Source organism: Ercella succinigenes, from assembly GCF_900002895.1.
This window is the reverse complement of sequence record NZ_CDHP01000020.1, coordinates 1-57,671: the sequence shown is the minus strand read 5'-3', so window position 1 is coordinate 57,671 and position 57,671 is coordinate 1. Positions and strand designations below refer to the sequence as shown.

Here is a 57,671-nt window from a genome sequence, read left to right as displayed (position 1 = left end):
ATTTCATATATGTCGGTTAAGCTCCGAATATGGTAGGATTTATATTGATATTGTTTTAGGAAGGTTGGTGGCACATAAATGAAGCTGGCTATTATTGGTTCTGGGCAGATGGGACAGGCACTGGTGCGTGCTTTTGCCGGAAATTTTGAGAATATAAAAAATATTGCTGTATACGATGTGGATCAGGGCAAGGCTGAGGTTTTTGCCGAAGAAATAGGTTGTGATACCCTGACAGTTGAAAGAATTGATGAAATATCAGGTTATGATGCTGTTCTGCTTGCTGTTAAACCTCAGATAATGGCTGAGGCTGCTGCTTTTATTTCTCGTAAAATGAGTAAAAAAGCACTTGTGATCTCTATTGCTGCCGGTATTTCTTTGGAACAGATGTATGAAATGGGCTTTTATGATCAAGCACTTGTGAGAGTTATGCCTAATACACCGGCTTTGGTTTCAAGTGCTGTTAGTGCCCTGACTTTTGGCGATAATGTTTCAAAAGAGCAGAAAACATGGGTTATGGAACTTTTTAACGCTTGTGGATTGGCCTTTGAAATACCGGAAAAATTAATGGATGCGGTTACCGGTTTATCTGGCAGCGGTCCGGCTTATATGATGCTGGTTATGGAGGCAATGGCAGACGGAGGTGTGCGTCAGGGTCTGCCAAGAGATCTTGCGATTCAAATGGCTGCCATGACTATGCTGGGATCGGCTAAACTTGTTCTGGAAACAAAAAACCATCCAGGGCTGCTTAAAGATCAGGTTTGCTCTCCTGCCGGGACTACAATAGAGGCTGTTTCCGTATTGGAAAATAATAAAGTCAGATCAGCTTTTATAGAGGCTGTAAAGGCTTCTGCTGAAAGATCAAAGGAGCTTGGCAATTAAAATTACTCTGAGAGGATATTTATAATAATGAAAAACAGACCGGAAGTGTCAATTTATACGGATGGTGCATGTTCAGGCAATCCAGGTCCCGGCGGCTGGGCTGCTGTCCTGATGGCAAATGGTGCAGAAAAAGAAATAAGTGGCTATGAACCAGATACAACTAATAATCGAATGGAGTTAACAGCAGCAATAAAAGCTCTTCAAAAGCTAAAACAACCTTGCAATGTAGTTCTTTACAGTGACAGTAACTATCTTGTTTCGGCTTTTAATCAAAAGTGGCTGGATAACTGGCAGCGTAATGGCTGGCGTAATTCGGCAGGACAGGCTGTTAGTAATCCTGATTTGTGGCAGAAATTATTGGAACAATCAAGGATTCATGATATAAAATGGGTTAAGGTAAAGGGTCATTCTGACAATCCTTATAATAATCGTTGTGATGAGCTGGCTGTGGCTCAGATAAAGCAGAACAGGAGTTAATTATGTTTGATGAACAGACCATAGATAAAATAGTACATTTTGAGGGCAGAGTATTTAGAATTGAAGAGCATACCGTTAGATTGCATGATGGACAAAGAGCAAGAAGAGAAATTGTTCGTCATTCAGGGGGAGCCTGTATAGTACCTGTTGATGAAAAAGGTTATGTTCATTTGGTACAGCAATTTCGAAAGCCCTATGACATGATGCTCCTGGAAATACCGGCGGGGAAACTTGAACCCGGAGAAGATCCTTTAGTTTGTGCAACCAGAGAATTAACAGAAGAAACCGGCTTTACAGCCGACAGTATAACTTGGCTGGCTACTATTTATCCATCTCCTGGTTATTGTGATGAAATTCTTACTGTTTATATTGCGACCGGATTAACCGAAGGTGAAACAAATCCCGATGAGGGTGAATTCCTCACAAATAGAAGCATACCTTTGATTGAAGCTTTGGAGATGATAGACCGTGGTCTGATTAAGGATGGTAAAACTCAGATTGGTTTGATGCGGGCTGAACGTTGGTTAAGAGAACATCAGCCTGATTTATTGAAGGCTGACAGGAGAACAGATGACCTCATTGGATAAAAAGAGAGAAATATACGGCTTGTTTTATTTTGCTGCGGCTGTATTTTTAGCTGTGATTTTTTATGTGCCTGCAGGAAGAACAGGCTGGCTGGGAGGGTTTGTCAGATCTTCAGGTCTTGGTTTTTTTGGTACTGCTGCTTTGGCTTTGCCATTGGTTCTTCTTTATATGGCGCTTGATTACTTTCTTGAGTCAAGAATTAGTATAACAAGGCAAAGATTTACTGCCGTTTTATTGCTCTGGCTTTCTGGAGCTGTTTTGATTGCTGTTTTTACTACTGATAAAGATTCATTACGCCAACAGGTTGCTGCTGCAAGTGATTCTGATGCTGCAACAAAAGCCATAAGTTTATTATGGCAGTCAGGGAGAGATTCTTATGCTGCAGCCGGACAGTTTTCTTGGAATGGTGGCCTTATAGGAGGATTGACTGCCTATGGACTTCGAGCTGTTGCCGGACAGACTGGTGCAGTTATTTTTACTGTAGCGATAATATTGGCTTTGCTGGTTCTGATATTTAATTTGTCCTTTTCCAAGTTTATTCATCAGACTGCAAATACTATCAATAAAACACAAGGTAAAGTACAGGAAGTTGTTAGAAATCAGGTTGCAGAAATTAAAGAACATCGTGATTTAAGACAAAGAGCGCCTAAGGTTAGGCGTATTAATAATAGTGAATTTGATTTGCCTTTGCCTACTGCATGGCAATCGCCTGAACGAGATAAAAAGCAGGGAATATATGTACCCGATAACTACGATGAAATACCAGATGAAACAGATGAGGATATCTATAATCTAAAGAATGATGATGACTCCGGTTTTCACAATACTTATGACTCTTCTGAAGTATCTGATATTGAGCTTAACAGAGTTGATTTTATGGAAATGCCAGAAACTGATCCTTTATTTGTTCCGTCAGATGAAAATGAACAGGTACAAAATATGGATCAGGAAGATATTACTGATATTTCAGATTATGTAGTTCTTGATGATTATGAAGAAGAAAGTCAGCCTGTTTTTGGCTTTGATTCAGTTGCTTCTAATTCTTCAAAAAGCGAAAATAATTCTGACTATTTTGAAAATGATGATGAAGATATACCATTGAGCTACCATTTAGAGGGTAGTAAACCTATGCAGGATCGACCATTGCCCTACATACCGCCTTCTCTGGATTTGTTGATTGACGATAAGAATCAGAAAAAGGTTCAGATGCATGCCGGAGCTATTAGAGCTCTAGGTAGAAAGTTAGAGCAGACTTTGGCAAGTTTTAAGGTTGAGGCAAAGGTAGTCAATTTTACTACCGGCCCTACGATTACAAGATTTGAGCTCACTCCCGGAGCAGGAGTAAAGGTTAGCCGTATTGTGAATTTATCAGATGATATAGCTCTTAATCTGGCTGCTATGGGCGTTCGTATTGAAGCTCCTATTCCAGGCAAAGCTGCTATAGGAATAGAAATTCCTAATAAAGAAACAACACCTGTATTGCTTAGAAGTCTTTTGGAATCAAATGAATTCAAACAGGCAAAATCACCGCTTACAGCTGCTTTGGGCAGAGATGTTCAAGGTAATCCCATTTTCTGTGATCTGGCAAAAATGCCTCATCTTCTGATTGCAGGAGCTACAGGTTCAGGTAAGTCTGTTTGCATTAATTGTATTCTTGTAAGCTTGCTTTACAAGGCCAGTCCTGAACATGTACGTTTGTTAATGATTGATCCCAAAGTTGTTGAACTTAGTGTTTACAATGGAATACCGCATTTAATACAGCCTGTTGTTACTGATCCTAAAAAGGCTTATGGTGTTTTAAATTGGGCTGTAAATGAAATGACCAGAAGGTATGGGCTTTTTGCTGATCGTTCTGTTAGAGATATCCATTCATATAATGCCGCTTTGGAACTGGATAATGAAGATGAAAGTGAGAAATTGCCGCTTATATTGCTGGTTATAGATGAGCTTTCTGACCTTATGGCAACTACACCCCGGGAGGTGGAAGATGCAATTGCCAGACTTACTGCCATGGCAAGAGCTGCAGGCATGCATTTAATTATAGCAACACAAAGACCTTCCGTAGATGTTATTACAGGTGTTATAAAGGCAAATATTCCCTCAAGAATCGCTTTTTCTGTAGCCTCTCAGATTGATTCGCGCACTATTATTGATATGGGTGGAGCAGAAAAACTTCTTGGTAAAGGTGATATGCTTTATTATCCGCAAAGTGCGACAAAACCACAGCGTGGACAGGGTGCTTTTATTACTGACGGCGAGGTTGAAAAAATTCTGCAGACTATTAAAAGCCAGTATGATGCTGATTATGACGAACAGGTCGGAGAAGCAATTGTTGCTGCGGTACCTCAGGCAAAGGATAAAGAAAAGGATAAGAAAGACAGCTCTGCACCTGGAGAGCAAGATGAATTGCTAGGTCAGGCTCTGGGGATTGTTGTTGAGACAGGATATGCTTCGGTTTCTTTGCTGCAAAGAAGAATGACAATAGGTTATCCAAGAGCAGCCAGACTGATCGACAGACTGCATGAAACAGGTTATATTGGACCTTTTGAAGGCAGTAAGCCAAGAAAGGTTTTGATCAGCATGGCTCAATATATGGAGTTGCAGCAGAAAGAGGAAGAGAATTAATGAGTTTTTTACCTATATGTAGAGATGATATGGAAAAACGAGGTTGGGATAATCTTGACTTTCTTTTTATTACAGGCGATGCCTATGTAGATCATCCAAGTTTTGGAGCCGCTTTACTGACCAGGTTACTGGAATCAGAGGGTTATAAGGTTGGAATTATTTCCAGACCGGCGCTTGACCGGAAAGATAGTCTGCTTGTTATGGGAAAACCGCTTTACGGTGTTTTTGTTTCATCCGGTGTAGTTGATTCAATGGTTAATAATTATACTGCGGCAGGCAAAAAACGTACTGATGACAGATATGCTCCTGGTGGACAAGGTGGCGGCAGACCTGATCGGGCTTTGATAAAATACTGCAATCTTGTGCGCAGCCAACTTGGAGATATACCTCTGGTAATAGGAGGTGTAGAAGCTAGTTTGCGGCGTTTTGCCCAGTATGATGTCTGGGCTGATAAGGTAAGACGTTCTGTATTGCAGGATTCACAGGCGGATCTGCTGATTTATGGCATGGGCGAATTACCCATTGTTACAATTGCTGATTTGCTTGCCAGAGGTGCTGATATAAAAAGAATCAATAGTATTGCAGGCACATGTATACTTGCTGCAGAAAAGGATTTGCCTAAAACATGCCGTGAGTGGGTAGAAAAAAATGGAGACTTTGAATTGCAGGCTGATCTGGAAATGTTAAGAAAAAGAGATGAGACTGAAAAAAAGAGCAAGAAAGGTAAAGTTTCTAAAAATCTGCCTGCCAGAAGAGGCCTTTTAAGCAATCTTTGTCCGGAAGATGACAAATTCATTCAATTACCTTCTTTTGAACAAACTGCTTCTGATAAACTTGCTTATACGGTTGCTTTTGCCAAGCAATATCAGGAACAAGATCCTGGAAAGGGCAAAACTTTAATCCAACGTCATGGTAATAAGTATCTTGTGCAGAATCCGCCGCAAAAACCTATGACAAAAATGCAGTTTGACCGGATATATGAGCTTCCCTTTGAAAGACGTCCGCATCCTGTATATGATCAGGCAGGCGGTGTGCCTGCGATAGAGGAAGTCAGATTTAGTGTCAACAGTCATAGAGGATGTTATGGCGGCTGTAATTTTTGTGCAATAACTTTTCACCAGGGAAGAATAATTCAAAGCCGAAGCGACGAGTCTGTAATTGATGAAGTGAAAAGAATAACTGAAATGCCAGATTTTAAGGGGTATATACATGATATAGGCGGGCCTACCGCAAATTTTCATGAACCGGCTTGTGAAAAACAAAGAAGCGGTTTTGTGTGTAAACATAGGCAATGTTTATTTCCGAAACCTTGTCCTTCTTTGCAGGTAGGTCATAAATCGTATTTGGATTTGCTGCGTAAGGCAAGACAGGTAGATGGTGTAAAGAAAGTTTTTGTTAGATCCGGTGTGCGTTATGATTATGCTTTGATGGATAGTAATCGTGAATTTATAAATGAACTTTGTCGTTATCATGTCAGTGGTCAGCTTAAAGTTGCACCTGAGCACGTGAGTAATAATGCTTTGAAGGCAATGGGTAAGCCACCTGCATTTCTTTATGATCAGTTTAAAGAGATTTATGAGCAGATTAATCAAAAAAATGGGATGAATCAGTTTTTGGTACCTTATTTGATTTCAGGTCACCCCGGTTGTAATCTTGATGATGCGATCGAACTTGCTTTGTATATCAAAGCAAACAGAGTCATGCCTGAACAGGTTCAGGATTTTTATCCGACACCGGGAACTGTTTCAACAACTATGTACTATACAGGAATTAATCCTTTTACTTTAGAAAAAATTCATGTGCCTGATAAGCAGGAAAAAAGAATGCAAAGAGCTCTTTTGCAGTTTAGCAAGCCTGAGAACAGAAAAATTGTTGTGCAGGCTTTGCAAAAAGCAGAGAGGATGGATCTGATTGGCTATCAACCTGAATGTCTTTTGCCACCGATAAACAGAACTGATAAAAAGAAATCATCTTATAATGAGCGTTCTAATACTGATAATAAGGGTAAAAAACAAAATCGCAGTGTGCAGGGGAAAAATAAAAATGCTGTTAAATCTGCCAGGAATACATCTTCTGGCAGGTTTGGCAAAAATAATGGCTCTGCCAGAGCTGTACATAGAAAAAAGACTGATAAAAGTGATATTATAAAGCGTAGAAAATAAATTTGGTAAATCTAATTTGTACTTATATTTTTCGGGAGGATTAAACAGTGAAGACAATTATTAATGGTAAGGAATTAGCTGCAAAAATCAGAAAAGAACTTTCAGAAGAGGTTAATTTGCTTAATCAGAAAACCGGCAAAAGACCAGGCCTGGCTGTTATACAAGTAGGTGCTGATCCTGCTTCAAGTATTTATGTCAGAAATAAGAAAAAAGCCTGTGAAGAAGCTGGAATAAAATCTTTTGGCTATGATTTGCCTGAAGAAACAACACAAGAACAGTTATTAGAGCTGGTAAATACATTAAATAATGATGACAAGGTAAATGGAATTTTATGTCAGCTTCCATTGCCAAAACATATAAATGAATTCACTGTCCTTTGTGCCATTAAACCGGAAAAGGATGTAGATGGTTTTCACCCGGTAAATGTAGGTCTTCTTTCAATAGGACATGATTGCCTTGTTTCCTGTACACCGGCAGGTGTTCTGGAAATGATAAAGGCTTATGATCTGCCGCTAAAAGGCAAAAAATGTGTGATTATAGGCAGAAGCAATATTGTCGGCAAACCTGTTGCTCAGCTGATGCTACGTGAGCATGCTACCGTAACAATAGCTCATTCCCGCACTGTTGATCTTCCCGCTCTTTGCCGTGATGCTGATATTCTGATTGCTGCTATCGGAAGAGCTGGTTTTGTTACAGCTGACTTTGTCAAACCAGGTGCAGTTGTCATTGATGTAGGTATCAACCGTAATGAACAGGGAAAGGTTGTTGGAGATGTTGATTATGACAATGTAAGTAAAATTGCCAGTGCCATAACGCCTGTTCCAGGAGGAGTAGGACCGATGACAATTGCAATGCTTTTGAAAAATACGGTAAAAGCTTTCTGTAAAGAAAATAATCTATAAACTTTAAAGTTTAATAATTTTTTGTTATAAGCATTAGTAATGAAGAATTAATTAAATCAATTCCAGCGAAGGGAAGAAATAATTTTATGCAGCCTATTCTCAGTGGAGAAATTCTTTGTGTCGGAACGGAATTGCTTGTGGGGCAAATAGTTAACACGAACGCCAGCTGGCTGGCGAAAAGACTGACTTTGCTTGGTATAAGTTCATATTATCAAACAGTTGTCGGAGATAACCCTGACAGAATGTTAGCTGCTATGCAACATGCAAGCTCAAGATCTGACCTGATTGTGGTTACCGGCGGTCTCGGACCGACTGCTGATGATCTTACTATGTCAATTGCAGCTAAAATGGCCGGACAAAAAATGATATTACATCAACCAAGCAAGGATGCAATTACAGCAATTTTTCAAAAAATGGGGCGTATCAATGTTACTGAAAATAATTGGAAACAAGCCGTACTGCCAGAAAATGCAACTGTTTTACCAAATTCCAACGGAACTGCTCCTGGTGCTATTTTGCAATATGAGTATGCAGGCCGGCAGGTGACAATGATTTTGCTTCCAGGACCGCCTTCAGAAATGAGATTAATGTTTTCCGAGCAGGCAGAGCCTTGGCTAAAAGCAAGAACCTCCAACAGACTTGAACATTTATTCGTTCGTATGATAGGAATAGGTGAGTCTTCTGCCGAAACTAAATTGCTAGACCTGATTGAAAAACAAGGCAATCCTACACTTGCACCTTATGCATCGGAAGGGGAAGTAGTTTTTAGAATAACTCAGTTGGTTGAAAGTGATTCTGATGGAAATTCAGGCAATTCTGATCTGGCAGAACAAATGTTATCTGAAGTACAAAAAAGAGTTGGTCAGTATATTTATGAAATAGGTCAGAGAACTATGCCGGAAGTCGTAAAAGATCTGCTTTTACAAAAAAATATGACAATAAGCTTTGCAGAGTCTTGTACAGCTGGCTTGTTATCATCGATGCTTGGCGATTTTCCAGGTGTTTCCAAGGTTTTTAAAGGTAGCATCATTGCATATGATAATAGTATAAAGCAAAATGTTTTATCTGTTCCCGAACAGATACTTGATAAAGAAGGAGCGGTAAGTGAAGCTTGTGCCGCTGCAATGGCGATAGGATGTCGTGATGTTATGGAATGTGATATAGCAGTTTCGGTAACAGGTATTGCCGGTCCTGATGGTGGCACTGAAGAAAAGCCGGTAGGTCTTGTTTGGCTTGCTGTAGCAGATAAAAACGGTGTACAGACACAAAAAATGCAATTGGCAGGCAATAGAGCTAGAATAAGACGTGTTTCAGCACTTAATGCTCTCGATCTGGCCAGGAGGCGGCTATTGTGAGTTTATTTAACAGAAGAAAAAATCTAACTGAACAGGAGAAACGTATAATAGATAACAGTCCTGTTCCGGAAGGACCGACAAGAGTAGGCAGCGACAGAAATAATATGGCTGCCGCTACTATTATAATGATGATTGGATTACTTTTAAGCAAAGTGTCCGGTCATTTGAGGGAAATACTAATTGTACCAATTCTAGGATATGGCACAATTTCAGATGCATATATAATTGGATTTCAGGTTCCTGATCTTTTTTATCAGCTTCTGGTAGGCGGTGCTATTCAGGCTGCTATTACCCCTACGCTTGCGGCTTCTTTGGAGAAAAAACAAGAGAAACAGGGTTGGCGCAGTGTAAGTATTTTTATGAATGTAGCTGCTATTGCCATGATAACTGCAGTTGTTATAGGTGAGCTGCTGGCTCCTTTTTTGATCGGAGCTTATACAAAGAATCTTGATCCTGAAACTACTTCTCTTGCTATTAGAGTTACCAGAGCTCTTTTCCCTCAGGTTTTTTTCATGATGATGGCGGCCTTATGCATAGGTATTCTAAATGCCTATCGTAAATTTTCTTCTACCTCCTTTGGGCCGACCGTATATAATGTATGCGTAGTTCTGGCTATGATTATTCTTGGTAGTAAAACTGCCGAAGGTGCAGTAAGAGTTGCTTCCGGTGTTATGGTTGCTGCTTGTATTTATTTCCTGCTTCAGTTTTATATGGCAAGGAAAGAATTTAAGAATTATACATTTTCACTGGATGTAAAGGATAGGGGATTTAAAAGATTATTGTATCTTGCAGTACCCACATTAATCTCAGGTTCTATTGTTCAGATTAATACGATAATTCTGACAAGCTTTGCCGATCAGTTTCCCGGTGCACCAACCTCGTTGCGTCATGCAGCTACAACCTGGCAATTGCCTTATGGAATATTTGTTATTGCCATTGGTAATGTTATGCTGCCTTCACTTGCCAGATTTTATGCAGGCCATGACTATACAGCCTGTCGCCGTCTTTTTGCCGGCAGTCTTCGCAAAGCCTTATTTCTGACTGTTCCATCAGCTTCGGTATTTCTAATGCTGCAGGTAGATGTTGTCAGAGCTGTATTCCAGTGGGGGACAAGTTATGCTGAGGAAAATGTGCTGGCCACTGCAAGTGTTCTTAGCTGGTATTGTCTTGCTATGGTTGCACAGACTTTTGTTTTTATTACTAATCAGGCTTTTTATGCACGCAAAATGACGAAAATAGCACTGCTGAATGGTCTTATGACTTTAGGACTTAATCCATTATTCTGCTATATTTTGATCAGAGTTTTTAATATGGGTGTAAATGGACTATCCTTGGCATACACATTAACTAGTTTCATCAGCGCAGGTGTTTTGTATACTATATACAAGATACAGATACCAGAAGCTGCACCTAAAAAAATGTGGCCATATGTACTTAAATTAACACTGTGTGCCGGTGCCATGATGATTACTTTGCTCGCATTGCAGGTTCTTCCCTTTGCTCCCGCAAATAAAATAGTTCAGTTGATTTGGCTTGGTTTCAGAGCTGGATTAGGCTTAATAGTATTTTATCTTGCAGCTCTGGTTTTAAGAATTCCTGAAACAGAACAGATTCAACGCAAAATAAGTCAACTGCGCAGTCGTTTTGTTTAAATTAACTATTAATCTGTCTCCTATTTAAATTGCTGCAATAATTAATTGTTAATTTAGAAAGATTGTTTTTGACCGGTTTTGACTTGTTTTGTCGAACTATTATCAGTATTTCAGAACTCTTTTGATTGACTTATGTAAAATTGAATTCTATAATCATTATTGAACAGAACGATTGTTCTATTTTGTTTATTTTTTGGAGGTAATTATGGCCAGAGCAAGTAAATCCGCAGGTAAATCAACTCAGGAAGTTAACCAGAAAGCCGCAGCAGACAGATCAAAAGCACTTGATGCGGCTCTCGGACAGATAGAAAAACAATTTGGTAAAGGTGCTGTAATGAAGTTGGGTGAACGTTCTTCTGCACAGATTGAGGCGATCCCTACAGGGGCGATCACTCTTGATTTGGCTTTAGGTGTTGGTGGTATACCTAGAGGAAGAGTAGTTGAGATATATGGGCCGGAGTCTTCTGGTAAAACTACGGTTGCTTTGCATATAATCGCAGAAGCTCAAAAAAACGGTGGTACTGCAGCTTTTATTGATGCTGAGCATGCACTTGATCCGGTTTATGCCGAGAAATTAGGTGTAGATATTGATAATCTAATTGTTTCTCAGCCTGATACAGGTGAACAGGCTCTGGAAATAACAGAAGCACTTGTTAGAAGTGGAGCGGTTGATGTAATCGTGGTTGATTCGGTAGCTGCATTGGTACCAAAGGCAGAAATAGATGGTGAGATGGGTGATTCCCATGTAGGTTTGCAGGCAAGATTAATGTCTCAGGCTCTTCGTAAACTTGCTGGGGTAATAAGTAAATCCAGTACAGTTGCCGTGTTTATAAACCAGCTGCGTGAGAAGGTAGGAATTATGTTCGGCAATCCCGAAACAACGCCAGGTGGAAGAGCATTGAAGTTTTATTCTTCAGTAAGAATGGATGTTCGCCGAATTGAAACTCTTCGTAATGGTACCGATGTTGTAGGATCTAAAACAAGAGTGAAGGTTGTAAAAAACAAGGTTGCTCCTCCTTTTAAGGAAGCTGAATTTGATATTATTTACGGAGAAGGAATTTCCAGAGAGGGCTGTCTGATAGATCTTGGTGTCAAACTTGATATTGTTGATAAAAGCGGAGCATGGTTCTCCTATAATGGTCAGAGAATCGGTCAGGGACGTGATAATGCCAGAGTATTCTTAAAAGAAAATAAAGAACTGAGAGATGAGATAGACGAGAAAATACGTTCTGTTATTTTTGCTGCAGCCACATCTGCAGAAGATAAGGATGTAATTGCCGATCTGGAAGATGATGACAATGATGAAGAAGATATCCTCGGACTTGAGCTCTGATTTTTATGAAAATTCAAATTTAATCAGACAATCTGATCTGGAGTTAATGCAAGCCCAGAAGAAAATAGATGAATTGTGCAGTGTTGCAATAAAGTATATTGGTATTGCCAAAAAATCAAGTGGCAGAATCAGAGCATATTTGTCTGCAAAAGGTTTTGAAGAAGAACTGATTGAACAAGCTGTAAAACAACTGACTTCAAGAGGTTATATTGATGATGTGGCAGTAGCTGCAAGGATTATGCGCCAGAGAAGCGGACGCAAAATTGTTTCATCAAAAGCCTGTCGTCATTTTATGAAACAGGCAGGCTTGCCCGAACCTATCATTGATTCGTCTTTAGAACAATGGCCGTCTGATGAGGATACTGTTTTGCAGGTCTTGGAAATTAAATATCCAGAGGTTGATTTAGCCAATAGAGATAAAATGATCCGGTATCTTCTGGGGCGTGGATATTCCGCTGCACTTGCAAGTAAAGCGGTTGCCATGTATATTGATAAAAGTATATATGACAAATAAAATATCCAAACGAGGTAAAAATGAATCAAAAAAACATGATCGATAAAAGCAGTATGAAGGCTGTTTATTTGCTTTCTCTTGGCTGTTCAAAAAATCTGGTAGATGCCGAATGTATGAGTACAATAATTACTGAAGATCAGCATTTGATTGTGAATAATCCCGAGCAGGCAGATGTGATAATTGTAAATACCTGTGGTTTTATTGAGTCGGCAAAAAAGGAAGCAATAGATTCCATATTAAGTATGGCAGATTACAAAAAACCTGTTGGCAAGGCAGATTTTTTAATTGTGACCGGCTGTTTGTCCCAAAGATATGCAGGAGATATATTAAAAGATCTTCCAGAAGTTGATGCTTTGCTGGGAACGGCAGATTATGACAAAATTGCTGATCTTATAAGACAGCTTTATGCTGATAAAAACCCTGAAACTTTTTTGCCGCAGACTGCGGGTAGTATAAAACACCTTTCGGTCGGCCGTAAACCGAGCTCCGGTAAGAAATATGCTTATATTAAAGTTGCCGAAGGTTGTTCAAATAATTGCAATTACTGTGCCATACCTGGCATAAGAGGCCCTTTTATTTCAAGAGAAATGGGAGAAATTATTGAAGAAGCTGAAAGATTAAGCAAGCAAGGTTATGATGAGCTTATTTTGATAGCACAGGATACTACAAGGTATGGTCTTGATATTTACGGGCGCAGAACTTTGCCTGAATTGCTGGAGTCTTTGTGCAGAATTGAAGCGGTGCGTTTAATCAGAATAATGTATGTATACTCGGATGGGATAACTCCTGAGCTTATTTCTGTTATGAGTAAAAATGATAAGATAGCCAACTATCTTGATTTACCAATACAGCATGCTTCTGATAAAATACTAAAAAGCATGAATAGACATGATAATCAAGAACAGATACGTAAAATAATATCGGATCTTAGGGTTTCGATGCCTGATATAGTTCTTAGAAGTACAGTCATGGTTGGATTCCCGGGAGAAACAGCCGATGATTTCAATATTATGATGAATTTTCTTGATGAGATTAAATTTGATAGGTTGGGCTGCTTTGTTTATTCTCCGGAAGAAGGAACTCCTGCTTATGATTTTAAGCCCAAAGTGAGATCGGATGTTTCTGCAAGGCGCTTGGATAAAGTAATGAATCTTCAGCAGAAAATATCGGTAGAGAAAAATTTACAACGTATAGGAAGTATTATTTACGTAACACTTGAATCTGTACACGATAATGGTATATTCTACATAGGTCGCAGTTATGCCGAAGCACCAGAAGTAGATCCTGTTATACTGGTGGCGGCAGAACACGAAGGATTGGCTATAGGACAGACCTGCAAGGTTAAAGTTCTTGATGCCGATGAATATGATTTGACTGGAGTGACAGTAGAGTGAATTTACCAAACAAACTTACAATTCTCAGAATGATTATGATCCCTTTTGTCCTTTTATTTATGTTGCCGATTCCTTTCAGCGCAGAAATTTTTACCGGTTGGAATAGTTTTATTGCTGAATGGGGTATGTTTGTGGCTGTTATTTTGTTTTCTTTAGCCTCGATAACAGATATGCTCGATGGACAAATTGCCAGAAGTCGTAATATTGTTACCAATCTTGGCAAATTTCTTGACCCTATAGCTGATAAAATGCTGGTTATATCTGTGCTGATTGCTTTGGTACAGACAGGAAGAATACATGCTATTGTGACGATAATAATTATTATGCGTGAATTTATGGTTACCGGTATACGTTTATTGGCTTCTGATCATGGAATTGTAATTGCTGCAAGTAATCTTGGCAAGGCAAAAACTGTAACTCAGATGATAGCGATTATCTGGGTGATGCTTGAACAAACTTTAATCCGTTTAGCCGCAATGATTAATTTATCAATTGCAACTCAAATTGTTTGGATAGGTCATATAACTATTTTAATAGCACTGGTTATGACTCTTGTTTCAGGTTGGGATTATTTGAAGAAAAACATTTCTTTTTTAAGCAACTGATTAACAGAAAGTTGAATAATATTAATTTTTTGCTTCAAAAGTTTACTATTCTTTATTATACTTCTCTTGACAATTCCTTGATAATCAAATAAAACTATGATATGTCTTTTTACGAAAGATAAATATTGATAATTTTCCCATAATGCAGGAGGTACTTTTAATGTCCACAGATAACATTTTTGAAAATGTTCAAAACATTCTGGTTGATCAGCTTGGTGTTGATGCTGATGCTGTAACGATGGAAGCTAATTTCATTGATGACCTTAATGCAGACTCTCTCGATATCGTTGAGCTGGTAATGGCTATGGAGCAGGAATTTGATATTTCTATTCCTGATGAAGAAGCAGAGAGAATTAAAACAGTTGGAGATGCTGTTCGTTTTATCAAAGCTAATTCCTGATAAGAACGAATATTCCAGAAAGTAACAGACGGCCGGATAATCAGTTATCCGGTCATACTTTTATAGGGAGTGATTTTATGGTAAAAACGGTTAAATCAGATCAGCTGCTGACAGATGAAAAGAGGTTTGCTGATTTGTTTAAGAAGATTGATTATAGGTTTAATAATCAGGATCTTCTTGCAGAAGCTTTGACACATTCGACTTATGCATATGAACACAGACAGCAGGGTTTGACTGATAATGAGAGATTAGAGTTTTTGGGAGATGCTGTTCTCGATCTCGTTATAAGTGAAGTTCTGTTTTCTGATAAAGAAAATTATTCAGAAGGGGTTATGACAAAGACCAGAGCAATGGTTGTTTGTGAAAATACACTTACAATTGCTGCCCGCAGCCTTAAACTTGGATCTCTTTTGCTGCTTGGCAAAGGTGAGGAATCTACTGGAGGCAGAGATAAGTCATCCAATTTGTCTAATGCGATGGAGGCTGTTTTTGGTGCAGTTTTCCTTGATGGTGGCTACAAAAATGTACGTAAAGTGATTTTAAATCTGCTTTCTGATTCATTAAATCAGGCTAAAAACGGGAAAATGGTTTATGATTATAAAAGTAAGCTGCTTGAACTTGTTCAATCTACTCGTGGTAATAGTACAATGAGGTTTGAGATCATTGATGAACAAGGCCCTGTTCATAATCGCGTTTTTACGGCTGTTGTAGTTGTAGATGAAAGTAGAATTGCCACAGGAGAAGGTGGCAGCAAAAAGGAAGCTGAGCAAAAAGCAGCTAAAGAGGCTTTAAAAAAGCTGAACTGCAATAGAACTGGTTGTCAGCAGCTAGATCTACAAGATGATTAATAAACAAAAAACAGAAAGGTTGAGTTATAGCCATATATGCATTTGAAATCATTGGAAATTCAAGGCTTCAAATCATTCCCTGAAAGAACACTGATTGAATTTCACCCAGGAGTGACAGCTATTATAGGTCCTAACGGTAGTGGTAAGTCTAATGTGACAGATGCTATACGCTGGGTTCTTGGTGAGCAAAGTGTAAAAACTTTGCGTGGTTCACGTATGGAAGACATTATTTTTACCGGCACTCAGTCAAGAAAAGCAATGAGTTTTGCTGAAGTTAGTATGACAATTGATAATCAGGATCAGAAACTACCTTTTGATTATACTGAAATACAAATAACCAGAAGACTTTATAGATCAGGCGAGAGTGAATATCTTTTGAATAAGACACATTGCCGGCTTAAAGATATTGTTTCTTTGTTTATGGATACCGGTCTTGGCCGTGACGGTTATTCTATAGTTGGACAGGGGAAGGTAGATGATATTTTAAGTCATAGATCTGAAGATCGTCGTAAAATATTCGAAGAAGCCTCTGGGATTGTTAAGTATAAAACCAGAAAAGAAGATGCCGAGAAAAAGCTTTTCAATACAGACCAAAACCTGCTTCGCATAAATGATATTATTCAGGAATTGTCAGAGCAAATGGAACCTTTGTCTGATCAGGCCGATTCTGCTAGAAAATATCTTGGTCTGAAAACCGATCTTAAAGAAATTGAACTGGCATATATGTTGGATCAGGCTGATCAGCTTTCTATCAAGCAGCAGGATTGTATACACGAAAAATCATTATTGGAGGAAGATCTCTTAAAACAACAAAATGTTCTTGATTCCATGCGTGAAGAAAATCGTATGTCTTTAGAAAGCATGAAAGATCTTGATGATCAGATTGAACAAAAAAGGCAGGCTTTGAATGAGTTAAGCTTAAAGGTAAACGATCTGGCTGGAGAAACTGCTTTAGGCAATGAGAGAATCAGTCAGCTGAATTTAAGGACAGAACAGGGTGAACAGCTTATATCGGAGGCTGTTAATGCTCTTGATCTGCTTGCCAGTGATATTTCCGGACGTCAGAAAAAACTGGATACTTTGAATAAACAAAAGCAGATATATCAGAACAGATTGCAACAGGCAGAAGCAGATATGCAGTCTTTGCAAAGTACTTTGTCTAAGCAGGAAAATGAGCTGGAGAATTGGAAGGTCACTCTCGATAATAAACTGGAAGCAATTTATGAGAAAAAAAGTGAGCTTGGTCAGATAAAGGGTCAGTTAGAACTGATAGGACAGAGAAAACGAAGTCTGGAATTGGAAACTGGTGATCTTGGCAGTGATAGGAATAGAATGCAATTTCAGATTGAAGACGCTGAGGACAAGATGGCGCAGCTTCAATCCGATTGGCAAAAAGCTATATCTGAGCATAATGAACTTAAATCCAATCTGGAAAAGCAAAGGCAGCAGTGTAAGCTTTTGTCTGAACAGATAGAAGAACAAAAACAAAATCAGCGCAATGCTCAATACAAATTAAAAACTCTTGAGAATATGGAAAAGAGCCACGAAGGTTATCAGGAATCTGTAAGAAATCTGATGAAACAGGCCGAAACTGATCCTGCACTGGTACAAGGTGTGAAAGGTACTTTAGGTGAACTGATTCATGTTGAAGAGAAATTTGAGCTAGCTGCTGAAACAGCTCTGGGTGCAGCTGTTCAGAATATTGTTACCGATAATGATCAAACAGCTTCCAGGCTTATAGGTTGGTTAAAAAATACCAGATCAGGCAGAGCTACGTTTTTGCCTGTAAATCAGATAAAAGGTCGTAGACTGGATAACTCTGTGGAAAGGCAATTGTCGGGTATGTCCGGGTTTTTGGGGGTTGCTTGTGATCTTGTGCAAAAGCCTGATTATCTTGAACAGATTGTACTGTCTTTGCTTGGCAGGGTCATTATAGTTGATAATATTGATAATGCCAGAAGTATGGCAAGAGCTTGTAATTTTTCTACCAGACTGGTCACTCTTGAAGGGGATGTTATGAATCCTGGGGGTTCCATGACAGGTGGTTATCAAAGACGTGGCAGCAGTGGTCTTTTGGGTAGAAGCCGTGATATTCAAAGACTTCATAATGTTATTAAGGACTTGAACAATAATATTGAAAAACAGGAAGATGTTCTTAAAAAAGCTGATGATGAATTAAGAAGTTTTGGTAGGCTATCTGAAGAAAGTGACCTGAAAATAACAAATATGTCTCATCAAAGAATAAAAGATGAATCTCATCTTGCAGCATTAAAGGATGAATATGCAAAAATAGAAGGACGATTTACTTTATTGTCGCAAGAAGCGGGTCAGCTTGCAGAACAGGCAGATAAAATAAAGTTGGCTTATACTGAAGCAGAAAAAACAATTAATGATCTGCAGCTGGATATTGATCAGTTAAGAGCTGATATTACAGTGCGTGAAGGTGATAATAAAGCGGAACAGCAACGCAGAGATGATATGCGTGAAACTATTACAGATTACAGAGTTTCTCTCAATTCTGTTGAAGAATCTTTATCAGCAATGCAGGAATTATCCGACAGAATAGAGCAGGAGCGTCAAGGCCACCTTGATAGAATTGATAAACAAAAGCAAAATAATCTCAAATATGCTGAAGAAATAAAACATCTTATTGATAAACAGCAGGAAATTGAAGAAAGAGGTAAGGCTTTCAAGCATAATCTACAGAAGCTTGATGATGAGGCAAAAGAGTTGATGCAAAAAAGAGATCAGCTTGAAAACAAACAATCTGGTTACTATGATCAGCTGGAACTGGCAACAGGAAGATTATCTTCTATTCAAAATGAGATTACAAAAACAGAGTCTAAAGCATCAAGGCTCGAACTGCAGCTTGATGAACTTAAAAACAGATTATGGGAAGAGTATGAACTGACAATTAATCAGGCCGATGATTGGAAGAAACCTGTGGAAAATAGTGCAGAAGCGGCAAAAACAATAGCTGATTTGAAAAACAGAATAAAAGCTCTTGGGCCTGTTAATATTACCGCTATAGAAAGTTATGCTTCATTAGAGGAAAGATTTGCTTTTATGAGCACTCAGCGCGATGATATTGAAGCTGCAAGACATAAGCTTACTTCTGTAATTGCTGATCTTACTGAGGCGATGCGTGAACAGTTTGTTGAGCATTTTCATATGATTAATGAAAATTTCAGAACAGTTTTCAGTGAGCTTTTTGGCGGTGGTATGGCTGAGCTTCATTTAGAAGATGATCAGGATGTCTTATCTTGCGGAATAGAAATTAAGGCACAGCCTCCTGGCAAAAGATTGCAAAACCTGACTTTGCTCTCCGGCGGTGAAAGATGTTTGACTGCAATCGCGCTTTTATTTGCTATCCTTAAACTCAGACCAACACCTTTTTGTGTACTGGATGAGGTTGAAGCAGCTCTGGATGATGCAAATGTCAGTCGTTTTACCGATTATATACGCAATTATGCTGAAGCTTCACAGTTTATTCTGGTAACGCACAGAAAAGGTACAATGGAAGCGGCAGACCGTCTCTATGGTGTAACTATGCAGGAAAGAGGTATTTCAAGAATTTTATCAATGAAGCTTTCGGATGAAATAACTGCTTGAAAATAAGTTATAAAGAATTATAAAAACAGGAGAAATAAAATGGGGTTCCTCGATAACTTTAAAAAAGGACTAAAGAAAACCAGAGATTTTGTATCAGAAGGATTTAACAGAATAGCAGCTACAATGGGTGTATTTGATGATGATATGCTTGATGATCTTGAGATGCTGCTGGTGCAGGCTGATATAGGTGCACGCAGTGCAACTATTTTAATGGATCAGATACGTGATGGGATAAAGAAGACCGGTAATGCTTCGCGAGAGGCGGTATTGCAAACATTAAAAGAAGGAATGCTTGATATTCTGGGTGAAGCGGGAAGACTGGATTTTCAAAAAGGTCAGCTTAATATTATACTTTTGGTAGGTGTAAACGGAACAGGCAAAACCACAACAGCAGGTAAAATCTGTCTGAGATATCAGAAACAGGGATTTAAGGTTGTAATGGGTGCTGCCGATACTTTTAGAGCTGCCGCCATTGACCAGCTGAAGGTATGGGGAGATCGTACAGCTACTCCTGTTATTTCACATGATGAGGGTTCGGATCCGGCTGCTGTTGTGTTTGACTCTATTCATGCAGCAAAAGCAAGAAAATCTGATCTGCTTATTTTGGATACCGCAGGAAGATTGCATAATAAACAGAATTTGATGGCTGAGCTTGGCAAAATAAGAAGAATAATTGATAGGGAAGCACCTGATGCCAGAGTAGAAACTCTACTGGTTATAGATGCCACAACAGGCCAGAATGCGGTTGTTCAGGCGCAAGTGTTCAGTGAAGTTGCGCAAGTTAGTGGACTTGTTATTACAAAAATGGACGGTAATGCTAAAGGTGGCGTAGCAGTTGCCGTTTCCCAAGAGACACATACGCCTATTTACCTTGCTGGTTTAGGTGAAGCTGCTGAAGATCTGACTGATTTTGAACCTGAATCATTTGTTGAATCACTTTTGCCGGAGAAATAGAATTTCTATGCTTCTATTTGAAAATTCCTCTGTCAAGTAATAAAGCTTGACAGAACGGTTTTTTTGATATATTCTCTTTATCATGCAAAAAGCTGTTGATAGACCAGATCACACACAAGTTTGCTTATGGCTTGATTTTTACGGGCTGCTCTTGACTGATAGAACCAGAGATGTACTCGAACTCTATTTTCAGGAAGATATGAGTTTGTCTGAAATTGCAGATGAATTAAAAATAAGCAGACAGGGTGTTCACGACAAAATCAGGCAGGGTGTTAAAGCTCTTACTGATTATGAAGATAAATTGCGTTTGTCGGAAAGATTTCTACTTCAGAAAAATCTGGCATCAGATGCACTTGTTTGTCTTGATAATAAAGACTATTCCGGTGCCAGGCAGATAATCAACAAGCTTGCTGATATATTATGACATTATCTGAACAAAGCCTTGGTTCAGTTCGTTTTTGCAGGAGGATGCAATGGCTATTTTTGATGGCTTGTCAAGTAAACTTACAGAAATAACTGCCAGAATGCGTGGTAAATCACGTGTGACGGAGCAGGATCTTAAAGATATGATGCGTGAAATCAGATTAGCTTTGCTTGAAGCTGATGTTCATTATCAGGTAGTAAAAGACTTGATAAAAGAAATCACTGAACAAAGCAAGGGCGTTGAGGTCATGGAGAGTCTTACTCCAGGACAGCAGGTTGTCAAGATTGTTCATGAATCACTGATAGATATTCTCGGACAGACCAGTGGTAAAATATCTGTGGCACCTTCGGGTTTTACTGTGTTGATGCTGTATGGTTTACAGGGTGCCGGTAAAACAACAACTGCTGCTAAACTGGCTCTAATGCTAAAAAAACAGGGCAAAAAACCAATGGTTACGTCAGTTGACGTGCATCGTCCTGCTGCTGCAAGACAGCTGGAAATACTTGCTGGGCAGATAGGTGTTGAATGCTTTATCAAACCTGAAGAGAAGGCTGCAGATATAATTGCTAAAGAAGCGATTGAACGTGCAAGGTATATGCTATGTGATACTCTTATTGTTGATACTGCAGGCCGTATGACAATTGATGAACAAATGATGACAGAGCTTCGTTTGATTGGAGAAACTGTTAAACCTACAGAGAAATTACTTGTTGTAGATGCCATGATAGGACAGGAAGCTGTAAATGTTGCTCTTGCTTTTGATAAGGAAATAGGTCTTGATGGTTTTATCATGACTAAACTTGACGGTGACGCTCGTGGTGGTGCTGCTTTATCTATACGAAGAATGACAGGCAAGCCTATTAAACTCATTTGTGTAGGTGAGAAGGTTGAGGATATTGAAACTTTCTATCCTGACCGTATGGCTTCAAGAATTCTTGGTATGGGAGATGTTCTCAGTCTGATTGAGAAGGCAAGCCAGAATCTCGATGAGAAAAAAGCTCAGGATGCTTATGAGCGTTTGAAAAAAAATCAGTTTACTTTGGAAGATATGCTTGATCAGATGGAACAAGTCAAGAAGATGGGTTCTCTCAAAGATATTATGGGCATGATTCCAGGCATGGGCGGTAAAAATTTGCCGGTAGACGAGGTTGATGATAATGCTATGGAGCGTCCTGCTGCAATAATAAGATCGATGACAATTAAGGAAAGACGGAATCCGAATATATTGAATGCCAGTAGAAGAAAAAGAATAGCTGCAGGTTCAGGCACGACTGTACAGGAAGTAAATAAATTAATCAAACAGTTTGAAGAAACTCAGAAAATGATGAAACAGTTTAGTGGTTTATCCAAAGGTAAGCGTAAAGGCCGTGGCATGGGATTCGGAAAAGGGAAATTTCCTTTCTGATGTATATTGAATAATATACTCGTAACACAACAAAGATTTGCCTTTGATATAAATAAAGCAAAAAAAGAAAACAATTTTGGAGGAATGTATTATGGCAGTTAAAATTCGTCTCAAGCGTGCAGGCGCTAAGAAAAAACCTTTCTATCGTGTGGTTGTAGCAGATTCACGTTTCCCACGTGATGGCCGTTTTATTGAAGAAATCGGTACCTATAATCCTATGGTAGAACCATCAGAAGTAAAAATTGATGAGGAAGCAGCCCGTAAATGGTTGTCAAATGGCGCACAGCCGACAGATACTGTTAAAACTATTTTGAAGAAAACAGGTGTACTGTCCTAATTTTGGAGGATTTTCACATGAAGGAATTGCTCAACACCATCGTTCGCCCCCTGGTAAGCGATGCAGATGCTGTTTCAATTACCCAGATTGATCAAGGCTATACCGTTGTGCTTGAATTGCGTGTTGCCCAAGAAGATATGGGAAAAGTTATTGGCAAGCAGGGTCGCCGTGCTCAGGCAATCCGTTCTATTATGAAGGCCAAAGCTGCTCTTACAGGTAAGAGGGTAATAGTTGATATTATTGGGTAATCCAAATTTTTGCAATGCCTGTATGGCGAGGGAGATTTAAAATGAGGGAAATTTTGCATGTTGGCAGAATTGGTGCACCTCATGGTCTTCGTGGCGAGGTAAAAGTACATCCGCTTACAGATGATATAACAAGGTTTAAAACACTTAAAGATTGTTATATTGTGTCTCAGGATGAAAAAAACCGAACACCTGCTTTAACAATAGGTGTTCGGTTTATTAATGATCTGGTTTTACTAAAGCTTGAGGGCTATGAAGATAGAGATTCAGTAGAAAAAATAAAAGGAATGTTTGTCAGTGTAGATCGTGAGCATGCTGTCAAATTACCTGAAGATACTTGGTTTATATGTGATCTTATCGGTTGTGAGATTTATGATCAGGAACATGGACTGCTTGGTGTTTTATCAGAAATAATTCAACAATCAGCACATGATGTTTATATTGTCAAAAATAAATCTGAAAAAGACCTTTTGATACCTGTTTTAAAAACAATAGTACAAAAAGTAGATATTGATAATAGAAGAATAGATGTTGAGCTGCCGGCAGGCTTATATGAAATCTACAGAGGACAGGAATGATGTCTTCTGAGGTAACTTTCAGAGGGTATTAGCGTATGAAATTCAGTGTTTTAACTCTTTTCCCGGAAATGATAAAACAAACTATGCAGACAAGCATTACAGGCCGGGCTTTACAGAATGATCTGTTTGAGTTAAATCTGATTCAGATAAGAGATTTTGCTGTAAATAAATATGGTAAAGTAGATGATTATCTTTTTGGCGGCGGAAAAGGTATGCTGATGATGCCAGAACCTGTTTTTAAAGCATGGGAACAAGCTGCTAATTTTTCTGGAGCTAATGCTGATTCAAAAAAGAATCAGGAAAAGACTAAAACAATTTATTTTTCTCCAAAGGGTAAAGTTTTTGGTCAGTCAAAAGCGGTCGAACTATCTGAATATGATCATGTTATTATGCTTTGCGGTCATTATGAAGGCGTAGATCAAAGGGTTCTTGACGAAATCGTGGATGAGGAAATTTCTTTAGGCGATTTCGTTTTAACTGGTGGAGAATTGGCAGCCTGTGTTGTCATGGATGCAGTTTCTCGACTTTTGCCAGGGGTTTTGCCTGATGAACAAGCCTATTTGCAAGAATCGCATATGCAAGGTCTGCTTGAACAACCTCATTATACAAGACCTGCCAAATGGCATAATAAAAAAGTGCCTGAAATACTGCTTTCTGGACATCAAGCCAAAATACAAAAATGGCAGTATCTGCAGTCTTTACGTGAGACGATGAAGAAAAGACCTGACCTTTTTGCCCGTAATTCCATGGCAAGGCAGGATTGGCAGGAACTAATTGATATAGTTAAGCAAGAGCAGGCATCTGACGACATATAAAAAGCCATTGTTTTTTAAGGAATTATACCATGACATTTTCCGTGATGAGTTATACCATGACATTATCACTGATTAACAACACAATTCGAAATAGTACTTGCTTATATATGAAAACTTTGTTATAATTCCGATGTTTGATTATGGGTGGTCCGCTGCAATTGCGTGCATGAACGCCTGAGAGGAGAGGAGGAACGCAATATGGACTTAGTAAAAGCTATTGAACAGCAGCAAATGAAAAATACTTACTCAGAAGTAAGTATCGGTGATTATGTTAAAGTTCATCTGAAAATTAAAGAAGGAAATCGTGAACGTGTTCAGATTTTCGAAGGAACTGTAATCGCACGTAAAGGCGGAGGTCTTTCCGAAACTATTACAGTAAGACGTTTGTCTTATGGTGTAGGTGTGGAACGTATACTGCCAGTCCATTCACCCAAGATCGAAAAGATCGAGATCGTACGTAAGGGTAAAGTAAGAAGAGCAAAACTTTATTATCTGCGTGATCGTGTTGGTAAAGCAGCCAAAGTTAAAGAAAAGTTGCCTACAACAAGAAAATAATAAAATCAGATTGTACGAAGAGACCCTGAAAAGGGTCTCTTTTGTTATGGTAAGATTTGTTATAATGAGATACTGACATTTTAAGAACCCAAAAATTATCAATAAAATAATTGCAGAAATTAAAATACGTACAAGATAAATATGTGAGGTAAAAGAAATGGATATAAACTGGTTCCCGGGACATATGGCTAAAACACTACGCCTGATGAAAGATCAGTTAAAAATGGTCGATATGGTCGTAGAAACATGCGATGCACGTATTCCTGAGAGTAGTCGTAATCCAGAACTTGACAGTCTTTTGGGGCAAAAACCTCGCATCCTAGTTTTAAGCAAAGCTGATCTTGCTGATCCTGCTATTACAAAACAGTGGATAGATCATTATTCTGCCAATGGATTACAGGCAATGGCTTGTGAAAGTATTAATAGAAAAAGTCTTGAGCCTTTAAGAAAACAGATCATTGCAATGAATAAACATAAAATAGACAAAGCGAAAGAAAAGGGAAGACTTATAAGACCGATAAGGGTTATGGTTGTAGGTATTCCAAATACAGGTAAATCAACTTTGATAAACAGCCTAAGTGGTCGTAAAGCTGCTATTGTAGGTGATCGCCCTGGCGTTACAAGACATATAAACTGGACAAGATCAGGTTCTGAAATGGAACTTATGGATACGCCTGGTGTGCTTTGGCCAAGATTGGGAAAAGACAGCTATAAGATCAATCTTGCTGCTACAGGAGCAATCAAGGATGAGATTTTACCAATAGAAGAAGTGGCTGCTCTTAGTTTCCTTGGACTGAGCAAGGATTATCCTAATCTTATTATGACAAGATATAAGCTGGAAACAATAACTGATGACAATGATGAGCTTTTGGCTCTTGATGTTTTGCTGGAAAATGCCGCACGTAAAAGAGGCTGTTTATTATCTGGCGGCAGAGCTGACTTAACAAGGTTTTCCAATCTGTTTCTTGATGATCTGCGTGGTGGCAGAATAGGACGTATTACACTTGAAAGGCCGGGGAAATCATGAAAACAGCAAGACAATTAAAAGAAATCGAGAACTATGAAATCATGCAGGAATTTGAAAAGTTGTATTTGGCAAAAGGTTATCATGCTATTGCAGGGCTTGATGAAGCCGGGCGAGGACCTCTGGCAGGTCCTGTTGCTGCGGCGGCATGCATATTAGATCATGCTAAGCCTATATATGGTCTTAATGATTCAAAAAAATTATCTGAGAAAAAAAGAGAATTTCTGTTCGATCAGATCAAAGAAAAATCAAAAGCCTGGAAAATATGTTTGATCGATGCCGATGAAATAGATAAGATAAATATTTTGCAGGCAACTAAGAAAGCAATGAGCTTGTCAGTTGCCGGATTAAGTGTATCTCCTGATTTTTTACTGATAGATGCGGTTAAGCTTGAGGACTGTAATATTCCGGCTGATTCACTTATCAAAGGAGATGCCAGATCTATTTCAATTGCTGCAGCTTCTGTGTTGGCAAAAGTACAGCGTGATAGATTGATGCTGGAGTATGACAAGATTTATCCAGAATATGGATTTGCAAAACATAAAGGCTATGGTACAAAGGCACATTATGAAGCTCTTTTGAAATATGGACCTTGTCCAATCCACCGACTTTCATTTTTGAAAAATTTAGCCGATAAAAAGCTTTAATTATTTTGAGTTTGCAGAAAAGCTGATTTTACGACTTACAAACTATTAATAAAGGTTGATTGAAATGGTTGTGCAGGATTCTGAACGAAAAAGACGCGGTAAAATGGCTGAATCTGCGATCTGTCAATTTCTGATCAAGCGAGGATGTACTATTCTTGATCGCAATTTTGTAGTTGCTGGTATAGGTGAAATAGATATAGTGGCAGCAAAAAATGAAATTGTCTATTTTGTTGAGGTAAGAGCCAGACAGCAAAATAGCAGCTTTGGCAGCCCGCTTGACAGCATAAATCAATCTAAGCTCAGGAAAATAAGAAAAACAGTTTCGATTTATATATCAAACAAGGGAATTATGAATAGCGAAATATCAATTCTTGCAGCTTCTGTTTTGCTAAACAGCAAAGGAGAAATTGTTTCTGTTGACATTGTGCCAGTAGAAAGCCTATAAAATAAAGTAAATTATTGTGAAACATAGTGTTAGAAAATTTTTATGAATATAGATTATATGTTCTCTTGACAAGCCCAGTCTATTTACGTAGAATACAGTCTATAAGTATAGACTGTATTCTGATTGAAAAGCGGAATGAGGAAAATGGATAATTTTGATTTGACTAATGCTGAATATCGATTTGCATGTATTGTATGGAAAAATGAACCAATAGCGTCTCCTAAACTGGCAAAAATTTGTGGAGAGGAACTCGGATGGAAAAGAACAACTATGTATACTGTACTTAAGAAGTTGTGCACTCGGGGGATATTGCAAAATGAGTTGACAATTGTTACATCTTTGGTTTCAAAAGAGCAGGTTCAAAAAAATACAAGTCAGAGTGTTGTTAATGATCGTTTTGATGATAAACTACCTCAATTCATTGCTACTTACTTAAATGGCAGAAAACTTTCTAGTGACGAAGCCGAACAAATCAAATCGTTAATTGATTTGCATAAGGAAAGTAAATAAATGGATAATATAATTCGTATATTTCTAGCTGTGCTCAATATGAGTATGACTGCAACTATTGTTATGATATTTGTGGTTATATCGCGTAAAGTCTTTAAAAAAATTCCAAAGATTTTTATGTATGCCATGTGGTTTTTTGTTTTTTTTCGCCTGACTATTCCTATTTCATTTACTTCGAGGTTAAGTGTATTTAATTTTCTTAAAGTTGGCAATACGTCGTTAAATGAAATTATATATTTTTTCTCTCAAAGTCAAATAAGAAAATTGACTTTGGCTAAAAATAATCTTCTGCAATCGAATAATTTGTTATCTCAATTACTGCCTGATCTTTATGAAGCAATAAAAAATGGATTTTGGATCTATTATACAGCCACTTTTGTTTGGATAATAGGTGTTGTTTCAATATTCTTATACAACACGATTACTTATTTGTATACTAAGAGAAGATTGTCAGATGCCACAAAAATAAGTGATGGAATTTATGAAACGGATGTTGTCTCAACACCTTTTGTTTTTGGCTTAATTAAACCAAGAGTGATTCTACCTGTAGGATTATCAGAAGTAGATAAATTAAACATTATACAACACGAAAAGGTTCACATTCGAAGACTAGATCATATTGTTAAAGCTTTAATCTGTGCTGTTTTATCTATTCATTGGTTTAATCCATTGGTGTGGGTAGCTTATTATCTAATGAGTAGTGATATGGAGATGAGTTGTGATGAAATCGCATTGAAGAATCAAAGCAAAAGTACAAAAATAAACTATAGCGAATCATTATTTCGAGTATCCCTGTATCGTACAAAAATGATAGAAGGGAAATTATCGTTTGTAGATAACAAAGTAAAATCAAGAATACATCATATATTGAATCAAAAACCACTGACACTAAGTGCGATCCTTATTATTACAGGAATCATTTTTTTGTTAGGATTTAGTCTGATTACAAATCCCATGTCGCCAGAGTCGAATTATACTTACGAAAAACATGAAAATTATGAAAGCTTTTTCGGACCATCATTATACGCAACAATAGCGCATGAAATGAGCGATCATGATAAAGCAATTGTTCAACCTATTCTACAAACTGCTGAAAAAGTATTCAGTTATACTGGGAGAATTGAAGACGCATACTTAAATGTTGGGGCACTAAAGAGGTACTACTTTCCATATAATGACACAGATGGCATTGTGTCTATTAAAGTAGACTTAGATTTAATCACAGCTCAAGTTAATCAAAATAGAGGAACCATGTGGATCATGTATTCTGTGTTTCGTTATGACGATACTGAAACAGTTGTTAGTGGATCAATGGAGGTTTTAAGTTGCTGGAAAATTGAAAAAATTAATGAAAATTGGTTGGTTGTAGAAATCACAGAGAAACCATAGTAAAATTTTGAAATGCATCTAAATGCTAGAAAGGAAACAAATATGAATAAATATAATTATTTTATGCTTTTTGTATCTGTATTAATAATGCTGGTTTAATGTTTATCAAATGACGAATTGGGAATTGCTTACAGCGCTAAAAGTGATCCATTGATTGGCCAAATCTATCTGTATATGTGTGTTTATAATGATTATCGTGAAAGAAAAATAGATTGTTACAGAAATTTATCGATTGGCGATCAATATCCCAACAAAACAATCAAAGAAATTTGTCTTGAAGATATAATTCAAGATTTTGCAAGCACTGATATCTTGAGTATAATAAGAACGTTTGCTTATGAAATGAACCTAAATAGATCTTCACCTTGGCCAGATTTAAATGGATATTCCATTCAAACATATGCAAGAACTTGGGCTCTTTCAAGAAATCCCTATTATTTATGGTTTGATATAAATAATGACTGTACAAATTTTGCATCACAAGCTTTGTCTAATGGTGGACTGTATAGGACATTTACATCATCTGATCAAACAGCTAATGGTATAGTAAATACACCAACTAGATGGTTTTACTTTCAGAATAATTCCACATTTGGGTATAGTATATCAACATCATTTATCAGAGTTTTAGAATTATATAATTATTTAGCTCCGCATTATAGTACTTTCTCGACAATTAATGGATCAACAATGACACCCTATCTTAACAGGGGTTTTTTGTTGCAAGGAAAGCATTTTATTGGAAACTATAGTCATTCAGTAATTATTACAGTGGTAAATGGAGAGGCTAGATATTGTGCCCACACAAGTAACCGAAAAGATGAATCTATGTCGACGTTTTATAATCATTATTATAGATATAGAGTTGTACAAGTGTATTGAGTCCTAAAAAATAGTGTTTGTGTATTCTAAATAAAATATTGTTGGTTTCTCGTCAGTTAGATATATCTTTTTTGTCAAACCGCTAAAAATAAGAAAAACAGTTTCGATTTATATATCAAACAAGGGAATTATGAATAGCGAAATATCAATTCTTGCAGCTTCTGTTTTGCTAAACAGCAAAGGAGAAATTGTTTCTGTTGACATTGTGCCAGTAGAAAGCCTATAAAATAAAGTAAATTAGGTTTATTTTTTTCTTGTACATATGATATGATTCCGCTATAATGTATACAATTGGCTCACGATTATGCAAGGGGGATACGTCATGCTGTCAAAACAGAAAATGAATGTTGAAGAAATTAATAAACAAATTAATGATCTAAAAGCCCAATACGAGGCTTATAAAGCCAGAAATCTCAAACTGAATATGACCAGAGGAAAACCATGTGATGAGCAGCTTGATCTTTCAGCAGCTCTAAATAGTTGTCTTTCTGAAAGTGAATATTTAGCAGCGGATGGAACAGATTGCCGTAATTACGGTGGACTTGATGGTATACCGGAAGCAAGGAAAATTTTTGCCGACATGCTGGGAACAGCTGTTGATAATATCATGGTTGCCGGTAATTCCAGTCTTAACCTTATGTACGATACTGCTGTGCGTGCTTTACTCTTTCCGTTTCCAGGTTCAGACAAATCCTGGTCGGCACAGGGTACGGTGAAATTTCTTTGCCCGTCACCTGGTTATGATCGTCATTTTACAGTTACTCAGTCTTTAGGCATTGAGATGATAGCCGTGCCAATGACTGAATCAGGTCCTGATATGGATATTGTTGAGAAATTGGTTGCCGAAGACTCTTTGATTAAGGGAATGTGGTCTGTGCCAGTTTACAGTAACCCGGATGGAATTGTGTATTCAGAAGAAACATGTAATCGTCTGGCAAAAATGAAAACTGCAGCTAATGATTTCAGAATTTTCTTGGACAATGCCTACAGTGTACATCATCTGTATCCAGAAAAGAGAAACTCAATTCCTGAGATGATTTCTCTTTGTGAACAATCAGGTAATCCTGATCGTGTAATACAGTTTGCTTCAACCTCTAAAATAACTTTTGCCGGTGCCGGTATGGCATGTATCGCTTCCAGCAAAGCTAATCTTGATTGGAGCAGAAAACATATGAGTGCTCAGACCATAGGGCCTGATAAACTTAATCAGCTGCGTCATGTCAAATTTCTAAAAAGTGCTGCCGGTGTGCATGATTTGATGGAAAAACATGCCGCTATTTTGAGACCTAAGTTTGAGATGGTTCTTAAGCTTATGGAAGAAAATCTGGCTGATTGTCCAGAATGTCACTGGGTTAAACCAGAAGGTGGTTATTTTATCAGCGTATATGTTACTGAAGGTACTGCATCGGAAGTCGTCAGACTGGCAAATGAATGTGGTGTTGCCTTAACGCCTGCAGGGAACACTTATCCATATGGTAAGGATCCACAAAACAGCAATATAAGACTGGCACCTTCTTTCCCGCCGCTTGATGAATTAAGTCAGGCAATTGAAGTTTTCAGTATTTGTATTAAACTGGCCACATTACAAAAGATAAAAGAAGGACTTTAATCATAACGGCTTGATTTAGGTTATGCCATAAGATCAAAGATCTGGCAGGCTGGAATGTTTATCTGAATTAATAAAATGACCGAGGGGAATTTCCTCCCGGTCATTATGCTGTCTCTGATGTGCTGTTAAAAGCAGTCTTGAAAATATATTGAGAGTTGTTTAAGTAATCTTGTAAATGATGTTCTTGTTTTAACATGTTATAATTAAAATATTATTTATCTGAAATTTTGAAGGGAGGCAAGGCAATAAACATGGTAATACGTGGGAGTTTATTGCCGGGCAAAAAATGAAAGATCGTTATGAGAGTCCTTTAGGAAGTCGTTATGCAAGTTTGCAGATGCAGGAGCTTTTTTCTCCTGACCGTAAATTCAGAACCTGGCGCAGATTATGGATTGCACTGGCTGAGGCAGAAAAGGAATTAGGTCTGCCTGTTACGGATGAACAGATTGCAGAGCTGCGTGTCAGTCAGGATAATATAAATTATGATGTTGCAGCTAGAGAAGAGGCTCTTGTACGTCATGATGTTATGGCACATGTGCATGCTTACGGTGAACAATGTCCCAAGGCAAAAGGAATTATTCATCTGGGGGCTACTTCCTGTTATGTAGGTGATAATACAGACTTGATTCTGATGTCAGAGGCTTTGGGACTAATCAGAAAACAACTCATAGCTGTAATTGCAAGATTATCTGACTTTGCTGCCAAATATAAGGAATTACCTACATTGGGTTTTACACATTTCCAACCGGCACAGCTTGTTACTGTTGGTAAAAGAGCAACGCTATGGATTCAGGAATTGCTGCTTGATTTGGAAGAGCTTGATTTTGTAGCAGGTTCTTTAAAACTTCTGGGAAGTAAAGGTACCACAGGAACACAGGCCAGCTTCCTTAGTCTTTTTGATGGTGATCATGATAAAGTTAAAAAACTTGATGAGTTGATTGCAAAAAAAATGGGCTTTTCTGGCGTATATCCTGTTTCGGGACAAACATATTCACGCAAGCTTGATTCAAGAGTTCTAAATGTTCTTTCCAGCATTGCCCAATCTGCTTATAAATTCAGTAATGATATGCGCCTGTTGCAGCATTTAAAAGAGGTTGAAGAACCTTTTGAGTCTGGTCAGATAGGGTCATCTGCAATGGCATATAAGCGTAATCCGATGCGCAGTGAGCGTATAGCTTCGCTTGCACGTTATATAATTGCTGATGCTCAGAATGCTGCTATGACAAGCTCAAGCCAGTGGTTTGAAAGAACTTTAGATGATTCAGCTAATAAGCGTATTTCAGTACCAGAAGCATTTTTGGCAACAGATGCAGTGCTTACACTATATCTAAATGTTGCAGGTGGTATGGTTGTTTATCCCAAAGTCATAGAAAAAAGACTAAATGCAGAACTTCCCTTTATGGCAACAGAAAATATTTTGATGGCTGCAGTTAAAGCCGGTGGCGATAGACAGGATCTGCATGAGAAGATCAGGCAGCATAGTATGGCTGCCGGGGCAAAAGTAAAAATGGAAGGCAAAGAAAATGATCTCCTTGAGAGGATTGCTGCTGATCCAGCCTTTAACCTTGATCTTAACTCTTTAGAAAATCTGCTTGATGCTGCCAGTTATATCGGCAGATGCCCTGAACAGGTTACAGAGTTTATTGAAAACTACGTAAACCCGATTCTGGAAAAAGAAAAAGATTATCTTAATGTCAGCAGTGATCTGAAGGTCTGATAAAAACATATTAAAAGTTTGTCAAAGTCTGGGAATAATATATTTCCAGACTTTTGACGGTTGTTCTTGATAATATGCGAAAAAACATGCTAGAGAAATAATCAATAATGGAACATTTTCAGTTTATTATTCGTCAAACAAGTAAGATCGAAAATATAAGCACCATTTTTATTCTTGAGATAATTGTTTGTAAACTAAGATTAAGCAAAATTTGATTTTAGAACGGAGGATTCCTATGAAGACGAATGATAAAATTTACAGTTCATCTAGAAGATTGAGGTTTGTTGCTTTGATTGTTTCAGTGTTTATGCTGTTGGGAATTGCAATGACAGGTTGTAATGAACAAGAAGGTAAAAAAACTGATTCTAATACTGATGCTACCAATAATGATTTGATCAAAAATAATAGTTCAGATTATGATGCTCTCATTGATGATATTATTGAGCAGGCTTTAAAAAACAGTCGTTTGCAGAATATTGGAAAAGATGGATCTGTTGTTGTTATGGAGCAGGAAGGAGCCAGTGATTCTGTTGCAGGTGATGATGCCGGAACCGGGTCTAGCTTTACTGATACAAATATACAGGTTGAGGGCGTAGATGAGGCAGATGTTATTAAAACAGATGGCCGTTATCTTTATGTAATGGCCAATAATATGGTAAATATTATAGAGGTTCAGCAGCCTGCAAATATGAATATTGTTGCAACCTTAAAATGGGTTGAAAGTGAAGAGATTGAAGATGTAACTCGCGGCGAAAGTCCGGCAGAAATGTATCTTGATTCTGCAAATAATCAATTGATAGTTATTACTAATAGTTATTCTTATAAAAGAGTAACACCTAGTTATGATCATGATGATGATATCGCGCCAGATTATGATGATGGTGGATTTGTTGACGGTTCAGATGCCGTCATGCCATATGAAGGTGAAGGATCAGACAGCAGTTTAAGTGAATTGGAAAAAGAACAGATAGAAGCAGAAAGATCTGAGATTGGTATTGCACCTGATATTGATTATGATATCTGGATTGATCCGATTATTAATCAAAGATCATATACTTCGGTATATATATATGATATTGCAAATCCGGCAGCGCCTTCTCTGCAGAGAACTTTTGGACAGGAAGGTGGATATATCAGTTCGAGAATGATTGACCGAGCTGTCTATATTGTTAGTCAGGAATATCAGTATTCGATTTATAACCTGATGGAATCAGAACGTATTGCACCTGAAATGATTTTACCTTCAATAAGTCAGCAAGGTTCGGATGACTGGGAAGTAGTTGCTGCTCAGGATGTTGCTATACTGCCGGAAGGTGATATGACAAATCAGTTGGTTTTGTCAGGGATAGATCTAAGTCAACCTCAAAAAGATGCTAATGTAGTTTCACTGCTTGGATCATCAGGCACAGTTTATGCTTCGAGAAATTCACTTTATATTAGTGGCAGCAGATATGTCTGGCCAGAAAATAATATAGCTGAAGATGATGATACCTCCGTTTCTAATGGTAATTCAGCATCAAGCGATCTTTTGCCAATGCCGGATATTTACTGGGCTCCATCAGAAACTTATACCGATATTTATAGGTTTAATTTATCTGGTGGCAGCATTTCTGAATCTGGTACAGGAACAGTTCCAGGTTATATGCTTAATCAATTTAGTATGGATGAGCATAATGGGTATTTGAGAATTGCTACGACAACAGGAGAAATGTGGGCAGAGGGTGAGAATACTTCTGGAAATAATCTTTATGTACTTGATCAGAGTCTTAATGTTGTTGGAGAGGTAACTGACCTTGCTCGTGGTGAAACAATTAAATCAGCAAGATTTATGGGAGACATAGTCTGGATGGTTACTTTCAGAACGACAGATCCTCTCTTTGGTATTGATTTATCAGATCCTTCTCAGCCAAAAGTTATGAGCGAACTAAAGCTTCCTGGCTACAGCTCATATTTACATCCAATATCTGAAACAAGAATGCTTGGGTTTGGTTATGATGTCACAGTTGATGGTGATAATGCTTATGAAGACGGTTTAAAAATTTCCTTGTTTGATATAACAACTATTACTAATCCGATAGAAATAGACAGTCTGATATTAGGTGAGCGTGGTTCATGGAGTGAAATCATGTATCAGCATAAGGTTCTGATGTCTGATACGGCTAATCAATTATTCGGATTCCCCGTATCCTTAAGCCGACCAAGTTCATCAAATGAGCGTTTCTCATATGGCATTACAGGTTTCCAGGGATTATTGCTATTTGAGACATTAAATGATCAGCTTACAGTAAAAGGCAGCATATCTCACATTGCTGGTATGGGAGACTGGACAATGTCAGGTGCTGCTAACCCTGATTATGACTATTATGCTTATGGTCCGGAAGCTGTAAATCGTGGCGTTAGAATAGGGGATGCTGTTTATACAGTTTCTCAGGCCAGAGTTCAGGCAAATAATGTTGCTGATCTAAGTTTGATAAGTTCTGTTGATCTTCCTGGAGAAACAAAAGATTATTACAGAGGGTTTTAAAAGTTTATATTCAAAAAATATGTTTATCTGCTAAATATAAACTAAAATTTGCTATAATTCTTTAAATTTCATATAAATAATGCTATCATGCTATGATGTAAAGACAGCATGAGTTCACGAGAGGATAGGGGAATAAATCCCCCTGTCCTCTTTGATGACTTGGCTTTGTGAACTATTAATCAATCGGAGGTTAATTATGAGACTTGATAAGCATAGTAGCGTACCTCTTTATGCCCAGCTAAAAGAAATTTTGCTTGAAAGAATTAAGCTTGGTGAGTATGCTCCGGGAACCAGAATTCCTTCAGAGCTTGTATTATGTGATGAACTAGACCTAAGCAGACCAACTGTCAGACAGGCGGTTTCTGAGCTTGTTGCTGAGGGAACTCTTGTTATTGTAAAGGGAAGAGGAACTTTTGTAGCTGCCGAACCAGAACGTTTTGAGCTACAAAAATTCAATGCTTTTACCTGTTCATTTCTTATGATTAAAAACCTTGATGATATTCGCATCGACAGTATAAAAAGTATTAATTCAGCAGAGGATATAAATAAACTTTTTAACTCGACAGATGCATCTGTTAATACCGGCTACTGGCAGATAGATTGGTCATTGAGAGCAAAAGACCATGTTTTAGGCTGCTGCCGGTCTTTGGTTCCTGTTGTAATGTTTCCAGAACTTTCCAGGGATCTTGAAAATGGCAAACAAATGATTGATATTGTAGCTAATAAATATGCATATCTTCCGCAAAAAGGTAGTCTTCGTATGGTAGTCAGAGCATCTTCTGAGTTAGAGGCAAGAATGCTTGATATATCACGCAGATCACCTGTTATATCTATGACTAGTACTCTGACTTCACGCAGCGGTCATGCCTGTGAAGTGATAGAAACGGTATTTAGACCTGATCTGGTCGCTGTAAATTTTGATCAGGGTAGAAGCTGATGATTTATCTTGACCATACAGCAACAATGATACCTGATGCAGAAATAATAGAATATTTTTCAAAATGTATGAAAAATTTCCCTGCAAATCCTGCTTCTGCTCATAGCTTAGGCTATGATGCTAAAAAAGCTCAGGCCAAAGCTATCAATCGCCTTAGTAGCTTGTTTGGCTGTCTGCCGGAAGAAATTCTAATTACCTCCGGGGGGACAGAATCTATAAATACAGCAATTAAAGGTGGACTTGAAGCAAATCCAAGAGCTGGCAAAAGAGTGCTTATAAGTGCGGCTGAACATTCCGCTGTTGTTTCATGCTGCAAATGGCTGTCAGGACATGGTTATGAAGTTGAAACCATACCAGTTACGACTGAAGGCATTATAGATCTTGAAGCTTTTGAGCAGGCTTTGCAAAGGCCTTGTGCTTTGATAAGTCTGATCTATGTTAATAATGAAACAGGAGCTGTAAATCCGATTGATGAAATTGTGAGAATAAAGAATAAAATTCAGCCGGATTGTCTCATTCATATTGATGGTGTTCAGGCAGCTGGTAAAATAAACTGGCAATTTTCAAATCTGGGAGTTGACTTTTTTTCTGGAAGTGGACATAAATTTGGTTCTCCAAGAGGAATCGGCTGGCTGATACATAAACGTGGAATCAAAATTGCTCCGATTATTCACGGTGGAGGTCAACAGGCTAATCTTAGATCAGGAACCGAAAATGTACCTCTTATCATGACAATGGCTTTGGCTGCAGAAAGAGCTTTTGACAAAATAGAGGAAAAGAACAAGTATATTGCAGATCTGAAAAAAGTTTTGCTGGAGCAATTATCTGAAAAAAATGTAGCTTTTAACCTCATATCGCCTGCAGGAGCGCTTCCTTCGATTGTTAATCTTTCGGTAAAAGGATTAAGAGGTGAAACTTTGCTGCATGCTCTTGAAAATCAAGATATTTTTGTTTCTACCGGTTCTGCCTGTTCGTCAAAAAAAAGAGGTGAAAGTGCTGTACTTAAAGCTATGCAGGTTTCAGCAGATGATCTTACAGGTAGTATCAGGATAAGTCTTAGTACCAAAGAAACACAAGAGATAATGAAAGAAACAGCTTCGGCAATTGCGAAAATTGCTGAATGGCTGGTTAAGAAATAAAACAAAATAAGGGAAGAATAAATTTATGACTAAATGTAATTATGAAGAAATGATTCTGATCAGACTTGGGGAAATTGCCCTTAAGGGTATGAATCGTGGCAAGTTTGAAGGACAGCTGATGCGCAATATCAAATATCGGCTTAAAAAAATTGGCAGATTTGAAATATCTCAAAGTCAGTCCAGAGTTTGGGCAAGACCACTTGAACCTGATCTGAATCTTGATCAGGCTATGGAAATGATCAGCAAGGTTTTTGGTCTGGTTTCTGTAAGCCCGGTTAGAAAGTTCAGAGGGGATCTGGAAGAGATAGGTAAACAGGCAGTACAATATGTGGGTGATTTGCTTGCTGATGGCAAAAAAAGGAGTTTTAAGGTTGAAAGCAGACGCGGCAATAAAAATTTCCCTTATAACTCAATGGATATCAGTCGGGAAATCGGTGGGATTTTAATGACTGCCTATCCTGATTTGCTAACTGTAGACGTAAATAATCCTGAATTTACTTTTTACGTTGAGGTCAGAGATTATAACTATATTTACCATACAATTATCAAGGCTCAAAAAGGTTTACCGGTTGGGATGGGCGGTAAGGGTATGCTACTGCTTTCCGGTGGTATTGATAGTCCGGTAGCGGGATATATGATGGCATCAAGAGGAATGCAGATTGATGCTGTTTATTTCCATGCTTTCCCTTTTACCAGCAATCAGGCAAAAGAAAAGGTAGTTGATCTGGCAAGGCTGTTGACACCTTATACAGGCCAAATCCGGCTTCATGTTGTTAATTTTACCGACATACAGATTGCGATTAGAGATCATTCTCCAGTTGATATGATAACTATTGTAATGCGGCGCATAATGATGCGTATAGCACAGGAACTTGCTGTCAAACGTGGTTGCAAAGCTTTGATTACCGGTGAAAGCCTTGGTCAGGTTGCAAGTCAGACTCTTGAGGCTCTTTGTACAACAGATCATGTTGTTGCTAGCCCGGTTTTCCGGCCGCTGATCGGTCTTGATAAGGATGATACTGTGCAACTGGCTCGCCGAATTGGTACTTTTGAGACTTCTATACTGCCTTATGAGGATTGCTGTACGGTTTTTGTTGCCAAGCATCCTAAAACACATCCATCACTAGAGCATGCAGAAGATGCAGAAAAAAATCTGGATATTGCTGCTCTTGTGCAGCAAGGTTTGGATAACATAGAGGTGATTGATCTTTGAAAACAGGTAAACTGACTCCGCAGGAGCTTTCTGAGATTGTTTTTTCTAATTTGCCGCCGCTGACTGACCAGATTGCCTGTGGTCCTGGCAATGGTCTTGATTGTGCTGCCATAAGACATCCTGGCGGATTTGTAGTTATGTCCAGTGATCCAATAACCGGCGCAAGTAAAGATATCGGCAGTCTTGCCGTACACGTATCATGTAATGATCTGGCGGCTTTTGGTGTACGCCCAGCTGCATTAATGCTCGTTTTAATTGCACCCGTTGATGCCCAAAAAGAAGATATAAACAGGATAATGAAGCAGGTTGGACAAACGGCAGAAGAGCTGGGTACAGTGATTGCCGGCGGACATACGGAAATAAGCGATGCTGTTAACAGATTTGTTCTTACTACTACAGCAATTGGTTTTGAAACTGTGGGTTTAATTAAATCAGGAGGAGCAAAACCTGATGACTATCTGATTATGACAAAAAAGGCAGCTTTGGAAGGGACTGCAATCATTGCAGCTGATATGCCGGAAAAACTTGCAGATATACTTACTCCTGAGCAGATAAAAAATGCAGCTGATATGATAAAACAGATAAGTGTTGTACCGGAAGGTATATGTGGTGGTGAGATGCGTGTTCATGCCATGCATGATGCTACAGAAGGTGGAATTCTTGGTGCAGCCTGGGAAATGGCAGAGGCTGCTGATATAGGCATTGAGATAGAGCTTGAAAAGATTCCGGTTGATCCTTTGACAAAAAGCATCTGCAATAAACTCAGCTTAAATCCATACCGCTTGATCAGCAGTGGATCTATGCTGATGGTCACAGATAAACCGGATAAGCTTCTGGCAGGCCTGCAGGACAAAAAGATTGAAGCAACAATCATCGGGCGTTTTGTTCATGGCAAAAAGCGGATTTTTAGAGAAAATGGTAAAAATATAATTTTGGACGAGCCTGACAGGGATGAGCTTTATAGATGCTTTGAATAAACACTAATCTATATAGCTTTTTCGTTCATTTTAACAGCCTTTTTTGCTTTACAAATTACGTTAATAATGTAGAATAGTTTTGATATGGATTCAAATATCCAGAAAATGTTATTAAATTAGATAAAATTATCTAAATTATAAATAATCGGGAGGTCAACAAAATGTCATATACTCATTTGTCCAAGGTAGATCCTCAGGTCTACGATGCAATTAAAAAGGAAACAGGTCGTCAGCGTTCTAAAATTGAGCTGATAGCATCCGAGAATTTTGTCAGTGAGGCTGTTCTGGAGGCTTGTGGTTCACCGCTTACAAACAAATATGCAGAAGGATATCCTGGCAAACGTTATTATGGCGGCTGTGAGTATGTAGATATTGTTGAAACACTGGCAATTGAAAGAGCAAAGGAATTATTTGGTGCAGATCATGTCAATGTACAGCCACATTCAGGAGCACAGGCTAATACAGCTGTCTATTTTGCCATGCTGGAACCTGGTGATACTATTCTTGGTATGGATCTTGCTCATGGCGGTCATTTGACACATGGTATGTTCAAAAATGTTTCTGGCAAAACTTATAAAGCTGAAAGCTATCAGGTTGATCCTGAAAAAAATCTGATTGATTATGACGCTTTGCTGGCAAAAGCACGTGAAGTAAAACCTAAAATGATTGTAGCAGGTGCTAGTGCGTACCCAAGAGTAATAGATTTTGCAAAATTTCGTGAAATAGCTGATGAAGTAGGCGCATATTTATTTGTCGATATGGCTCATATTGCCGGTCTGGTGGCAGCAGGACTGCATCCAAGCCCGATTCCTTATGCTGATTTTGTTACGACAACAACACATAAAACTCTGCGTGGCCCAAGAGGCGGTATGATTATGTGTAAAGAGGAATATGCCAAGGCAATAAACTCAGCAGTATTCCCTGGACAGCAGGGCGGTCCTTTAATGCATGTTATTGCAGCTAAAGCAGTTGCTTTCAAAGAAGCTTTAGCTCCTGAATTCAAGGAATATCAGCAGGCAATACTTAACAATGCACAGGCTTTGGCAAAAGGCCTGACCTCCAGAGGTATCAAGCTTGTTTCTGGCGGCACAGATAATCATCTTATGCTTGTAGATTTAAGAGGTACAGGTGTAAGTGGTAAGGATCTGCAATTAAGACTTGATGATGTTAACATTACATGCAACAAAAACGGTATTCCTTATGATCCGGAAAAACCAACTATTACAAGTGGTATCAGACTTGGTACTCCTGCTGTAACAGCAAGAGGGATGAATGAAAATGATATGGATGTAATAGCAGAACTTATTCATCTTGCTTTGACTGATTTTGATAATCAGAAAGAGAATATTATCAAACGTGTGGATGAGATTTGTTCCCAATATACACTTTATCCGGAGTATTGATCTGCTATGAGTGACCTTTTTTCTGACCAAGGATCTGCGAATTTAAGCCGGCAGCCGCTGGCTTATAGAATGGCGCCGACAGATCTTAGCGAATATGTAGGTCAGGAGCATATATTAAGCAAAGGTAAAATGTTAAGAAGGATGATTGAAGCTGACAGACTCAGCTCAATCATCCTTTTTGGTCCTCCGGGAACAGGGAAAACCTCTTTGGCACGAGTGATCGCAAATCAGACTTCTGCCGGTTTTCAGAAATTAAATGCTGTTACATCAGGGGTTGCAGATATCAAAAGAGTAATAGCGGATACGCAGAATATGATATTAAATCCTTCGGGAAGAACAGTTTTGTTTATTGATGAGATACACCGTTTTAACAAGGCTCAGCAGGATGCTTTATTGCCTCAGGTTGAAGATGGAACACTTATTCTGATAGGCGCAACCACAGAGAATCCATTTTTTGAAGTTAATAAGGCTCTTATTTCAAGATCGACTGTTTTTCAGCTTAAACCACTTACTGAGATTCATATAATAAAAATTCTGCAACAGGCACTTCAAAATGAACAAAGAGGTCTGGGGCGTTATGATGTTGATTTGTCTGAAGAGGCATTGCACTATATCAGCAATCTATCAAACGGAGATGCCAGAATAGCGTTAAATGCGATTGAACTTGCTGTTACGACAACTAAACCTGCGGCAAACGGCAAAATAATTATTAATCGCGAGACTGTTGAAGACTGTATGCAAAAGCGCAGTATAGCCTTTGATAAAAATGGCGAAAATCATTATGATACGATCAGTGCAATGATCAAATCAATGCGCGGTAGTGACCCGGATGCGGCTGTTTTTTATCTGGCGAGGGCACTTCATGGTGGAGAGGACATAGAATTCCTTGCCCGCCGTATCTTGATTTGTGCAGCTGAGGATGTCGGTTTGGCTAATCCGCAGATGCTGGGGATTGCTCTTGCGGCTTATCAGGGAGTACAGATGATAGGTATGCCGGAAGCAAGGATTCTTTTGGCAGAAGCCGCTATTGCAGTAGCAACAAGCCCCAAGTCAAATGCTGCCTATACTGCCGTTGATAAAGCTCTTCAGGATATTGAGCAAAAGCAGACAGGTGAGATTCCAATGCATCTTAGAAATGCACCTGCTAAAGGTATGTCTGAGCTTGGATATGGAACTGGTTATAAATATGCTCATAATTATGAAAATAACATAGTAGACCAGCAATATTTACCTGATGCTATCGCAGGAACTGTATATTATGATCCTACCAATAATGGTTATGAAGCCAGAGTGAAAGAATGGTTGGACAAAAGAAGGAAAAACCAAGCTGGTAACAATTAACATCTGTTAAACTGTACAAATCCCATGATTACACTGGGGATAGCGAACCTTCAGTAACTTTGGTTACTACAGCAAATTGTTGTCAGGAATAAAGTATTACAGAGATAGTGTTGCAATAGAGGCGCTGTCTATATACAAAAGAATGAATATTTCGTAAGATATATTCTGGCAAATACATTATTAATGATCCGAGGAAAGGGATGACATAATGAGCGGAAAAGAAAGAGTTTATCTTGATTATGCTGCGACTACTCCTGTAAGGCAGGAGGTTTTAGATGCTATGATGCCTGTGTACAAAGATGTTTTTGGTAATCCATCATCTTTTTATAGTGAAGGGCAGGTGGCTGCCGGTTTACTAAATGAAGCCAGAAATAAAATTGCGGAATGTATAAATGCACAGTCCAGCGAAATATATTTTACTTCATGCGGTACAGAATCTGATAACTGGGCAATAAAGGGAACGGCAATAGCTCGTGCCGATAAAGGAAAACATATTATTACTTCTAAGATTGAGCATCATGCTGTTTTACACCCCTTTGAGGCTCTTGAAAAACAAGGCTATGAAGTAACATGGATAGAGGTTGACAATGAAGGTCTGGTCAATCCTGAAGATGTATTAAATGCAATCAGAGAGGATACAATACTTGTATCAATTATGATGGCAAATAATGAAATAGGAACTATACAACCTGTGTCTGAGATAGGTGCTATCTGCCGTGAAAAGGGAGTTGTTTTCCATACAGATGCAGTTCAGGCTGCAGGAGCGGTAGAGATAGATGTAAAGAAATTAAATGCTGATCTTATTTCTTTTTCCGGTCATAAATTATATGCTCCTAAGGGAGTAGGCGCCCTCTATATAAGGAAAGGTTTGAGAATTGCCAATCTCCTTGATGGTGGAGCTCAGGAGAGAAACAAACGTGGCGGAACAGAGAATGTAGCTTCAATAGTTGGCTTTGCTAAGGCTTTTGAATTGGCTGTTGCGGAACTCGATCAGAATATGAGCAAATTAGCAGAACTGCGAGACAATTTGATAGAAAAGATTTTAAAAGAAATACCGCACTGCCGGCTCAATGGACATCGCAGCAAAAGATTGCCTAATAATGTCAATATTTCTTTTGAGTTTATTGAAGGAGAGTCTATTCTTTTAATGCTTGATCATTATGGGTACTGCTGCTCCAGTGGATCTGCCTGTACCTCAGGATCTCTTGATCCCTCTCATGTTCTGCTGGCAATAGGCCTGCCTCATGAGATAGCACATGGGTCTTTAAGGGTAACTTTTGGCAAATATAATAAACTTGAAGATGTTGATAATCTGGTGAGAGATTTAGCCCAGATCGTCCAACGTCTGCGCGATATGTCACCGCTTTATGCTGATTTTATAAAAACAGGGAAAAGAAATATTGAATTGTAAAGTCGGTTTTATACAAGAATACTGAAAATTTATTCTGTATAATAGATTTACAAAGAAAAGGTAAACATTTTAACAAGTCAATTATTTGATTTTTGTGGTAAAATACCAGATGGTAAATATATCAGGAAAGCAGGGATTATATGCAGTATAGTGATAAAGTAATGGATCATTTCATGCATCCTCGTAATGTCGGGGAGATAGAAGACGCATCGGCTAGTGGAACGGTCGGTAATGCTAAGTGCGGCGATATCATGAAGGTTGATCTGAAAATAGAAAATGATATTATTGTAGACGCCAAATTCAAAACTTTTGGTTGTGGTTCTGCTATTGCTACAAGTAGTATGGCGACAGAAATGATTATTGGTAAAACTGTTGAAGAAGCTCTTAATATCACCAATAAGGCTGTTGCTGAGGCTCTGGATGGGTTACCGCCGGTAAAAATGCATTGTTCACTTTTGGCTGAACAGGCAGTTAAGTCAGCTATAAAAGAGTATTATGAAAAAACAGGCAAACTTAATGATGATAATAAAGCATTGTTTGACATGCTGGAGGAAGATACTCATTAATGAATAAACTGGTTTTTCATAAGCCTTTGCCTGACCGGATTATGCTTGGTGTCAGCGGCGGAGTGGACAGCTCTGTCGCTGCTTTGTTGTTGAGGCAGGCAGGGTGTGAAGTGTTTGGCCTTACCATGATTACTCAGCCAGAAGCACAGGCTTCGGTTGCAGATGCTGCTGCAGTGTGTAAAAGCGCTGGTATTGAGCATATTGTGGTTGATGTTCAAGCTAAATTTGCAGAAACTATTATAGCTGATTTTGTTTATGGATATACAGCAGGTAGAACTCCTAATCCCTGTATTTTATGCAATCCTACGATAAAATTTGATGTGCTATATAAATACGCTGCCGAATATAATTGCAAAGGGGTAGCCACTGGTCATTATGCCAATGTCAGAAAACTTGATAATGGTCGTTTTGCTATGGAAAAAGCTCCTGTAGGTTTTAAGGATCAGTCTTATTTTCTTAACCGCCTATCACAGTCACAATTAGCCGGTTTGTTTTTCCCGCTTGGCAGCTTTCAGAAATCAGAAGTACGGCAGATAGCTCAGGACAATGGACTTTTGACAGCAGATGGCAAGCAGATGGGGAATAAACCAGACAGTCAGGATAATTGCTTCATACCGGACAGTGATTATGCCAGTTATATTCGCCGTTATCTGAATATGCATAATAAAGATCTTTTGTATCTGACTGAACCAGGAGATGTATGTGATTTTAAAGGAAATGTATTGGGAACTCACCGTGGGCTTATAAATTTTACGATTGGGCAGCGTAAAGGGTTTAATGTAAAAACCACAGAAAGACTTTTTGTTCTTGACAGAGATATTGAAAAAAATATTCTGATCGTAGGAGATCATGAAAAGCTTCTTAGGAAAGAAGTAATCGTTAAAGATATTGTTTATTCTGGTCTTGCAGGTATTGATAAGCCCACAAGACTTTTGGGTAAAATAAGACATTCTGCCAAAGAAATGCCTTGTACCGTATCTAGTGAGTCAGGCAACAGGTTGAGAGCTGTTTTTGATGAACCTGTTGTTTCACCTGTAACTGGACAATCATGTGTTTTTTATCTGGATGATCTTATTATGGCCGGTGGATTTATAGAATAAACAAAATCAGCTAAGCGCAAATAATAAAGCAAATAAAGCTAAATATTAAGTAATACTATATAAAACAGGCTTTCTTTCAACAAAATATGTCAGCTTATCAATATTCTGAGATAATAGCCAATCTTTCATTTCATCAAAAATCAAAGCCGCATGCCCATAATGATGGCTGTCGGAACTGATTGAAATATATTTACCACCAAGCTCCAGATAGCGCTGGAAGATTTTTTCATCAGGGAAACTATTTTCTTTGCTATAACCGGTTTCTCTTAATTTTACGGTTGTTCTTGTATTTATTTCGAGGCATTTATCGGTAGCTATCATAGTTTTGAACAGCCGGTCAAAAGCCTCAGGAGCATGTTCATATTTCATTTTATTGTTACTGCTTTTAGCATAACGAGAAATATAATCAAAATGCCCTAGAATGTCATAATCAGGACAGGATGTTATCATGTCATGCATTCTTTCTATGGCTTTTTTATAAGTGATTTCCAAGCCTTGATCGAAAAAATCAGCGTCTACATAAGGATCTTTTTTATCAAGTACATGTAAAGAAAGAATAATGCTGTCAAAAGGATAATTTTTTACAAGGGCAGCCAGATGCTCATTAAGGTGAGGCAGCCAACCAAGTTCCGCACCGATGAGAAAACTTAGTTTGCTATCGTTTTGATAATCCTTTGAGATATATCTATATTTTTTCAACTCAGAAAAATATTCATCGGGATCAAAAATATCCTCATATCCTCTTTCATAGAACATGTCTTTTTCATAATGATCAGTAAGACAAACTCCAGCAAGTTTTTTTTCTGTTGCATCTGCTAATAATTCTTCAATCTTCTGACTGGCATCGTGTGACCAAGGAATAACATGAGTATGTGTATCAAAAAGCATATTTATTTCCTCTATATATTTAATCAATATATTTATTTCAAGTTTAATATTCCACCGCCGATTATATATCATATTGTACACCCTGTCATTGTGGCTATGGTAACAAAGAGCTGGGGATGATAATGCTTTATTATGATATAATGGGCAAAAATTGTGAAAGGAGTTTGCTTTAATCTGAGTAAAACAGGTTAAATGCAATACGAGTTATATATGAAAGAGAAGAAAATGAGTGGAAAATTAAATGGTAAGAAAATTGCTTCTGATAAAAAAACAAGTGATAAAGCAGGAGATAAGGATAAAGTAAAGCAGTTAAAAGAAGATCTATGTATGCAGTATACAAATTTATGGGATACTGTCAGCCAGGATGATAGAGATTTTGCTTTTGCTTTTGCCGATGAATATAAGACTTTTTTGAATATTGCTAAGACCGAAAGAGAATTTGTAAATGCTGCCGTTGAAAATTTGGAAAGTATAGGATTTGTTCCGGTTGAAAGCAAAGATAGATTACAAGCTGGAGACAAGGTATATAAAAATGTACGAGGGAAAGCCCTTGCAGCAGCAATTATTGGTAAAAAATCGGCTTTAGAGGGTATGAATCTGATTGGTGCACATGTTGATGCACCAAGACTTGATCTTAAACCAAATCCTTTATACGAGGATAATGATCTTGTGTTAATGAAGACTCATTATTATGGTGGTATTAAAAAATATCAATGGGCTGCAATGCCATTGGCTATACATGGTGTGCTTTTTCTCAAAGATGGTAGTTCAAAAACTATCTGCATTGGTGAATCGGATGAGGATCCTGTTTTTACCGTCACAGATCTGTTGCCGCATTTAGGTTCTGAACAGATGTCACGCAAGGCTACTGAAGTTATAAAGGGTGAGGATTTAAATGTTCTGGTAGGTGGGATGCCATATCCTGACAAAGATGTAAGTGGTCGTTTCAAGCTGGGAATTTTACAGTTTCTTAATCAGAAATATGGTATAACCGAAAGGGATTTTGTAACCGCTGAGATAGAAATTGTACCTGCTCAGAAAGCCAGAGATGTTGGACTTGATGCAAGTTTTATAGGTGCATATGGTCAAGATGACCGCGTATGTTCATACGCTGCTCTTACTGCTCTTACGTCACTTGAAAAAACAGAAAAAACAGTTGCTTGTTTATTGTTTGATAAGGAAGAAATAGGCAGTGCGGGCAATACTGGTGCTCAATCGAGGGTATATGAATATTTCCTTTATGATTTATATGCAAAAAGCTGCAATGATCAGCCTAGCCAATCAGAATTCCAGCGGGTGCTCGAAAACAGTGCTCTGTTATCTGCAGATGTTACAAATGCTTTTGATCCTACATATGCTTCTGTTTCTGATCCGCGTAATAATAGCTTTATGAATAAAGGAATAACACTTGTTAAATATGTTGGTGCTAGAGGTAAAACAGGTACAAGTGATGCAAATGGCGAATTTTTTGCTGAAATTGCCAGAATTCTTGATGCTAATAATATACCTTGGCAGACTGGTGAGATGGGTAAAGTAGACGCTGGCGGCGGTGGTACGGTTGCCAAATTTTTAGCTCATCTTGGTATGGAAGTTATTGATTGCGGCGTTCCGGTTCTTTCCATGCATTCAACCTTTGAAATAACAAGCAAAATAGATCTTTATTTCACTTATCTTGCTTATCAGGCTTTTTATAAAAACCGTTAATCAGAGCATAAAAGAAACAGGCTGTGGTTTTTACCACAGCCTGTATATCATTAACTGTCTTTTTTACGAATTTGATTTAATGGATTGCTCTCAACAGCTTTATGCAGAGCGTCTTGGTCAATATGTGTGTAAATTTCAGTTGTGGATATGCTCGAATGACCTAGTATTGCCTGAAGTGCTCTGATATCAACATGACCGTACTTATACATAAGTGTTGCCGCTGTATGACGAAGTTTATGCACGGAATATCTCTTTGGATCAAGTCCGATAGAGATAATATAATTTCTAATTAACCATTGTACTGTTTTGGGACTGATTCTCTTACTTAATCTGCTCACAAACAGTGCTTTTGCATCTTTATTGTCAATAACAGGTCTGTCATCAAGCCAGTCCTCTAGTGCAGCTATACAGGCACTGTTAAGATAGATAGTACGTTCTTTACCGCCTTTACCAAAAACAGTGAGTGTGTCTTCACGTATATTTGGTATATCTATGCTGCAAAGTTCGGACAAACGAAGACCGCAGTTTAGAAAGAAAGTAAGGATACAATAATCCCTGCTTGACCATCTGTAATTACGTGCCGCTGCTTTCTCTAAAAGCTGCTGGCTTTCGTCCAATGTAAGATGTTTTGGCAGTTTTTTCATGATTTTTGGAGACTCAAGATCGGCAGCAACATTATCTTCAAGTATTCTGGCTTTGTTTTTCAGATAATTGAAAAAAGTGCGAATAGAAGAAATTCTACGTGCTCTGGCGTCCGGGCTGTTTTTTCTTTCTGAGCTTAACCAGGAGACAAAAGAATACATCTCTGTGAGTTTAATGGACTTTAGAAATGTATCGTCAATCAGATTAACAGGGATTTCTTCCCAAGGCATATCTTCTGATACCAATCCCCGTTTTTGGATCAGAAAACGGAAAAACAGAATCAGATCATAGCGGTATTCCTTAATTGTATTTGGTGACCTCTCTTTTATTGCCTGGAAATAATCAAGAAACTGATCAAGCCAATAACATGTTTGTTCGTTTTTCATAAATCATTCTCCCGTAATGCTGCGGTATTAGACAGTCTTAATTATCAGACTTCAGTATATATTTCACCGTCTTCGACAGTAAACCACACAGGAGCAGAGTAATAGTAATTGTTTTGAATGTCAATCATTTCAAATAGCATGACAAAATCACCATCACCCAGATCTATCTCATAAAATTCAGTAGATTCTGTTACCGTAAAAGTATCTATGTATAAAGCTTCAAAGTCATCATCTCCAGATACCGTGGCACCATAATGAATAGTTGTAATTTCATCTCCTGGCTTAAGTTTAATTAAGTTTTTATCCGCCATGCCACTTTCTGCAAGCCCTTTTCTTGCTCCAAGGATGCTATATTCTTCGGTTTCGTAGCTATAGACAACACTCAAATTTACTTCTTCTCCATTTAAAAGTACAGGTACAGAATATATGTTATAGTCATCGCTTGAATAGCTATAATCCATGTAAACAAAGTAGCCATCGATAGAGCCCCATACCCCACGGAAATTGTCCTCAAAAACCCCGTTTATCCAATCTGCATATAGATCATTATCTCTACCAAGAAGTATCATATAGTCTTCTTCATGATCAACATAATAGAGTTTAAAATTAACTTCGGTCAGCAGATCTGATTTTTCAGAACCTATATCGAGCTGGGCATAGCCATCATCTGTTACATATAAAGGATAATCTTCCAGTCCTGCCGAATCGGAAGAAGGTATATCACGTATTTCAATAGAATCATAATTTTCAATCAGATATTGACTTTGACTTGGCAGTTTTCCTGTTATTATATATTCGTAAAGAAATTGAAATGACTCGCTACATGCTACTTCGCTATATTCTAAATAGTCCTCATAATCTTTGTTATAGGAATAATAGCAAGATAATCCACTTGCTTCCTGGCGAAAAGGACCGTTAATTTTATAGACTACACATTCATCAAGGGCTTTTAAGAGCATATCCGCATTTTCTGGCAAAATATCAGAGGAATTTCTTACAAGACTCCCTAAATCAACCATGTTTGTATAGCCTTCTTCTCTTGTATTGCCACCATAATTTTCAGAAACTGCTGCTTTTCTCCCGAATTCAGAGAAAAACAATGGATCTTCACTTGCATAATTAAGAGCTTCAATTCCTATATAATTATAAATATCTATCAGTGGTTGTAATTTTTGCAAATCTATAACAGATAATGTGATGTCATCTTCAGTCCAGTATATTTCGCACCCTTCTACATAACTGTCACAGATCTTGATGCCTAACTCTGCACCAGAAAGTGCGGTTCCGTCAAAAGCCTCCATAATACCAGTGTAATTCCAACCGTTTCCTGGTTCCATTTCTTGTGAGGCAACAAAGTATCTGGAAATACCATTGAAAATATAGGCCGTATCTATTGTTGCCATCAGACAACAATCAAAACCTATAAGATCAAGTGGTGGATTTTCATTAGAAGAACCAAATACAGAGGTAAAAGCGGATTGCATCTCAACTAAAGTTAAAGAATCATTGTCGAAAAGCTCGTCAAAAGCTGCTCCGCTAACACTGCCGCCACCATGATTCCAGATAATAACGGCAGTATTGTCGGCAGGATATTCTTCATAGGCAAAACTTAAAAAGTCCTCGAGAGTATCAGCACTTCCCATATTTGCAAGCGGTTTTTCTTCGATTAGATCGAAACCGTCGCTGTCGTAAATATATCGTCCCAGGGCATCGGCTGAAACAATATCATTCTGCCATTCATAAGCGCCGCCTGTCTGGATAATAACTGAAACATTTTCAGGAAGTTCAACCTCCATCATTTCTATCAGATCTTCTGTAGCGGCTCCATCTTGACTTTCAAGATCGCTGCCGCATAAGTACCAGTAGATCACCCAGGTATCATCAGCACTATAAGTTTTTGTTGTTTCTGTATCAATAGTGTTAAATTCATTTTCTGTAACAGAGGTAGAGACTGATAAATCTTCTTCAAAATCCCAATCATCACATGAAGTTAAAGATAGTATCATCAGTAATGCAATAATTAAAGAGGTCAGCTTATTAAATTTTTTCATATATCACCTTTATTATAAATATTTTAATAAAATGATAGCATTCGTCTGCTTTTTTAGTCAATAAAAATTATTAAACTGCAATCGTATAATGAGTTATAATAAGTTAAGTAAAAAGCATTGTTTTTTGGCAAAAGCGACTTCTTGAAAAATAATTAGAAGTATGATAAACTTCACGATTAGTAGACAAATGTCTTTGGTACATGGACAATTAAAATTATGAGGGATTAGGAGATATCAACAATGGAACAGAAATTAAGAGTTGGAATTATCGGTGCAACAGGATATGTAGGTCAGCGCTTTGTTACACTTTTGGCAGACCATCCCTGGTTTGAAACAACTGTAGTTGCAGCTTCACCAAGATCTGCCGGCAGATCTTATAAAGATGCAGTTGCAGGACGTTGGAAGCTGGAAAAAGATATGCCTGAAAACATTGCCCAAATGATAGTAGCCAGTACAGATGATCTAGAAAAGTGGGTAGAGGATGTAGATTTTGTTTTCTGCGCCGTTGATATGAAAAAGGATGATATACGTGCTTTGGAAGAGCGTATTGCTAAACTGGAAACCCCGGTCGTATCCAATAACTCAGCTCACCGCTGGACAGAGGATGTGCCTGTGGTTATTCCTGAAATAAATCCTGATCACACTGCTATGATAGATGCACAGCGCAAAAGATTGGGTACAACCAGTGGTTTTATCGCTGCAAAGCCAAACTGTTCTATTCAGAGCTATGTGCCTGCTTTGAGTCCTTTAAGAGAGTTTGGCATCGAGCAGATCAGTGTTTGTACTTATCAGGCGATATCAGGTGCAGGTAAAACATTTACCGATTGGCCGGAAATGATAAATAATCTGACACCATATATTGGTGGGGAAGAAGATAAGAGTGAAAAAGAACCTACCAGAATATGGGGAGAACTGAAAGGTGATCATGTTGAGCTGGCTGTTAAGCCTGTAATCTCTGCTCAATGCTACCGTGTTGCTGTTCAGGAAGGACATACTGCGGCAGTTTCTGTTAAGTTTAAAAATAAGCCGACAAAAGAACAAATTCTTTCTATCTGGAAAGATTTTGCCGGTATCCCTCAAAAAGCAAATTTGCCTTCTGCTCCGCAACCTTTCCTTAGTTATATGGAGCAAGATGACAGACCTCAGCCGGTGCTTGATGCTATGCAGGGTAATGGCATGGGAGTTACGATTGGCCGGTTAAGAGAAGATTCAATTTTTGATTATAAGTTTGTCTGTCTGTCTCATAATACTATTAGAGGCGCTGCAGGCGGTGCTGTTTTAACAGCTGAACTACTTGTGCATCAGGGTTATATAAATAAAAAGTAAAACTTCAGCCTTGGGTAAAAAGCAAACCAGATCTTTTCAGATCTGGTTTTGTGCATAGGAGGTATTTTTGCCATATGTTTATCAAGGATAATTCTCTGGACTTTGAATCTCATACAGGTCAGAATAAAATACAACCTTTACTTTATATTCCTGACAGTGAAATAAAAGTAAAAGCTTTTATGCTGATAGTTCACGGCATGGCAGAGCATCAGTTACGGTATAAAAATTTTGCAAAATTTCTTTGTAGTAAAGGTTTTGTAATATGTACTCTGGATTTGCCTGGGCATGGAATGACTGCTCCTGATGAGAAGCATCTTGGATACTTTGCTGAATTTAACGGTGGAGAAAAAATCCTGCTGGATATTGATTTTCTAATGAACCGTCTTATGGAAAAATACCCTGATCTGCCGGCTTTTATTTTAGGTCATAGCATGGGCTCGATGATTGTTAGACAATTTTGTGCTACGACAACCCTAAAAATTAATGGTGCCATTTTTTCCGGCACGGTTGCTCCAAATCCTCTTGCAGGTATTGCAACTTGGCTTGCTGCCAGATCGATGAAAAAGAATGGTGGATTTTATCGTGATCTAAAACTTGATCATCTGATGAATAAGGATTTTCAAGCAAAAATATCTAATCCTGCTTCCGATTTTGATTGGATATCACATGACACCGACATCGTAAAAGCTTATAATGATGATCCTTTATGTGGCTTTGTATTTACGGCAAATGGGTTTTATAATCTTTTTTACTGGACTAAACAGGTATCAAGCAAAAAATGGGCGGAAAAAATTCCTCTGGATGTACCATTATTTATTTTTTCTGGAGATCAGGATCCGGTTGGCAACTATGGCGCTGGTGTCAGAAAAATAGTAAAATGGCTGCAGGACTGTGGGCATAAACCTGATTTGACTATTTATGAAGGTGGCAGACATGAAATGTTAAATGAAACTAATAAACAAAAGGTTTGGGCTGACATTTGTAATTGGCTAGATAAAATCATAGTTGCAATAGATTAGCATAAATTTATCGCGGGGGATTCTTTTGAATGATAACAATTAAGGATATAGCAGAAAAAGCAGGAGTTTCTTACGCAACCGTATCGCGGGCGCTAAATAACAGAGCAGATGTAAGTGAAGAGACAAGAGCTCGGATTATGGAGCTGGCTCAATCTATGGGTTATCAGCCTAACGCAATTGCTCGCAGCTTGGTAAAACGCAAGTCAGAAATCATAGCTTTGATTGTGCCTGATGTGAGTAATCCTTTTTTTGCCGATATAACTATGGCAGTACATACAGCGGCAGAAAAGGCAGGGTATACCACAATGGTTTGTAATACCGGCTGGGATCCGGTTAAAGAACAAGAAAAACTCAGAGTTATGGTAGAACAAAGAGTTGATGGTATTATTCTCAAACCAACTGCTTTTTTACGCCCTGGAGCATTGGAAGCTTTAAATGTACCTGTGATTTTATTTTGGCATGCTATGGCAGATGATTTGAGCTATATTGAAGTTGATCATGAAGCCGGTGCTCGCCTGGCGGTAAAACATCTTGTAGAAAGAGGATTTCGCAGGATTGCTTTTATGGGAGGGCAGGAAACATCACCATCAAATCAGATTCGTCTTTTGGCATATCAGCAGACCCTGCAGGAATCAGGTTTGAGCGTAGATAGCAGCCTGATAAGCTATGGTGGTTTTGGTATAGAAAGTGGTTATCATAGACTAAGTAGTCTTATGAAACTGCCTGAACCACCTGATGCAGTTTTTTGTGGTAATGATATTATCGCAATGGGAGCTCTTCACTATGCAAAGGATAATGGTATAGCTGTGCCTGAGCAGTTAGGTTTAATTGGTTTTGACGATATATCGTATGCATCACTGCCACAGATAGGCCTAAGCACGGTATCTCAGCCAAGAACCAAGTTAGGGGAGCAGGCTTTTCATGCTTTGATGAAAGAAATTGAAGTTTTCCCCAGCCGAAGCAAACAAAGATTGCTGGTCGAGCCTGAACTTATTATCAGATCAACAACATAGCAAGAATCGTTCAGAAATCTGTTTCTTTTGTAACAGTGAAGGTGTTTTGAAAATCAAAGGTTGACTGAAATAATATATTTGTGGTAGATTAGTCCCAACGAACCGTTAGAATTTAATATAGACACGTTGACAGGGATTATTAGTTTCTGTGGAAGATTACAGAGAACTGCTGGTTGGTGTGAAGCAGTATCGGAAGCGTTATGAACTCACCCTTGAGTGCACAGATTGAGACCTTATTTTGGTTTAGATTATGTCGGAAGTCCTCCGTTACAAGGACAGGATATCGATAATTATTTAATTAAATTTGAAAAATTATCCGTATCTGTTGAGAGCATATTGTTTTTTGCAATATGAATTAGAGTGGTACCGCGGAAAGTTTTAACCTTTCGTCTCTGAATGAGATGAGAGGTTTTTTTGTCGTTATCAGAAGTTTTGATGAATAAGCAATCCAAATCTTTCTGATCTGTAAAAGAATGAAAAGAAGTTCCAGAGAAAGCAATTGAATTAAAAAGTTGTTTTATAAAAGAAGGGAGAATTATTGTGATTAAAATGAAACATGTTGAGAAGTACAGGCCTTATCCAGTAATGAATATGCCTGATCGTGAATGGCCAAGCAAGAGTATAACTAAAGCTCCGCACTGGTGCAGTGTTGACCTACGTGACGGTAATCAGGCATTGGAAATACCGATGAACCTCGAACAGAAGTTACAGTTTTTCCAGTATTTGGTTGATATGGGTTTTAAAACAATTGAAATTGGCTTCCCAGCCGCTTCTGATACCGAATTTCAATTTACAAGACATCTTATCGAGAATAATCTCGTACCGGATGATGTTCAAATACAGGTACTGACGCAATCACGTCAGCACATCATAGAAAGAACATATGAAGCACTGAGGGGAGTGCGTAAAGCGGTTGTGCATCTTTATAATTCTACCTCAACTTTGCAAAGAGAAGTTGTTTTTGGTATGGATAAAAATCAATGTAAGGATTTGGCTGTTTTTGGAGCTAAACTGGTGCGTGAGTATGCCGAAAAGGATACTTATGGAACTGATTTTACCTTTGAATATTCGCCGGAGAGTTTTACCGGTACGGAAATTGATTTTGCCGTTGAAATATGTGATGCAGTATGTGATGTCTGGGAACCTACTCCTGAGAAAAAAGCTGTAATTAATCTGCCAGCAACCGTAGAAATGTCAACTCCAAACATTTATGCTGACCAGATTGAGTACTTCTGTAAGCATACTAGATATCGTGACAGCATTGAGGTCAGCTTGCATACACATAATGATCGTGGCACTGCTGTTGCAGCGACTGAACTTGGTATACTTGCAGGAGCTGATAGAGTAGAAGGTACGCTTTTCGGCAATGGCGAAAGAACAGGAAATGCCGATTTTGTAGCTTTGGCACTTAACATGTTTTCGCAAGGTATTGAACCCGGACTGGACTTTTCTAACATAAATCAGATTATAGATGTTTATGAATCTTCAACCAGAATGGTAGTGCCACCAAGACATCCTTATGCAGGAGATCTGGTATATACTGCATTCTCAGGATCACATCAGGATGCAATTAATAAGGGTATGAGAGCAATGAAAAAACATCCTGATCAATGGGAAGTTCCATATCTGCCAATTGATCCAATGCATGTGGGACGTAATTATGACCCAATTATTCGCATTAACAGCCAGTCAGGCAAAGGTGGTGTAGCATATATTCTTGAGCAATACTATGGTCTTTTGTTGCCAAAACCTATACAACAGGCATTTAGTCTTGTTGTAACCAAAGAATCAGACAAAACAACAAGAGAACTCAGACCTGACGAGATACATAATCTTTTCCAGGAAAAATATGTTAATCAGACAAAACCATTGCAGCTGAAAAGTTATCGTGAAGAAATGATAGACGATCAAACTGTAAAAATGAATGTTGCTTTGATGGTAAATAATAGTGAAGTTACAATTGAAGGCATGGGAAATGGTCCTTTGGATGCTTTCTGTAAAGCTCTGCAAAAATACCTTGATTGTCGAATTGAAATCACATCTTATAATGAGCATGCTTTGGAAAGAGGATCAACATCAAAAGCCATAACATATGTACAGGTTCAAAATGGAGATGATAAAATTTATATTGGTGCAGGCATCAGCAGTAATGTCAGCAAATCGTCATTAAGAGCGGTTATAGCAGCTGTAAATCAAATGCCCGCAGCAAAAAAACACCAATCATAAAATAAAGCTTAATTGACATAAAGAATAGAGCAAAACTAATTGTAATAACATTTATAAAACGTTGTCTGACACCATTGCCAGGCAACGTTTTATTTTATCATTATGGTAACCAAATATTGTAAGTTGTATAGAAAAACCGAGACTACTAGCGGCTTGAGTCAAGAATGGTAAATGTGTTTTAGATTATTGTCTAAATTTGTTATTGAAGATAAAAGGTAGATATACAGATTCTACTAGACAAAATAATAATTTTGTCTAGTACAGAGGAGAGGTAAAATACAAAACCGACTTTAGAAATGAAAAACAGATCTAAAGTCAGTCTTTTTGTTGTTTTGATTTCTTTATTAGATTTTTAGACAAAAGTCATTTTCTTATTAGTGTTTAGAAGTTGCACTATATGATTTCAGGATTCGGTTCCTGTAATTAAACTCAGATAATCATACTTAGATGCAGATTTACATACTTCAAAAATAAGATCATTATTTTCTGCATTTAATGTTATTACATGCTTGTAGCCTTTTTCGTTAATAACTAAAAATCCTATTTTTTTTAATGACGAAATTTCTTGCTGATATTCTGTAATCATTTCTTCTTGAGAGTTTTTTTCTGTCGCTCTTATAAATTCGGCCTGATCCGTGTCGAAGATTTCATATATGTCGCTCAATTCAGCCTCAGAATCTAAAATGATTATTCTGGCACCATTTTTGAATGTTTGTTCTATTTTGTCTTTAACATCAGAATTTTTAAGAACATGACCGTCTACCCACAAAACATCACTATATGATATATCATTAGCTTCAGCAGGTGAAATAATTTTTATATTATTCACTTTATTTAAATCAAGATTATCAGTTATATATAATATTTCATCTTTTTTACCTGTTGTCTCCTCAGAATTTTGTACAGCCAAAACTACTATTGTAGTA

The 57,671-nt window shown here is 38.1% G+C and carries 49 protein-coding genes, 1 pseudogene and 1 other annotated feature; of the genes and pseudogenes, 46 read left to right on the top strand and 4 right to left on the bottom strand.

The features are described from left to right. Positions 1 to 78 precede the first annotated feature (78 nt). The 41 genes and pseudogenes from proC to mnmA all read left to right on the top strand — a co-directional run bounded on the left by proC (position 79) and on the right by mnmA (position 45,490). A complete protein-coding gene (gene proC, locus AC0KSB_RS05575) occupies positions 79 to 879 on the top strand; it encodes a pyrroline-5-carboxylate reductase (protein ID WP_472307229.1) in 801 nt (266 codons plus the stop codon). Between the two features lie 27 nt (positions 880 to 906). After that, on the top strand, positions 907 to 1,356 hold the full coding sequence (gene rnhA, locus AC0KSB_RS05570; protein WP_472307228.1) for a ribonuclease HI: 450 nt from the start codon (positions 907 to 909) through the stop codon (positions 1,354 to 1,356). A 2-nt stretch (positions 1,357 to 1,358) separates the two neighbouring features. Beyond that, the gene (locus tag AC0KSB_RS05565) at positions 1,359 to 1,943 is read left to right on the top strand and encodes an NUDIX hydrolase (RefSeq protein ID WP_472307227.1); all 585 of its coding nucleotides are present in this window, start codon (positions 1,359 to 1,361) and stop codon (positions 1,941 to 1,943) included. Continuing rightward, entirely contained in the window at positions 1,927 to 4,566 is a 2,640-nt protein-coding gene (locus AC0KSB_RS05560) for an FtsK/SpoIIIE family DNA translocase (RefSeq protein WP_472307226.1), read from the top strand. The genes AC0KSB_RS05565 and AC0KSB_RS05560 overlap by 17 nt, the downstream gene beginning before the upstream one ends. Continuing rightward, a complete protein-coding gene (locus AC0KSB_RS05555; protein ID WP_472307225.1) occupies positions 4,566 to 6,728 on the top strand; it encodes a YgiQ family radical SAM protein in 2,163 nt (720 codons plus the stop codon). Before AC0KSB_RS05560 ends, AC0KSB_RS05555 begins: the two co-directional genes overlap by 1 nt. A 47-nt stretch (positions 6,729 to 6,775) precedes the next feature. Then, a complete protein-coding gene (gene folD / locus AC0KSB_RS05550; protein ID WP_472307224.1) occupies positions 6,776 to 7,630 on the top strand; it encodes a bifunctional methylenetetrahydrofolate dehydrogenase/methenyltetrahydrofolate cyclohydrolase FolD in 855 nt (284 codons plus the stop codon). Positions 7,631 to 7,716: 86 nt separating this feature from the next. After that, a complete protein-coding gene (locus tag AC0KSB_RS05545) occupies positions 7,717 to 8,985 on the top strand; it encodes a competence/damage-inducible protein A (protein ID WP_472307223.1) in 1,269 nt (422 codons plus the stop codon). After that, positions 8,982 to 10,637 carry a murein biosynthesis integral membrane protein MurJ gene (gene murJ, locus AC0KSB_RS05540; RefSeq protein WP_472307222.1) on the top strand — a complete coding sequence of 552 codons (1,656 nt, stop codon included), beginning with the start codon at positions 8,982 to 8,984 and terminating at the stop codon, positions 10,635 to 10,637. Before AC0KSB_RS05545 ends, murJ begins: the two co-directional genes overlap by 4 nt. 205 nt (positions 10,638 to 10,842) lie before the next feature. Further along, positions 10,843 to 11,865: pseudogene (gene recA / locus AC0KSB_RS05535) on the top strand (recombinase RecA); the annotation flags it as partial. A 70-nt stretch (positions 11,866 to 11,935) separates the two neighbouring features. After that, positions 11,936 to 12,484 carry a regulatory protein RecX gene (locus AC0KSB_RS05530; RefSeq protein WP_472307221.1) on the top strand — a complete coding sequence of 183 codons (549 nt, stop codon included), beginning with the start codon at positions 11,936 to 11,938 and terminating at the stop codon, positions 12,482 to 12,484. A 20-nt stretch (positions 12,485 to 12,504) separates the two neighbouring features. Beyond that, the gene (gene rimO / locus AC0KSB_RS05525) at positions 12,505 to 13,878 is read left to right on the top strand and encodes a 30S ribosomal protein S12 methylthiotransferase RimO (protein ID WP_472307220.1); all 1,374 of its coding nucleotides are present in this window, start codon (positions 12,505 to 12,507) and stop codon (positions 13,876 to 13,878) included. Next, complete coding sequence (gene pgsA / locus AC0KSB_RS05520; RefSeq protein ID WP_472307219.1) at positions 13,875 to 14,483, top strand: CDP-diacylglycerol--glycerol-3-phosphate 3-phosphatidyltransferase; 609 nt, start codon at positions 13,875 to 13,877, stop codon at positions 14,481 to 14,483. The genes rimO and pgsA overlap by 4 nt, the downstream gene beginning before the upstream one ends. A gap of 160 nt (positions 14,484 to 14,643) precedes the next feature. After that, on the top strand, positions 14,644 to 14,883 hold the full coding sequence (acpP, locus tag AC0KSB_RS05515; protein ID WP_472307218.1) for an acyl carrier protein: 240 nt from the start codon (positions 14,644 to 14,646) through the stop codon (positions 14,881 to 14,883). Positions 14,884 to 14,960: 77 nt separating this feature from the next. After that, complete coding sequence (gene rnc / locus AC0KSB_RS05510; RefSeq protein WP_472307217.1) at positions 14,961 to 15,731, top strand: ribonuclease III; 771 nt, start codon at positions 14,961 to 14,963, stop codon at positions 15,729 to 15,731. 36 nt (positions 15,732 to 15,767) lie between these two features. Further along, a complete protein-coding gene (smc, locus tag AC0KSB_RS05505) occupies positions 15,768 to 19,343 on the top strand; it encodes a chromosome segregation protein SMC (RefSeq protein ID WP_472307216.1) in 3,576 nt (1,191 codons plus the stop codon). 39 nt (positions 19,344 to 19,382) lie between these two features. After that, complete coding sequence (ftsY, locus tag AC0KSB_RS05500; protein ID WP_472307215.1) at positions 19,383 to 20,297, top strand: signal recognition particle-docking protein FtsY; 915 nt, start codon at positions 19,383 to 19,385, stop codon at positions 20,295 to 20,297. Between the two features lie 82 nt (positions 20,298 to 20,379). Next, a complete protein-coding gene (gene ylxM, locus AC0KSB_RS05495; protein ID WP_472307214.1) occupies positions 20,380 to 20,721 on the top strand; it encodes a YlxM family DNA-binding protein in 342 nt (113 codons plus the stop codon). 49 nt (positions 20,722 to 20,770) lie between these two features. After that, positions 20,771 to 22,126: a signal recognition particle protein gene (ffh, locus tag AC0KSB_RS05490; protein WP_472307213.1), complete on the top strand. Its 1,356-nt coding sequence runs from the start codon at positions 20,771 to 20,773 to the stop codon at positions 22,124 to 22,126. A gap of 91 nt (positions 22,127 to 22,217) precedes the next feature. Next, positions 22,218 to 22,463, top strand: coding sequence for a 30S ribosomal protein S16 (rpsP, locus tag AC0KSB_RS05485; protein WP_472307212.1), 246 nt, complete (start codon positions 22,218 to 22,220; stop codon positions 22,461 to 22,463). A gap of 17 nt (positions 22,464 to 22,480) precedes the next feature. After that, positions 22,481 to 22,711 (top strand): KH domain-containing protein, encoded by a 231-nt coding sequence (locus AC0KSB_RS05480; RefSeq protein ID WP_472307211.1) that lies wholly within the window; start codon positions 22,481 to 22,483, stop codon positions 22,709 to 22,711. Positions 22,712 to 22,752: 41 nt separating this feature from the next. Beyond that, a complete protein-coding gene (gene rimM, locus AC0KSB_RS05475; protein WP_472307210.1) occupies positions 22,753 to 23,286 on the top strand; it encodes a ribosome maturation factor RimM in 534 nt (177 codons plus the stop codon). 35 nt (positions 23,287 to 23,321) lie between these two features. Continuing rightward, entirely contained in the window at positions 23,322 to 24,101 is a 780-nt protein-coding gene (gene trmD, locus AC0KSB_RS05470) for a tRNA (guanosine(37)-N1)-methyltransferase TrmD (protein ID WP_472307209.1), read from the top strand. Positions 24,102 to 24,299: 198 nt separating this feature from the next. After that, the gene (gene rplS, locus AC0KSB_RS05465; RefSeq protein WP_472307208.1) at positions 24,300 to 24,656 is read left to right on the top strand and encodes a 50S ribosomal protein L19; all 357 of its coding nucleotides are present in this window, start codon (positions 24,300 to 24,302) and stop codon (positions 24,654 to 24,656) included. 157 nt (positions 24,657 to 24,813) lie between these two features. Further along, on the top strand, positions 24,814 to 25,683 hold the full coding sequence (gene ylqF / locus AC0KSB_RS05460; protein WP_472307207.1) for a ribosome biogenesis GTPase YlqF: 870 nt from the start codon (positions 24,814 to 24,816) through the stop codon (positions 25,681 to 25,683). Continuing rightward, complete coding sequence (locus tag AC0KSB_RS05455; protein ID WP_472307206.1) at positions 25,680 to 26,327, top strand: ribonuclease HII; 648 nt, start codon at positions 25,680 to 25,682, stop codon at positions 26,325 to 26,327. The genes ylqF and AC0KSB_RS05455 overlap by 4 nt, the downstream gene beginning before the upstream one ends. Positions 26,328 to 26,391: 64 nt before the next feature. Continuing rightward, positions 26,392 to 26,772, top strand: a complete 381-nt coding sequence (locus tag AC0KSB_RS05450; RefSeq protein ID WP_472307205.1) for a YraN family protein — start codon at positions 26,392 to 26,394, stop codon at positions 26,770 to 26,772. A gap of 144 nt (positions 26,773 to 26,916) precedes the next feature. Then, positions 26,917 to 27,282 (top strand): BlaI/MecI/CopY family transcriptional regulator, encoded by a 366-nt coding sequence (locus AC0KSB_RS05445; protein WP_472307204.1) that lies wholly within the window; start codon positions 26,917 to 26,919, stop codon positions 27,280 to 27,282. Then, positions 27,283 to 28,671: a M56 family metallopeptidase gene (locus AC0KSB_RS05440; RefSeq protein WP_472307203.1), complete on the top strand. Its 1,389-nt coding sequence runs from the start codon at positions 27,283 to 27,285 to the stop codon at positions 28,669 to 28,671. It begins immediately after the preceding gene. Positions 28,672 to 28,788: 117 nt separating this feature from the next. Continuing rightward, complete coding sequence (locus AC0KSB_RS05435; protein WP_472307202.1) at positions 28,789 to 29,553, top strand: amidase domain-containing protein; 765 nt, start codon at positions 28,789 to 28,791, stop codon at positions 29,551 to 29,553. 322 nt (positions 29,554 to 29,875) lie between these two features. Continuing rightward, positions 29,876 to 31,162 carry an aspartate aminotransferase type Ic gene (locus AC0KSB_RS05430; RefSeq protein ID WP_472307201.1) on the top strand — a complete coding sequence of 429 codons (1,287 nt, stop codon included), beginning with the start codon at positions 29,876 to 29,878 and terminating at the stop codon, positions 31,160 to 31,162. Between the two features lie 286 nt (positions 31,163 to 31,448). Beyond that, positions 31,449 to 32,879 (top strand): adenylosuccinate lyase, encoded by a 1,431-nt coding sequence (purB, locus tag AC0KSB_RS05425; RefSeq protein ID WP_472307200.1) that lies wholly within the window; start codon positions 31,449 to 31,451, stop codon positions 32,877 to 32,879. A 235-nt stretch (positions 32,880 to 33,114) separates the two neighbouring features. After that, positions 33,115 to 35,403, top strand: a complete 2,289-nt coding sequence (locus AC0KSB_RS05420) for a beta-propeller domain-containing protein (RefSeq protein WP_472307199.1) — start codon at positions 33,115 to 33,117, stop codon at positions 35,401 to 35,403. Positions 35,404 to 35,599: 196 nt separating this feature from the next. Then, positions 35,600 to 36,340: a GntR family transcriptional regulator gene (locus AC0KSB_RS05415; RefSeq protein WP_472307198.1), complete on the top strand. Its 741-nt coding sequence runs from the start codon at positions 35,600 to 35,602 to the stop codon at positions 36,338 to 36,340. Further along, positions 36,340 to 37,479: a cysteine desulfurase family protein gene (locus AC0KSB_RS05410; protein WP_472307197.1), complete on the top strand. Its 1,140-nt coding sequence runs from the start codon at positions 36,340 to 36,342 to the stop codon at positions 37,477 to 37,479. The genes AC0KSB_RS05415 and AC0KSB_RS05410 overlap by 1 nt, the downstream gene beginning before the upstream one ends. Positions 37,480 to 37,504: 25 nt before the next feature. Beyond that, a complete protein-coding gene (gene thiI, locus AC0KSB_RS05405) occupies positions 37,505 to 38,692 on the top strand; it encodes a tRNA uracil 4-sulfurtransferase ThiI (RefSeq protein ID WP_472307196.1) in 1,188 nt (395 codons plus the stop codon). Continuing rightward, complete coding sequence (locus AC0KSB_RS05400; RefSeq protein ID WP_472307195.1) at positions 38,689 to 39,669, top strand: AIR synthase family protein; 981 nt, start codon at positions 38,689 to 38,691, stop codon at positions 39,667 to 39,669. The genes thiI and AC0KSB_RS05400 overlap by 4 nt, the downstream gene beginning before the upstream one ends. 161 nt (positions 39,670 to 39,830) lie before the next feature. Then, a complete protein-coding gene (locus tag AC0KSB_RS05395) occupies positions 39,831 to 41,072 on the top strand; it encodes a serine hydroxymethyltransferase (protein ID WP_472307194.1) in 1,242 nt (413 codons plus the stop codon). Positions 41,073 to 41,078: 6 nt separating this feature from the next. Next, complete coding sequence (locus tag AC0KSB_RS05390) at positions 41,079 to 42,413, top strand: replication-associated recombination protein A (RefSeq protein ID WP_472307193.1); 1,335 nt, start codon at positions 41,079 to 41,081, stop codon at positions 42,411 to 42,413. Between the two features lie 208 nt (positions 42,414 to 42,621). Next, positions 42,622 to 43,824, top strand: a complete 1,203-nt coding sequence (gene nifS / locus AC0KSB_RS05385; RefSeq protein ID WP_472307192.1) for a cysteine desulfurase NifS — start codon at positions 42,622 to 42,624, stop codon at positions 43,822 to 43,824. A gap of 140 nt (positions 43,825 to 43,964) precedes the next feature. After that, positions 43,965 to 44,390 carry a Fe-S cluster assembly scaffold protein NifU gene (nifU, locus tag AC0KSB_RS05380; RefSeq protein ID WP_472307191.1) on the top strand — a complete coding sequence of 142 codons (426 nt, stop codon included), beginning with the start codon at positions 43,965 to 43,967 and terminating at the stop codon, positions 44,388 to 44,390. Then, a complete protein-coding gene (mnmA, locus tag AC0KSB_RS05375; RefSeq protein WP_472307190.1) occupies positions 44,390 to 45,490 on the top strand; it encodes a tRNA 2-thiouridine(34) synthase MnmA in 1,101 nt (366 codons plus the stop codon). The genes nifU and mnmA overlap by 1 nt, the downstream gene beginning before the upstream one ends. A gap of 45 nt (positions 45,491 to 45,535) precedes the next feature. Here mnmA and AC0KSB_RS05370 read toward each other — a convergent pair whose 3' ends face one another. Then, complete coding sequence (locus tag AC0KSB_RS05370) at positions 45,536 to 46,378, bottom strand: histidinol-phosphatase HisJ family protein (protein WP_472307189.1); 843 nt, start codon at positions 46,376 to 46,378, stop codon at positions 45,536 to 45,538. Between the two features lie 210 nt (positions 46,379 to 46,588). Between AC0KSB_RS05370 and AC0KSB_RS05365 the strand changes: the two genes are divergently transcribed. Next, positions 46,589 to 48,082 (top strand): aminopeptidase, encoded by a 1,494-nt coding sequence (locus tag AC0KSB_RS05365; RefSeq protein ID WP_472307188.1) that lies wholly within the window; start codon positions 46,589 to 46,591, stop codon positions 48,080 to 48,082. 50 nt (positions 48,083 to 48,132) lie between these two features. Here AC0KSB_RS05365 and AC0KSB_RS05360 read toward each other — a convergent pair whose 3' ends face one another. Both AC0KSB_RS05360 and AC0KSB_RS05355 read right to left on the bottom strand, forming a co-directional pair. Then, the gene (locus AC0KSB_RS05360; protein ID WP_472307187.1) at positions 48,133 to 49,110 is read right to left on the bottom strand and encodes a tyrosine recombinase XerC; all 978 of its coding nucleotides are present in this window, start codon (positions 49,108 to 49,110) and stop codon (positions 48,133 to 48,135) included. Positions 49,111 to 49,154: 44 nt separating this feature from the next. Next, positions 49,155 to 51,161: a clostripain-related cysteine peptidase gene (locus tag AC0KSB_RS05355; RefSeq protein ID WP_472307186.1), complete on the bottom strand. Its 2,007-nt coding sequence runs from the start codon at positions 51,159 to 51,161 to the stop codon at positions 49,155 to 49,157. Between the two features lie 240 nt (positions 51,162 to 51,401). Here AC0KSB_RS05355 and asd point away from each other — a divergent pair, with 240 nt between their 5' ends. The 4 genes from asd to leuA all read left to right on the top strand — a co-directional run bounded on the left by asd (position 51,402) and on the right by leuA (position 56,745). Beyond that, complete coding sequence (gene asd, locus AC0KSB_RS05350) at positions 51,402 to 52,487, top strand: aspartate-semialdehyde dehydrogenase (RefSeq protein WP_472307185.1); 1,086 nt, start codon at positions 51,402 to 51,404, stop codon at positions 52,485 to 52,487. 74 nt (positions 52,488 to 52,561) lie between these two features. Further along, entirely contained in the window at positions 52,562 to 53,506 is a 945-nt protein-coding gene (locus tag AC0KSB_RS05345) for an alpha/beta fold hydrolase (protein WP_472307184.1), read from the top strand. A gap of 29 nt (positions 53,507 to 53,535) precedes the next feature. Beyond that, a complete protein-coding gene (locus AC0KSB_RS05340) occupies positions 53,536 to 54,519 on the top strand; it encodes a LacI family DNA-binding transcriptional regulator (protein ID WP_472307183.1) in 984 nt (327 codons plus the stop codon). Positions 54,520 to 54,636: 117 nt separating this feature from the next. Beyond that, positions 54,637 to 54,916: a binding site (T-box leader), on the top strand. 152 nt (positions 54,917 to 55,068) lie between these two features. Next, the gene (leuA, locus tag AC0KSB_RS05335) at positions 55,069 to 56,745 is read left to right on the top strand and encodes a 2-isopropylmalate synthase (RefSeq protein ID WP_472307318.1); all 1,677 of its coding nucleotides are present in this window, start codon (positions 55,069 to 55,071) and stop codon (positions 56,743 to 56,745) included. Positions 56,746 to 57,148: 403 nt separating this feature from the next. On the opposite strand, the gene AC0KSB_RS05330 is transcribed toward leuA, so the two are convergent. After that, positions 57,149 to 57,671, bottom strand: a 523-nt coding sequence (locus AC0KSB_RS05330) for a hypothetical protein (RefSeq protein WP_472307182.1), incomplete at its 5' end; no start/stop codon positions are given.

Bases quoted from the DNA above. Each gene is read 5' to 3' on its own strand.
- rpsP (WP_472307212.1), top strand. From the start codon at position 22,218: ATGGCAGTTAAAATTCGTCTCAAGCGTGCAGGCGCTAAGAAAAAACCT.
- thiI (WP_472307196.1), top strand. From the start codon at position 37,505: ATGACTAAATGTAATTATGAAGAAATGATTCTGATCAGACTTGGGGAA.
- rplS (WP_472307208.1), top strand. From the start codon at position 24,300: ATGGACTTAGTAAAAGCTATTGAACAGCAGCAAATGAAAAATACTTAC.
- ftsY (WP_472307215.1), top strand. From the start codon at position 19,383: ATGGGGTTCCTCGATAACTTTAAAAAAGGACTAAAGAAAACCAGAGAT.
- AC0KSB_RS05440 (WP_472307203.1), top strand. From the start codon at position 27,283: ATGGATAATATAATTCGTATATTTCTAGCTGTGCTCAATATGAGTATG.
- AC0KSB_RS05420 (WP_472307199.1), top strand. From the start codon at position 33,115: ATGAAGACGAATGATAAAATTTACAGTTCATCTAGAAGATTGAGGTTT.
- AC0KSB_RS05565 (WP_472307227.1), top strand. From the start codon at position 1,359: ATGTTTGATGAACAGACCATAGATAAAATAGTACATTTTGAGGGCAGA.
- AC0KSB_RS05360 (WP_472307187.1), bottom strand. From the start codon at position 49,110: ATGAAAAACGAACAAACATGTTATTGGCTTGATCAGTTTCTTGATTAT.
- asd (WP_472307185.1), top strand. From the start codon at position 51,402: ATGGAACAGAAATTAAGAGTTGGAATTATCGGTGCAACAGGATATGTA.
- nifU (WP_472307191.1), top strand. From the start codon at position 43,965: ATGCAGTATAGTGATAAAGTAATGGATCATTTCATGCATCCTCGTAAT.
- ylxM (WP_472307214.1), top strand. From the start codon at position 20,380: ATGCAAAAAGCTGTTGATAGACCAGATCACACACAAGTTTGCTTATGG.
- AC0KSB_RS05560 (WP_472307226.1), top strand. From the start codon at position 1,927: ATGACCTCATTGGATAAAAAGAGAGAAATATACGGCTTGTTTTATTTT.
- AC0KSB_RS05345 (WP_472307184.1), top strand. From the start codon at position 52,562: ATGTTTATCAAGGATAATTCTCTGGACTTTGAATCTCATACAGGTCAG.
- rimO (WP_472307220.1), top strand. From the start codon at position 12,505: ATGAATCAAAAAAACATGATCGATAAAAGCAGTATGAAGGCTGTTTAT.
- trmD (WP_472307209.1), top strand. From the start codon at position 23,322: ATGAAATTCAGTGTTTTAACTCTTTTCCCGGAAATGATAAAACAAACT.
- AC0KSB_RS05415 (WP_472307198.1), top strand. From the start codon at position 35,600: ATGAGACTTGATAAGCATAGTAGCGTACCTCTTTATGCCCAGCTAAAA.
- acpP (WP_472307218.1), top strand. From the start codon at position 14,644: ATGTCCACAGATAACATTTTTGAAAATGTTCAAAACATTCTGGTTGAT.
- purB (WP_472307200.1), top strand. From the start codon at position 31,449: ATGAAAGATCGTTATGAGAGTCCTTTAGGAAGTCGTTATGCAAGTTTG.
- ylqF (WP_472307207.1), top strand. From the start codon at position 24,814: ATGGATATAAACTGGTTCCCGGGACATATGGCTAAAACACTACGCCTG.
- rnc (WP_472307217.1), top strand. From the start codon at position 14,961: ATGGTAAAAACGGTTAAATCAGATCAGCTGCTGACAGATGAAAAGAGG.
- AC0KSB_RS05530 (WP_472307221.1), top strand. From the start codon at position 11,936: ATGATGAAGAAGATATCCTCGGACTTGAGCTCTGATTTTTATGAAAAT.
- AC0KSB_RS05480 (WP_472307211.1), top strand. From the start codon at position 22,481: ATGAAGGAATTGCTCAACACCATCGTTCGCCCCCTGGTAAGCGATGCA.
- leuA (WP_472307318.1), top strand. From the start codon at position 55,069: ATGAAACATGTTGAGAAGTACAGGCCTTATCCAGTAATGAATATGCCT.
- rnhA (WP_472307228.1), top strand. From the start codon at position 907: ATGAAAAACAGACCGGAAGTGTCAATTTATACGGATGGTGCATGTTCA.
- ffh (WP_472307213.1), top strand. From the start codon at position 20,771: ATGGCTATTTTTGATGGCTTGTCAAGTAAACTTACAGAAATAACTGCC.
- AC0KSB_RS05445 (WP_472307204.1), top strand. From the start codon at position 26,917: ATGGATAATTTTGATTTGACTAATGCTGAATATCGATTTGCATGTATT.
- AC0KSB_RS05450 (WP_472307205.1), top strand. From the start codon at position 26,392: ATGGTTGTGCAGGATTCTGAACGAAAAAGACGCGGTAAAATGGCTGAA.
- AC0KSB_RS05340 (WP_472307183.1), top strand. From the start codon at position 53,536: ATGATAACAATTAAGGATATAGCAGAAAAAGCAGGAGTTTCTTACGCA.
- AC0KSB_RS05555 (WP_472307225.1), top strand. From the start codon at position 4,566: ATGAGTTTTTTACCTATATGTAGAGATGATATGGAAAAACGAGGTTGG.
- AC0KSB_RS05545 (WP_472307223.1), top strand. From the start codon at position 7,717: ATGCAGCCTATTCTCAGTGGAGAAATTCTTTGTGTCGGAACGGAATTG.
- mnmA (WP_472307190.1), top strand. From the start codon at position 44,390: ATGAATAAACTGGTTTTTCATAAGCCTTTGCCTGACCGGATTATGCTT.
- AC0KSB_RS05355 (WP_472307186.1), bottom strand. From the start codon at position 51,161: ATGAAAAAATTTAATAAGCTGACCTCTTTAATTATTGCATTACTGATG.
- AC0KSB_RS05455 (WP_472307206.1), top strand. From the start codon at position 25,680: ATGAAAACAGCAAGACAATTAAAAGAAATCGAGAACTATGAAATCATG.
- AC0KSB_RS05430 (WP_472307201.1), top strand. From the start codon at position 29,876: ATGCTGTCAAAACAGAAAATGAATGTTGAAGAAATTAATAAACAAATT.
- smc (WP_472307216.1), top strand. From the start codon at position 15,768: ATGCATTTGAAATCATTGGAAATTCAAGGCTTCAAATCATTCCCTGAA.
- AC0KSB_RS05365 (WP_472307188.1), top strand. From the start codon at position 46,589: ATGAAAGAGAAGAAAATGAGTGGAAAATTAAATGGTAAGAAAATTGCT.
- AC0KSB_RS05370 (WP_472307189.1), bottom strand. From the start codon at position 46,378: ATGCTTTTTGATACACATACTCATGTTATTCCTTGGTCACACGATGCC.
- AC0KSB_RS05390 (WP_472307193.1), top strand. From the start codon at position 41,079: ATGAGTGACCTTTTTTCTGACCAAGGATCTGCGAATTTAAGCCGGCAG.
- rimM (WP_472307210.1), top strand. From the start codon at position 22,753: ATGAGGGAAATTTTGCATGTTGGCAGAATTGGTGCACCTCATGGTCTT.
- AC0KSB_RS05410 (WP_472307197.1), top strand. From the start codon at position 36,340: ATGATTTATCTTGACCATACAGCAACAATGATACCTGATGCAGAAATA.
- nifS (WP_472307192.1), top strand. From the start codon at position 42,622: ATGAGCGGAAAAGAAAGAGTTTATCTTGATTATGCTGCGACTACTCCT.
- proC (WP_472307229.1), top strand. From the start codon at position 79: ATGAAGCTGGCTATTATTGGTTCTGGGCAGATGGGACAGGCACTGGTG.
- AC0KSB_RS05395 (WP_472307194.1), top strand. From the start codon at position 39,831: ATGTCATATACTCATTTGTCCAAGGTAGATCCTCAGGTCTACGATGCA.